This window comes from Sorangium sp. So ce1014 (assembly GCF_051521505.1).
In the GTDB taxonomy this organism is placed as follows: domain Bacteria; phylum Myxococcota_A; class Polyangia; order Polyangiales; family Polyangiaceae; genus Sorangium.
Genome location: NZ_CP150356.1, coordinates 9,032,635 through 9,090,305, shown reverse-complemented (window position 1 = coordinate 9,090,305; position 57,671 = coordinate 9,032,635). Strand labels below are relative to the sequence as shown.

The following is a 57,671-nucleotide window of genomic DNA, read 5'->3' as shown; positions in this document are numbered from 1 at the left end:
GCCCTCCACGGCGAGAACGCCAAGATCACCGCGGCGCACCTCGTGAAGATCGATGGCGACCAGATCCAGGTAGGGTGACCGGATATGTGCTTTGCAGTTACCTCGGGCGGTGGACTCGACCTCGGCATCCCGGATGTCTGCTTGCCGGGACCCGTCCCGTACCCAAATATGGCCAACAAATCCATGGGGACGGCCTTCGCGCGCAAGGTCCTTCTGGGGCGCGGTCCCGCCCATACACTGCAAACCACCATTCCCATCTCCTTCGGCGATACCCCCGGGGTCCTCGGCGGCGTGGTCTCCCGTCGCTTCATGGGCCCCTCGCGGCGTCTCGTCCCCTATCCCAAGCTGCTCGTGCAGAACAAGCCGGCGGTGCGGCTCGGCGCCACGGGCATTCAGAACCAGATCAACACGAACGGTACGACCATCGTCCCGAGCCAGGTCAAGGTTCTGCTGCTCTGACGTCCACCCGGTCGTCCGCGAGGACGACCCCAGACCCTGCGCTGTTCTGCCCGGTGAGGGACACAAGCATGGCCATCCATGAGCACGCCCGCGTCCGCTTGGCGATCATTCAAAAGAAATACGGCAGTCGGCTGGACCAGGGCAGGAGCGGGTCTGACCTGCCCGACCGGCGCGAGCGGTTCAATGGGGATTTTCGGCGGATCCTGGCCGACATCCTCGTGCCCGCGTTCGAAGCCATCGGCGATGAGCTCGCCTCGTCGGGCCATGCCTGCCGGATCGAGCGTGACGTGGGCGAACAGACCCCCAGCATCGAGCTTCACGTCCTGCTCCGGGGCGTGCCGGCGGACGCAAACAACCTGATCCGCCTCTTCTCCAGCGCCGACGCCGAGGGCGATGGAGAGGTGATCGCCGAGGTCAACGTTCGCCAGACCTTGACCGAGCTCACGCGGTTTCGGGCGCTGTCCCGGATCACCCAGGAGGTGGCGGAGCAGATGTGCGTGGACGCCATCGAGCACATCTTCGCCTGCAACGCTCGCTGAGCGCTCGAACAGCGGCCTTCGCCGTGAGTCGCCGCCCGCCGGCGCTGGTGCGAGGGGCCACGTCGTCGAGCGCGCGGCGCTGAATTCCCTTGCCGGCGCCGATCGGCGCGTGGATGCTCCCCCCGGATGCGCGGGTCGCGCAGAAAGGATGAGCGTCGAGGCCATGGACGAGCTCGTACGACAGGTCGCGGAGAAGGTGGGCATCTCGGAGGACAAGGCCCGCGTGGCCGTGGAGACGGTGGTCAATTTCCTCAAAGAGAAGCTCCCCGCTCCGCTCGCCGCCCACGTCGACACCGCGCTCGGCGCGGCGGCCCCGGTCATCGCCAACCTGGACGTCGGCAGCCTCGCGGGCTCCCTCGGCGGCCTCTTCGGCAAGAAGTAGCATCGCCTCCTTCGCTGGCGCTGCCCGCCCTCTCCATTCCTCCGAGCTTCCTCCGAGCTCCTCACCCGCTCCTGACCTCGGCGGCGCGGCCTCCGCGCCTCGAGGCAGAGGCGCGCTCCTCATGTCCAGGACGCGCTCGGGCCTCGTCGCTTCGCCCGGCGTGAGCACGCCTCCTCGTGCGCCCCCGGCGTTTCACGGCTCCGTCCTGGCCCGGCTCGCGCGGCGCGACCGTGGCCTCGATCTGGGCTGAGCCTTCGCATCCGCCGGGCGTTCTGGCCCCGGAGCGGCCGTCGCGGGCACGGCGGGCGGCGACAAACGTGGAAAGGCGCGGGATCCCTGGACGATGCGCGCGCCGCGATGGATAGCCGCTGCACAGGCGGGCTCCGGCACCGGGCTTGCGAGCATCGACGACCTGGAGAAGCACCCGCCCACCTCTCTCTTCGCGGGCGGTCCTGCTTCCGGGGCGAGAGGAGCGATATTCCATGGCGTCCGTGATCGGCGGCGAAGCCGCGTTCATCGGGTCCTTGACTGAACTGATCGAGCTCAATTGGTCCGCGGTGGACGCGCTACGAGCGGCGCTCTCACGGATGAGCCGCCCAGGCGACAAGAGCCGACTCGCGAGCTTCTTGAACGATCATGAGCGCCACCTCGAGGCGCTCGCCGCCCTGGCCCACGAGCTCGGCGACCCGCCCGTGGAGACCGCCGTCCGACCCAAGCTGAAGTGCAAGGCGCTGACGAACGGGATGGTCGGAGATCGCGCCATCCTGGAGGCGATGAGACATTACGAGGAGGACAGCTGCGCTGCTTACGAACGGATGATATCGTCCCGTGAAGGTCTCTCCGACCGTGCGCGCGACCTCCTCCGGCACTCGCTCGCGGTGGAGCGGCGTCACCGCGAGTGGTTCTCGGAGCAGCTCGACGCCCGGCAAGGGCTCCTGCTCCTGCCGCTGTAGCGAGCGCCCCGGTCTACTCGGCGCTGCCTGCCTCGATCCCGATCGTGTATCATCGACGCGATGATTCGTCCTCTGGTCCTTGCCTCCCTTGGCCTCGCCGTCTCCCTCCTGGGCTGCGACGAGCCCCAGAAGCCCGCCGCCCCGGCCGCATCGGCCGCTCCCGCCGCTCAGGCGCCTGCCTCCGCGCCGCCCGTCGCGAGCCCGGCAGCCGCGGCCAGCGCGCCGCCGAAGAGAGAGGTCGTGTGCACGAAGAGCGACCCGGTGACCTTCACGCATCCGGCGCTCGAGGCCAGGGTGCGGCAGCAGCTCCAGAAGCCCGAGGGGCCGATCAAGCGCGCCGAGCTCAAGAACATCAAGACCATGAACCTGTCCGACGCCCAGGGGCTCGACGAGCTCGATCCCTGCCTCTTCCCCGAGCTCACGGGCGTCAAGGGGCTCTACCTGCCGCCGGGCAAGATCGACGATCTCCGCCCGATCAAGGGCCTGCTCCGGCTGGAGTCGCTGCGCGTCTCGGCCACCCTGGTCAAGGACCTCTCCCCGCTCGCCGGCCTCGTCAAGCTCGACCGGCTCGACATCGGCCGCACGCCCGTGAGCGACCTCTCCCCGCTCGCCGGCCTCACCAGCCTGACCGAGCTCCAGATCGATGAGACCGAGGTGACGGATCTGGGCCCGCTCGCCGGCCTGAAGAAGCTCGAGATGCTCCAGATGAAGCGGACGCGGGTGAGCGACGTGTCGCCGATCCGGGATCTCAAGAGCCTGAAGAGCGTGTACCTCGAGGGCTCGCGGGTCGACGACGCGAGCCCGCTCCGGAGCATCCCGGGGATCAAGATCCACGAGGGCTGACACGCCGGGCAGCGCGTCGCCGCCGCGCCGCGACGAGCGCCGCCGCCGCCGCGAAGAGCCCGAGCGGCCGGCCCGCCGCTGCCCCGCCCGCGCCGGCCGCGCCGAACTCGCAGCGGAGCTCGCCGTGGATGCGGCCGTTCCCGCCGTTCATGTGGGGCACATCGATCGCCGCGCCTCCCGTGCCGGCAGCGCCGCCGGAGCCGCCGGAGCCGCCGGCGCCGGGACCGCCGCCTTCGCCCGGCAGCGGCGGCGTGTCGATGACGTAGAGCGCCGGCGCGGAGCCCTGCGCCAGGAACGGGCGCGGCGGCAGCGCCGGGCCGAGCGGCAGCGCGGCGAGCCGCGCGGCCGGCCACACGAGGGCCTCGTCCGGATCGAGCCGCCATGCGGCGGCGACCTCCGCGTCCGGCACCGCCCGCCGCTCGACGCCGTCGACGAGCCAGAGGGACGCAGCGCCGTCGTCGCCGCGCACGAGCAGCGGCGACGAGGGGAATGCGTCGCCCTCGGGGAGCGCCTCGAGCGCCGCGTCCGGCGCGCCGGCGACGTCCCAGAACCGCGAGAACCCCCAGGCGCCCAGCGCCTCGAGGTCGCCGAGCGGCCGCCTCACGCCGTCGGGCAGATCGAGCGGGCACGCGAGCGCCTTCGGGCTCCCCTGGAGCTCGATCGCCTCGCCGCTCAGCGCGTCGACCCCGTAGGCCCGGACGGCGTGATCGCCGCCGAGCAGGCTGAGCGGCACCGGCGCCTCGAAGCCGTGCGCGCACGGGCCGGGCGGCTCGCAGAGGTCGTCCCGGCGCCGGTCCGCCGGGACGGTGTGGCCCTCGGCGCCCGCGTCGGTCGCCGCGGCGTCGAAGTAGAGCCGCGCGCTGCCCGGCGCGCCCTCCGCGTCCGGGTCGCGGGCCCAGCCGCGGATGCCGGCGCAGTCCGCGGTCTCCAGGGCGCCCTCGGGAGGCTTGTTGAGGAGCGCCTGGTACGAGGCCACGAGCGAGGTGTAGGGCGGCACATACACGAGGCCGACGCCGCTCAAGGACTGCCGCACGTTGAAGTGCAGGTGAATCGTCGTCGGCGTGCCGCCGAAGACGTTGGATACCTTGCCGATGCGCTCTCCCCGCGACACGTCCTGTCCCGGCGAGACCTGGACATCGGACATGTGCAGGTAGTCGTAGCGAGTCCCATCCTCGCCGGTCAGGTACACGGAGTAGCCGCCGATGCTCGTGATGATGCCGTCCGCCACCGCGACGACCCAGTACTTCCCCGCCTCGCAGGTGGGCGGCCGGACGTCCTGCCCCTGGTGACCCGCGCCGGAGGGGCAGAGCGGCATGTCCCACGACCGCGACTCGCAGTAGTTGTCGCGCCACGGATAGGCGTAGTTGTCCGCGTCGCACTGTCCCCCGCGCGGGCCGGCGCCCCCGCCTTTGCTGTACACCTGGGAGTTCGCGAACGCCGGGCCCTCCTCGAGGGGAAAGCGCATGGACGGCGCATACACGACGCCGTCGGCGCGCCCCGCGCCCGAGCCGGGGACGAGCTCGCCGGCCGGGTGGTAGGAGAACGGATCGGCCGCGGCCGTGGTGGGCAGGAGCGCGAGCGCGGCGGTCGCGAGGAGCGGGGTGGCGGCGGGGCGGGGGCGACGGAGGCGAGGCGCGGAGCTCATGGCCTGTCTCCCGCCGCCTTTGCGCCGACGCCGCCCACGTAGACGAGCTCCGAGGCGAGCTCGCGGAGGAGCGCGTCCGAGGCGCAGGGCGGCGCCTCGGGCGACGCGCACTCGACGTCGAGCGCGTACGAGACGCCGTTCTCGAGCCAGGACGCGGTCCAGATACCCTCGTTCGCCGTGATGAACGCCGGCGCCCCGCGCACGGAATGGGCCCCTTGGAGCGGTGGAATACCCGGAACTTTGCGCGCGAGACGGGTCATTGCGAGCGAGACGGTGATCGACTCCGTCCTTGCCCAGAACGAGGTCCAGTGCTCCTTGGCCACGATGACCGGCGCCGCGAGGAGCGCGCGCCGGGACGGCACGAGGACCGGGACCTGCGAGGTCCTGGCCGCGTGCGCCGCCGTCGTGGGCAGCGCCGCGAGCGCGCTCCGATCGACCGAGGCGGGAGGGGGCCAGGTGACGGCGGAGATCACCGGCGCCACCGCGACGGACAGCGGCTGGGGGGCCGCCGGGTCGCGCGGCGTGTCGGAAGGGGGGGCGGTCGGATCGCACGCGGCGACCGCGGCTGAGAGGAGGATAACAACAGCAATGGGCACGCCGCGCATGAGCACTCCCGGAAAGGGACCCTCGATTCTAGTCGAAAAAATGCATCCTTGACCAAGAGATGACGGGGCGCGCGCAAGATATCGTCGGAGTGTGACCGGGACGACTTGACGCTCTGCGCGAGGGCGCCGCGTGAGGGCGCGTCGCGCGTGCGGGTGTGTCCAACGAGACCGGCCATCCGCCACGCGTGCGTGAGCTCAGGTGTCGACGATGCCTGTCACCCTTCGGATCGAGGTGGACATCGCGGTGGCCTCGACCAAGCGCGCTCCGGCCCAATCGAACGTGCGCGGCAATGTGCGGAGCGCGCGGCCTTCGTCGATCAACTCCTGATCTCCGGCGGAGCGCGCCAGAGCGCACCGGAGCCGGGGTGATCCGGTGCCGCCGCAGCAGTACGTCCCGCCGCGCCGCGCCTCGCCGCGCCTCAGAGCGTCGTCCCGCGCCCCGCTCTCGCCAGCGCCTGGTCGAGCGCGCTCGGGCTGAAGCCGACGAGGATCTGCCCCCGCACGTCGATGATCGGGATGCTGCCGCCGCGCTGGTGGGTCTTCGCGAGCTTGTCCTGCATCTCGGCGGCCGCGGCAGCGTCCTCCTCGATGTCCTTGACGACCGCGGCGACGCCCTTGGCGCGCAGGTAGTCCGCGGCCTGGTGGCACGGCTTGCACCACGACGCGCCGTAGATGATCACCGTGACCCCGGCGAGCTGGCTCGGCGCCGCCGGCGCGCCCGCGCCCGCAGAGCCGCCGGGGCCCGGCGCCGCCGCGGGCGGGGGCGCCGTCTTCGCGATGTGCTCGGCGCGCCGCTTCTCCAGCAGCGACTCCCATTCCCGCCGCGGCATCGTCCGGACCGCATACGTGCCGTCCGGGCGCTTCTGCGTCAGATCCGCGACGTAGAACACGTCGCGCGTCCCCTCCGTCCGGTCCGAGAGCATGGCGCGCACCATCGAGCGGCCCTCGGCGGGCACGTCGGCCGGGTGGAGCTCGACGTGCGTGTCGCCCTTCTCGTCGACCCACGTGAGCATCAGGCTCGCCGTCTCGTCGCGCAGCTCGAGCGGCGGCAGCTCGGCGGAGGCCTGCGCCGGGGCGGTGCCGTCGTCGCGCTGCTCCTTGCACGCCGGCGCGAGCGCCGCCGCGGCGAGCGCCAGCAGGACCGCCGCGAGCCGGGCGCCGGCCGTCCACGCGACGCACGCGCCGCGCACGCCGCTCGTGCCCCGCGCCCCGCGCCCGCCGCCCGGCGCCGGCCTCACGCCTCGCCTCCCACCGTCGCCGCCGAGGCCCCGAGCTCCTCGCTGAGCGCCATCCACTCCGCCATCGCCGCGTCGACGCGCTTCGCGAGCGCCTGCTCCTCGCGCGCCGCCGCCGCGAGCTTCGCCCAGTCGCCGCCCGGGTCCTTCTTCAGCGTCTCGCGCATCTCGGCGAGCTTCGCCTCGCCGGCCGCGATCTCCGCCTCGAGCTCCTTCACCCGCTTGCGCTTGCGCTCCGCGGCCCGCGCCGCCGCCTTGTCGCTCTCGAACGTCCGCCGGCGCGCCGCCGCGTCCCCCGCGTCCCCCGCGCCCCCCGCGTCCGGCGGCGGCATCGTGGCGCCGCTCCGCCGCACCGCGCGGCCCGGCTTCGCGCCCTTGTCGGCCGCGGCGCCCCTCGCCGGCTCCTCGCGCGGCGCGGGCGCGGGCCCGCTCGCGCCCCGCTGCGCCCCGCGCCGGCCTCCGGCCGCCGCGCGCTCCTCCGCCTCGCGCGCCGCCGCCTCGGCCGCGAGCTTCTCGAGGTTGTCGCGGTAGTCGCGGAAGCCGCCGGGATAGATGTCCACGCGCCCCTCGCGCACGGCGACGGTGCGCGTCGTCACCTGCTCCAGGAACCGCCGGTCGTGCGAGACGAGCAGCACCGTGCCCTCGAAGCCCGTGAGCGCCTCCTCGAGGATCTCGGCGGCGGGGATGTCGAGGTGGTTCGTCGGCTCGTCGAGGAAGAGCAGGTTGCGCGGCTCGAGCAGCAGCTTCGCCAGCGCGAGCCGGCTCCGCTCGCCGCCCGAGAAGCCCTGCACCTTCCGGAGCGCGTCGTCCCCGTAGAAGCGGAAGCGCGAGAGGTACTGGCGCGTCGCGTCGACGTTCATGTCGGCGCGGACGCTGCGGATCTCCTCGACCGCGGTCTTCGACGGGTCGAGCGAGCCGAGGTGCTGGTCGAAGTAGCCCTGGCAGAGGTTCGTCCCGCGCCGCACGTCGCCGGCGTCCTCGGGCGCGCCCGCGCCGGCGAGCAGCTTGAGCAGCGTCGACTTGCCGGTCCCGTTGGGGCCGACGACGCCGACGCGGTCGCCGCGCCGGAGGAGGAGGTCGACGCCGGAGAAGAGCGTGCGCCCGCCGCGGGAGGCGCCGAGCCCGCGCGCGTCGAGCACGATGTCCCCGCTGCGCGGGGCGGGCGCGAACCGGAACCGGACCTTCTCGGCGACCGCCCAGACGTCCTCGGGCCGGTCGACGGTCTCGAGCTTGTCGAGCATCTTGCGCCGGCTCTGCGCCTGCTTCGTCTTCTGGCCGGCGATGTTGCGCCGGATGAAGTCCTCGGTCTTGGCGACGAACGCCTCCTGCCGCTCGGCGAGCTCCCGCTCCCGGGCGAGGTCCTCCTCGCGGGCGACCGCGTAGTCGCTGTACTTGAGCGGGTAGACCCGGAAGCTGCGCTGCCCGAGCTCCATCGTGTTCGGGCAGACGGCGTCGAGGAAGGCGCGGTCGTGCGAGACGCAGAGGAGCGCGCCGCCGAGGCCCGCGAGGTGCTTCTCCAGCCAGGTGATGGTCTCGATGTCGAGGTGGTTCGTGGGCTCGTCGAGCAGGAGGAGGTCGGGCTCGATGGCGAGCACGACGCCGAGCTGCAGGCGCCCGCGCTCGCCGCCGGACAGGCTCTCGACCGGGCGCTCCATGTCGGCGGGCGAGAACCCGAGGTGGGCCGCGATGATCTCGACGCGGCGCTCGAGGTCGTCGCCGCCGACGATGTGGTACCGATCGGTGAGGTCGCTGAGCCGGGCGAGGTCGGCCTCGCTGCCGCTGGCGGCGTCGTGCTGCGCCGCGGTGAGGGCGTGGCGCAGCTCGAGGACCTCGGAGAACCCGGAGAGGAAGGCCTCGAGCACCGTGCCCGCGGCGTGGAGCTCGTGCGACTGCCGGAAGTAGGCGACCCGGATCCCCTTGCGGATCACGACCGAGCCCGTATCGGGGGTGAGCTCGCGGGCGACGAGGCGGAGCAGCGTCGATTTGCCCGCGCCGTTCGGCGCGACGAGCGCGGCGCGCTGGCCTGGCTCCAGGGAAAAGGTGATGCCTTGGAAGAGCTTGTCGGCGCCGTAACCGAAGCTGAGGTCGGCGACCTGGAGGACCGTCATTGCGGCCGAGTTCTAGCATGGGTCGGGCGCGCGCAAGGGCGCCCGGGCGCGGGGCCCGACAGCGCGCCGACAGCGCTGGATGACAGTCGGTCCTGGCGGCGCGGGCGGCGCAGGGGAGGGGGCGCCTCGCCCGCTCGGCGAGCGGGGCGCCCGCGGGCTCAGGTCTCGACCATCGCCGCCTTGACGGCCGGTCGCTCCATCATGCGGCCGAGCCAGCCCTGCAGGTGCTTCTGCTCGGAGACGTCGATCTTCGCCGCCGGGAGGCCCCAGCCGAGCACGGACGCGAGGTCGAGATCCGCCAGGGTACAGCGCTCGCCGGTGAGGTACGGGCGGCCGGCGAGGTGGCCGTCGAGGATGCGGAGCAGGCCGCGCGTCTCGGTCAGGGCCTGCTCGGCCTGCTTCGCGTCGCGCAGCTCCTCCGCGAAATAGTCGCTCGTGTTCGCGATGTAGCGGAACAGGGCGGCGGCGAGGCTGACCTGGCCCCAGACGAGCCAGGTCAGGGCCGTGAGCTGCTCGGGCGAGCCGGGGGCCGGCCACAGGCCCTTCTGGACGCCGTAGCGCTCGCCGAGGGCGATCTGGATCGCCACCGCCTCGAACATCGGGGTGCCGTCGATCACGAGGGTCGGCACCTTGCCATTGGGGTTGAGGGCGAGGAACGCCGGCTTCTTCTGGTCTCCGGCGCGCAGGTCGACCCGGACGGCCTCGTGGGGGAGGTCGAGCTCGGCGAGCGACAGGCTGATGCGCCCGGCGCTGGACATCGGAGAGTAATAGAACGTGATGGACATGGGGGTAGCCTCCGGCGCCCCTTGTAGTTGATCCGACTCGCCGACGTCACGCCCGACGTGCAGCGGAACCCCGGGCTGGTTCGGATCTCGCTGGCGCGACGGATGCGCGGCATTTGCCGTGCGGAGCAAGAATCCGACGTGGGGGGGTGGTGAGCTGGCGAAGGGCGAAGGGGGCGGTCCTTCGCTGGTCGTGCCTCCGAGCCGGAGATGCGCCGAGACCGAGGACATCGGCAGCGGCCGCGTGCCTGTGGGGTGACGCCTCGCCGGCGGCTCCGGCGTTGAGCGGGGCCGCACTCGATCCAGGGCTCTGTCCCGGCGTCCTGCTCCTCGCCCGCGAGCTTCGATGATCGATGGGGGCGGGGGATGGTGATTACATCAGCTCATCTTGTCGGAGCCGCTCGCCAGCCGCGCCAACGCGCGGATACGATTGACAATGGAGTGCTCATGCTGCTCCAGTAGATTGGAATCGATACGTGACTGTCTCGACCTTAATTCGCTCTGCAAGCCACGGCGCCAGAAGCTCCCCGAAAAAACCGACGGTCTCCGCCCTCCCGACCGGGAGCGAGGTGCATGGCGCATTTTTCCAGCAAGCCCGTGAGCACCTCCGGGTTCGTCACGGCGCGGCGCGACCCGGGCGACCCGAGCGACCCGAGCGACCCGAGCGACACGACAACTCGAGTTGATCCACGAATTCTGCATAAATCATCGTTAAACTCCGCTCATGGCATTCGCGAACGTTTGATTGGTTACTGATCGGCAATACATTTAACTAAACTTGCGTAAGCCCTTGTTTCCTGTAATGATTGCCATGGGGGAGGGGCTGTGCTCTCGGTGTCTCGGCCCTGAGATCTGGCCGGCGCCGGAGCTCCATCGGAGGCGAGGTCTCTTCACCTCTCCTGAAGGAGACGGCTATGTCGCGCGACCCACTGACGCAGCGCTCCACCCTTGCCGAGGTACAGAAATGGCTCACGGAGAGGATCGCGGAGCGCTCGGGCGCGCCGCCACGGTCGATCGATCCCGGTGCGCGGTTCAGCCATTGCGGGCTCGACTCCATGGCTGCGATGAGCCTGATCGCCGCGCTGGGGGAGGCCATCGGGCGGCCGCTCCACCCCACGCTGATATGGGAGTGCCCCACGATCGAGCGGCTGGCGCGTCACGTGGCCGAGGGACCGAGCCTCTCGCCTGCTCCTCGCGGCGCGCGCCCGGGTGAGGGGGCACTCGGGGCGCGGGGCGCCGAGCCCATCGCCATCGTCGGTGTCGCCTGCCGGTTCCCGCAAGCGCCGGACCGTGACGCCTTCTGGCGGCTCCTGCGGGGCGGCGTGGACGCGACCTCCGACGTCCCTCCGGGGCGGTGGGAGGTCGACGCGCTCTACAGCGCCGATCCCGGCGCTCCCGGGAAGATGAGCGCGCGCCGTGGCGGGTTCCTGGACCAGGTCGACCATTTCGATCCGCAATTCTTCGATATCTCGCCACGCGAGGCCGTCCAGATGGACCCCCAGCAAAGGCTGATGCTGGAGCTCTCGTGGGAGTCGCTGGAGGACGCCGGCGTGCCGCCGCGGTCGCTCGAGGGCAGCCAGACCGGCGTGTTCTTCGGCGCCATGTGGGGCGATTACGCGAGGGTGAATGGCGGCCATATCGACGCGATCGTCCAGCATACGGCCGCCGGGCAGGACCTGAGCATCCTCGCCGCCCGGGTCTCCTATGCGCTCGGCCTCCAGGGGCCCAGCCTGCACGTGAACACCGCCTGCTCCTCGGCGCTCGTCGCGGTCCACCTCGCGTGCCAGAGCCTGCGGCTTGGAGAGTGCGACCTCGCGCTCGCCGGAGGCGTGAACCTGATCGTCGCCCCGGAGAGCATGGTCGCCATCTCCAAGTTCGGGGCGCTCGCGCCCGACGGCCGCTCGAAGGCCTTCGACGCGCGCGCAAACGGGTATGCCCGCGGCGAGGGCGGCGGCGTGGTCGTGCTCAAGCCGCTCTCCCTCGCGCTCGCGGCCGGCGACCCCATTTACTGCGTGATCCGCGGCAGCGCCGTCAACAACGACGGGCTCAGCAACGGGCTCTCCGCGCCGAACCCGAAGGCGCAGGAAGCCCTCCTCCGCGAGGCCTACGCGCGCGCGCGGGTGAGGCCGGAGCAGGTCGATTACGTCGAGGCCCACGGCACCGGCACCATCCTCGGAGACCCCATCGAGGCGAGGGCGCTGAGCGCCGTCCTGTGCGCAGACCGCCCGCCGGAGCGGCCGCTCCGGATCGGGTCCGTCAAGACCAACATCGGCCACCTAGAGGGCGCCGCGGGCATCGCCGGGCTCATCCGCGTCGCGCTCTCGATGCGGCACCTGGAGCTGCAGCCGAGCCTCCACTTCGAGCAGCCGAATCCGCACATCCCGTTCGACGATCTGCGGCTCTCGGTGCAGCGAGCGACGGAGTGGTGGCCCGAGAAGGAGCACGGGCCGGCCCTGGCCGGCGTCAGCTCCTTCGGATTCGGCGGGACCAACTGCCACGTCGTGCTCGAGGCGGCGCGGCGCCGGGATGCGCACCTCCTGCCGCTGTCCGCGCCGAGCGCAGGGGAGCTCGCGGCGCTGGTCCGGCGCGTCCATGCGCTCGCCACCTCGAGCGGCGAGCGGCCCCACGTGCAGGCGCTCTGCGGCGCGGCCGCGGCGCGGCTCAGCGGGGAGGAGCACAGGGGGGAGGAGCACAGGCTCGCGCTCACCGTCTCCTCCCATGAAGAGCTCGCCGCGCGCCTCGACGCCCTCCTGGCCGTGCACGCGCAGCCGGGCGGCTCGATCGGCGAGGCGACTGGCCAGCCGCCGAAGATCGCCTTCGTGTTCGGAGGGCACGGCTCGCAGTGGCTCTCCATGGGGCGCGATCTCCTGCAAGATGAGCCCGTCTTCCGGTCGACCCTGCAGCGATGCGACGCGGCGATGCAGCCGCACGCGAGCTGGTCGCTGCTCGCCGCGCTGGCGACGGGCGACGAGCGCCTGCTCGAGGAGGCCGACGTCGTCCAGCCTACCATCTTCGCGATCCAGGTCGCGCTCGCGGCGTTATGGCGATCCTGGGGTATCGAGCCGGATGCGGTGGTGGGGCAGAGCATCGGCGAGGTCGCGGCGGCCTGTGTCGCTGGCGCGTTGACCCTCGAGGACGCCGCCGCCGTCATCTGCGCCATGGGCAGGCTGGTCAGGCAGAGGAGCGGCTCGGGCGGGGTGGCCGTCCTGGAGCTCTCCGTCGCCGACACGGCGCGCGCGCTCGAAGGCCACGAGGGCCGCCTCTGGATCGCGGGGAGCAACAGCCCGGGATCCACCCTGGTCTCGGGGGAGGCGGCGGCGCTGGAGACGCTGCTCCAGGCGCTCGCCGATCAGGGGGTGACGGGCAGGCAGGTCCGGATGGATTACGCCTCGCACAGCCCGCACATGGACGCGCTGTGCCCCGAGCTCCAGCGCGCCCTCGGGGGGATCGCGCCGCGCGGCGGCGGGACGCCGATCTACTCGACCGTGACGGGGGCGCGCCTCGACGGCGCGGCGCAGGACGCCGCGTACTGGGCGCGCAACCTGCGGGAGCCGGTGCACCTCGCCGGCGCGCTCGATCGGCTGATCGACGACGGATACAGCGTCTTTCTCGAGCTCGATCCTCACCCCGTCCTCACCCATGCCGTCGCGTCCAGCCTGGCCCGGAAGGGACGGAGCGGCGTCGCGCTGCCGTCGCTGCGGCGGGACGAGGCGGCCCGGGCGTGCCTGCTCGACTCGCTGGGGGCCCTGTACATGCTCGGCGCGCCTGTCGCGTGGCGCCGGCTGGCTTCACCCGGCGCGCCGGACGCCCTGCCGGTGCCGATCGAGGGGCCGCGCGCTCCCGGGCCGGACGCGGCCTCCCGACGAGCGGAGGCGGGCGAGCCTGCCCCGCCCGACCTGCTCGTGCTCTCGGCGCGCTCCAGGCCGGCGCTCCTCGCGCTCGCGGGATCGGTGGCGTCCCGGCTGCGCTCGCCGGAGAGCGCTCTGCTGCGCGATGTCTGCTACACGGCGAGCGTCCGGCGCAGCCATCTCGAGCACCGGCTGGCTGTCGTGGGCTGCTCGCAGGAGGAGATGGCCGGCGCCCTCGACGACCTCGCGCGCGGCGGCGTCGCGCGTGCCGGCGCGGCGCAGGGCGAGGCGCCGCCGGGGCAGCGCCCCACGGTGGCGCTCGTGTTCTCGGGCCAGGGGTCGCAATGGCCGGGGATGGGGCGGGCGCTCCTCCGGCAGGAGCCGGTCTTCCGCGACGTGGTGGAGGCGTGCGACAGGCTGCTCGCGACGCTCGCCGGCTGGTCGCTGCTGGAAGCGCTCGAGGCGCCGGAGGCCTCGTCGCGCCTGCACGAGACGCAGGTGGCCCAGGCCGCGCTGTTCGCGGTGCAGGTCGGGCTCGCGGCGCTCCTCGGCTCCTGGGGGATCGCCGCGGACGCCGTGATCGGGCACAGCGTCGGGGAGATCGCGGCAGCGCACGTCGCCGGGGCGCTCAGCCTCGAGGAGGCGGTGCGCATCGTCCACCACCGGGGACGGCTCATGCAGCGGGCGACCGGGCTCGGGAAGATGGTCTCCGTCCAGGCGTCCCCGGAGCAGGCGGCGCGCGCGCTCGAAGGATACGAGGGGCGGCTCTCGATCGCCGCCGTCAACGACCCCGGCTCGGTCGTGCTGTCCGGCGACGCGGCGGCGCTCGGCGAGGTGGTGGCGGAGCTCCGGCGCGCCCGGGTGCACTGCCGCGAGCTGCCGGTGAACTACGCGTTCCACAGCCCCCAGATGGAGCCGTTCCGGGGGGAGCTCGCGAGCGCGCTCGGGGAGATCGCGCTGCGCCGCGCGGACAGGCTCATGGTGAGCACCGTGACGGGCGACGGCATCGGCGGCGAGGAGCTCGACGCGTCGTACTGGGCGAGGAACCTCCGGGAGCCGGTGCTCCTCGCGCGCGCGATCGAGAGCGCCGTGACCGCCGGACACCGGATCTTCCTGGAGGTGGGGCCGCACCCTGTGCTCTCGGCCAACGTGCAGCGGTGCCTCTCGGCGCGAGGGGTCGACGGGCTGGTCGCCCCGACCTTGCGCCGGGGCCGCGACGAGCGGCGCTGCCTGCTCGAGTCGCTGGGCGCCCTCCACACGCGCGGGTGCCCGGTCGAATGGGCCCGGATGTATCCGACGGGCGGGCGCTGCGTGCCGCTGCCGGTTTATCCCTGGCAGCGGAAGCGATACTGGCTGGAGGCGCCCGGGGACACGCGGCGGCGCGAGGCGCCGGGCGCGCCCCCTCCGGCGCTCCCGTCGCTCCTCCGGTCGGCCGACGCGGCGGCCTTCGCGGCGCAGCTCGGGCTCTCGGCGGCGCTCTCGACCGAGGAGCTCGGCCTCGTCGGCCGGGTGCTCGAGGCGCTGCGGGCAAGGGTGGATCAGGAGCGCGCGGAGGCGGAGATCCAGCCGTGGCTCCATGAGCTCTCGTGGAAGCCGCAGCCCCTGCCGCCGCGCCCGCGCTCCTCCACGCCCGGGCACTGGGTCGCGCTCGTCGACGAGGGAGTCACAGGAGACAGGCTGGCGGATGCGCTCGAGGCGGCGGGCGCGACATGCTCCCGGCTCCGCCTGGGGAGCGCCGCGCGGCGCGCGGCAGAGCCGACGTGGACCTGCGACCCGACGCCGGAGAGCCTCGCGGCGTGGTGGGCGGAGCGCGCGGCCGAGCGCGGGCCGGTGCGCGGCGTGGTCCACCTGTGGAGCCTCGGCGCCGCGCCTCAGGGCGAGGACACGCTGGACGCCGCGCTCGAGCGAAGCGTCGAGAGCGCGCCGGCCTTGCTGCGCGCCGCCCTGCAGGCAGAGCGCGGCGAGCGGCCGCGGATCTGGTTCGTGACCCGCGGGGCGGTGTCGGTGGGCGCGGGCGACCCGGTCACGGCGCCCGCGCAGGCGGCGCTCTGGGGGCTTGGCCGGACGCTGGCGCTCGAGCATCCGGAGGTCTGGGGAGGGCTCGTCGACCTGCCGTCCTCGCCCGGGGAACACGACGTCCCCGCGCTCCTGGCGCAGGTGCTGAGCCCCGACGCGGAGGACCACGTCGCGCTCAGGCCGTCGGGGCGGTTCGTCGAGCGGCTCGTGCGCTGCAGCGGCGGGCCGCCGGCCGGCGCGCCGGCCTGGTCCACGTCGGGCACGGCGCTCATCACCGGGGGGCTCGGCGCGCTGGGCAGGCATGTCGCGCGGTGGGCGGCGCAGCGGGGCGCGCGGCACCTCGTGCTCACGAGCCGCCAGGGAGGGTCAGGCGACGACGGCGCCTTCATCGCGTCGCTCGAGGCGCTCGGGGCGTCGGTGACCGTCGCGCAGGCCGACGCGGCCGACGCGGGGGCGATGGCCGCCGTGCTCGCGGACATCGACGCCCGGCTGCCGCCGCTCTCCGCGGTGTTTCATCTGGCGGGCGTCTCCGATCAGACGCCGCTCTCGGCCCTGGACAGCGCGGGGCTCCGCCGGGTGCTCTCGCCGAAGGTCCACGGGACCTCGGTGCTCGACGCGTTGACGCGCGACCGGCCCCTCGACGCGTTCGTGTGCTTCTCGTCGATCGCCTCGGTGTGGGGATCGGCGCGGCAGGCCAGCTACGCGGCGGCCAACGCGTTCCAGGACGCGCTCGTCAGGGCGCGCCGCGCCGCGGGGGCGCCCGCGCTCGCCGTGAGCTTCGGGCCGTGGCGCGGCGGCGGTATGGCGACGGGCGCGATCGCCTCGCTCGAGGAGCGCGGGGTGCGGGCCTTCGGCCCGGAGCAGGCCATGGCGGCCCTGTCCTTCTGCCTGACCGCCGGGGCGGCGCAGGTGGTTGTGGCCGACGTCGACTGGCCGAGGTTCTGCGCGGTGGTCGAGAGCAGCGGCCCGCGCCCGCTGCTGTCGGAGATGCCGCGCGCCGCCGAGCCCACGCCGGGCGTCGCCGAGCCCGTTCTCCGCGGCGAGCTCACGGCGGCGCCGCCGCGGGAGCGGCGCCGGATGCTCCAGCGATGGATCCAGGCCTCGGTCGCCGAGACGCTGGGGTTCGCCGAGGCCGGCGAGGTGAGCCCGACCCGGGGCTTCTTCGATCTCGGCATGGATTCGCTGATGGCCGTGGAGCTGTGCACGCGCCTGGGCCGCGCGCTCGGCCGGCCGCTGTCGTCGAGCGTGACGTTCAACCACCCGAACGTCGTCGCGATGACCGACTTCTTGCTCGACGAGCTGTCGCCGAGCAGCCCCGGCGAGGCTCCTCTGGCGGGGACCGAGGAGCGCGCGGGCGTGGACGGCGTGGCCCCCAGCGGCGCCGAAGGGCGCGCCGCGACCGGGAACGAGCCGATCGCGATCGTGGGGATGGGGTGCCGCCTGCCGGGGGGCGTGGAGAGCCCGGAGGACTTCTGGCGGCTGCTCGAGCAGGGGGTCGACGCCGTGAGGCCGATCCCGGCGGACCGCTGGGACGCCGCAGCGTACTACGACCCCGATCCGGACGCGGCCGGCAAGATGGTTGTCCGGGAGGGCGCCTTCCTGGCCACGGCGCCCGATCGGTTCGACGCGCGCTTCTTCGGGATCGCGCCGCGGGAGGCGATCCACCTCGATCCGCAGCACCGGCTGCTGCTCGAGGTCATCTGGGAGGCCATGGAGGACGCGGGCGTGGTGCCCGGCGAGCAACCGCTGACAGGCGTCTTCGTCGGGATCGGGCCGAGCGACTACGGCATCCTGCAGCGGGCGCACGCGGACCTCGAGGCGATGGACGCCTACACGCTCTCGGGGACATTCACGAGCTTCTCCGCGGGCCGGCTCTCGCACGCGCTCGGGCTCGAGGGGCCGAGCATGGCCGTCGACACGGCGTGCTCGTCGTCGCTGACGGCGATCCACCTCGCCTGCCGGAGCCTGTGGGGAGGGGAGTGCCGGGTGGCCGTCGCGGGCGGGGTCCAGCTGATGCTGGCCCCGCATCTCCCGGTGTACCTGTCGCGCCTCCACGTGCTGGCGCCGGACGGGCGGTGCAAGACGTTCTCCGCGGACGCGGACGGGTATGGCCGGGGCGAGGGCTGCGGCATGGTCGTGCTGAAGCGCCTGTCAGACGCGGTGCGCGATGGCGACCGCATCCTGGCGGTCATCCGTGGCTCTGCCGTGAACAGCGACGGCCGCAGCGCCGGCATCACCGTGCCGAACGGCAAGGCGCAGGAGGCGGTCGTGCGACAGGCGCTGGCGAGCGCGGGGCTCTCGCCCGGCGACATCGATTACGTCGAGGCGCACGGCACGGGGACGGCGCTGGGGGATCCCATCGAGGTCGAGGCGCTCGCGGCTGTCCATGGCGAGGGGAGGCCCGGAGGCCGGCCGCTCAAGATCGGCTCGGTGAAGACGAACATCGGCCACCTGGAGTCGGCGGCGGGGGTGGCCGGCCTGATGAAGGTGGTGCTGTCGCTGGGGCGCGGGGAGCTGCCGGCGCAGTTGCACACGCGCGCGCTCAACCCGCGCATTCCGTGGGCCGAGCTCCCGATCGCGGTGACGGCGGCGGCCGAGCTGTGGCCGCGCGGGGGGCGGTCCCGCCGGGCGGGCGTGAGCTCGTTCGGGATGAGCGGGACCAACGCCCATATCGTGCTGGAGGAGGCGCCCGATGTCGCCGCGCCGCCCGCTCTTCCGGACGCCCCCCTCACGCTGCTGCCCCTGTCGGCGAGGACCCCTCGGGCGCTCGCCGCCCTGGCCGAGGCCTATGAGCGCTTCCTCGGCAGCGCTCCGGCCGACACCCGGCTCGTGGACATCGCTTACACGGCGAGCGTGCGGCGCCGCCATCATGAGTTTCGCCTCGCCGTGGTGGGGCGGTCCCGGGAGGAGCTGGCCGAGGCGCTCGGTGCGTGCGCGCGTGGTGAAGGGCACCCTGCCGCGGCGAGCGGGCAGACCGTGCTCGGATGGCAGCCCCAGGTGGTCTTCGTGTTCTCGGGGCAGGGCTCGCAGTGGGTGGGGATGGGGCAGCAGCTGCTCGCCGAGGAGCCCACCTTCCGCGCGGCGATCGAGGCGTGCGAGCCGCTCGTGAAGCAGCACGCGGGCTTCTCGCTGCTCGCCGAGCTCGCCGCCCCCGAGGCGACCTCGCGGCTGGATCAAACGGAGGTCGTCCAGCCGGCGATCTTCGCCGTGCAGGTGGCCCTTTCAGCGCTGTGGAGGTCGCTGGGCGTCACGCCCGACGCCGTGATCGGCCACAGCGTCGGCGAGGTCGCGGCCGCGCATGTCGCCGGCGTCCTCAGCCTGGACGAGGCGGTCCGGCTCGTGACGATCCGCGGGCGGATCATGCAGCGCGCCACCGGCCTCGGGAAGATGGCCTCCGTCGCGCTGTCCGAGGACGAGGCGGCGGCCGTCCTGGAGGGGCGCGCGGACCGGATCTCGATCGCGGCGATCAACGACGCTCGCTCCGTGGTGCTCTCCGGCGACGCGGCCGCGCTCGAGGAGGTGGTGGTGAGCCTGCGGGCGAGGCAGGTCCCCTGCCGCATGCTGCGGGTCAATTACGCCTTCCATAGCCCGCAGATGGAGCCCTTGCAGCGAGACTTCCGGGACGCGCTGGGGGAGGTCGCGGCGGTCCGGGCGTCGCTCGCGATGTACAGCACCGTGACGGGCGAGCGCCTCGAGGGCGAGGCGCTCGACGCGGGGTACTGGGCGCGGAACATCCGTGAGCCCGTGCAGCTCGCCCGGGCTGTCGCCGCGGCGTGGGCGGACGGCCACGAGATCTGCCTGGAGGTCGGCCCGCACCCGGTGCTCCTGGCCAACCTCCAGCAGCTCCTGTCGGAGCGGGGCACGGGTGGGAAGGCGCTCCCCACGCTGCGGCGTGACCAGGGAGAGCGGCGGAGCGTGCTGCAGGCGCTCGGGGCCCTCCACGCCCACGGCTACCCGGTGCCCTGGAAGCGGCAGTACCCGTCGGGCGGGCGCTGCGTCCCGCTGCCGGCGTACCCCTGGCAGCGGGAGCGGTACTGGATCGAGGGCGTCGCGCCCGCGCCCGATCTCTCGGCGACACCCGAGGCGCCCGGGGTCGCGGAGGAGCTGCTCTACTCCGTCGCCTGGCATCGCAGCCAGCCCGGGCTCCCGCCCGCGGCCCCGCGCCCGTCGCGCGGCGCGTGGCTCCTGCTCCTGGATCGGGCCGGCACGGGCGAGGAGCTGGCCGCGCTCCTGAGCCAGCGCGGCGATGCGTGCGTGCGCGCCGTTCCGGGGGAGCGTTATGCGCGCCTCGGGGACGGACGCTACGAGGTGAACCCCTCGGACGGCGCGGCGTTCTCGGCGCTGCTGGACGACGCGTTCAAGGGGGATGCGGCGTGCCGGGGCGTCGTGCATCTCCTCGGCCTGAACGCCGCGGCGACGGAGGCGACGACGCCGGAGACGCTCGAGGGCGACTTGCGCCTCACAGGCCTGAGCGCGCTGTCCCTGGCGCAGGCGCTCTCGCGCCGGGGGTGGCGCGACGCGCCGCAGCTCTGCCTCGTGACCCGCGGCGCGCAGGCCGTGACCGAGCCGGCGCCGGTGTCCGTGGCCCAGGCGCCGCTCTGGGGCGTCGGGGGTGTGCTCTCGGCCGAGCACCCGGAGCTCCGGTGCAAGCGCGTCGATCTGAGCCCGACCCCCGCGGCCGGCGAGGCCGCCGCGCTGCTCCGGGAGCTCGACGCGGCCGACCGCGAGGACCGGATCGCGCTCCGCGGCGCGGCGCGGTACGTGGCGCGGCTCGCGCGCGGCGTCCCCGGGGCCAGCCCCGGCGCGAGCGCGAGCTTCCGCGCCGATGGCGGTTACCTGATCGCCGGGGGCCTCGAGGGGCTCGGCCTCTCGTTGGCGCGGTGGGTGGTGGACAAGGGCGCCCGCCACCTCCTGCTCACCGGCGAGGTCGGCGCAACGGAGGCGGCCCGGAGCGCGATCGCCGCGATGGAAGCGGCAGGCGCTCAGGTGGTCGTGGCCGAGGTCGACGTGGCGCAGCCGTCGCGGGCGGCCGAGGTCGTGGCGGCGATCGAGCAGCGATTCGGCGTGCTCCGAGGGGTCGTCCACGCGGAGCCGGCCGCCGCGGGCGGCTCCGCGCCGGAGCGCGACGTGCACCGCTCCTGGACCGCGGCGGCCTCGCGGGCGCGCGGGGCGTGGAACCTGCACGAGCTGACGGCGGACAGGCCCCTCGACTTCTTCCTCCTGCACGCCTCGGCGGTGCCGCTCCTCGGAGCTCCTGGCGACGCCGGCTCCGCGGCGGTCGACGCGTTCCTCGGCGCGCTCGCGCACCACCGGCGCTCCATGGGGCTGTCCGCGCTGAGCATCGACTGGGGCCTCTTCTCCGAGGAGACCCCGGTGGAGGCGCGCCACGGCGCCGCGGCGCGCCTCTCGCGCAGCGGGACGGGGCTCCTCACCGAGGCGGACGCGCTGGCCGCGCTGGAGCGCCTGCTCGGGGGAGGGGCGGCCCAGGCCGGCGTCATGAGGTTCGACCTGCGCCGGTGGCTCGAGTTCTACCCGACCGCCGCCGCGTTGCCCTTCTGGGAGCACCTGCGCAAGGAGGGCGATCGCGTGAAGCAGCGCGCGCCCGAGGTCGCGCGCCTCCGGGCGATGCTCGACGGCGCGACGCCGGAGGAGCGGCCCTCGCTGATCGAGCGCCTCATCCGGGAGCTCGCGGGCAGGGTCCTGCGGCTCGATCCGGGCTCCATCGACCGGCACGTGCCGCTGAACGATCTCGGCATCAACTCGCTGATGAGCCTGGAGCTGCGCAACGGCCTGGAGGCCGGCCTGGGGCTTTCGCTGCCGTCCACCTTGCTCTGGACCTACCCCCACGTCGCCGGGCTCGCCGCGTACCTCGTCGAGCAGCTCGGCTCTGGCGCCGGAGCTCGACCCGCGTCGCCTCCGCCAGCGCCGGCGCCGCGCGCCCCGAGCGTGGCAGCGCAGCCCGCGGCGGCGCCGGAGGTCGAGCCGATCGCCATCGTCGGCCTGTCGTGCCGGCTGCCCGGAGGCGGAGGCGATCCCGAGGCGTTCTGGCGAACGCTCGAGGACGGCGTCGACGCGATCCAGCGGGTCCCCGCGGCCCGATGGCCCGCTGACGCGATCCCCGACGGCCCGCCGGGGACGCGCTGGGCCGGGTTGCTTGACAGGGTCGACGAGTTCGACACGCGCTTCTTCGGGATCGCGCCTCGCGAAGCCACGAGCCTCGACCCGCAGCAGCGGCTCCTGCTCGAGGTGGCCTGGGAGGCGTTCGAGGACGCAGGGCAGCCCCCCGAGCGGCTCCTCCGCAGCCGGACCGGCGTGTTCGTCGGCATGGCGGCCCAGGATTACCAGCACCGCGTCGCCTCGCTCGATCCCCGGCAGCTCGACGCCTACTGCGCGACCGGCACTTGGGCGAGCACCGCCGCGGGGCGCCTGTCCTACGTCTTCGGCCTCGAGGGGCCGAGCATGACCGTGGACACGGCGTGCTCCTCCTCGCTGGTCGCGATCCACCTCGCCTGCCAGAGCCTCCGGAGCGGCGAGAGCGACATGGCGATCGCGGGGGGCGTCAGCCTCATCCTGTCCCCGCTGACGATGTGCCTGGTGGGCCAGACCCACGCGCTCTCTCCCGACGGTCGATGCAAGACGTTCGACGCCGCCGCGAACGGGTACGTGCGGGCAGAGGGCTGCGGCATGGTCGTGCTCAAGCGGCTCTCGGATGCGCAGCGGGACGGCGACAGGATCTGGGCGCTGGTCCGGGGCTCGGCCGTCAACCAGGACGGGCGCTCCTCGGGGCTGACGGCGCCGAACGTGCTCTCGCAGCAGGCGCTCCTGCGGCAGGCGCTGGAGAGCGCCCGCGTCTCGCCGGCCCAGGTGGGCTACGTCGAGGCCCACGGCACCGGCACCTCCCTCGGGGATCCGATCGAGCTCACGGCCCTGAAGGAGGTGCTGGGCGGGCCGCGGCCTGACGGGCTGCCTTGCTGGCTCGGCTCGGTGAAGACCAACATCGGCCACCTGGAGGCGGCGGCGGGGGTGGCGGGGCTCATCAAGGTCGTGCTGGCGCTGCGCCACGAGATCATCCCGAAGCACCTGCACTTCCAGACGCTGAACCCGCGGATCTCGCTCGAAGGCACGCCGTTCGCCATCCCGGTGGCGCCGCTGCCCTGGCCGTCCGGAGGCGCGCCGCGGATCGCCGGGGTGAGCTCCTTCGGCATCAGCGGGACCAACGCGCACGTCGTGGTGCAGGAGCCCCCGCCGCCCGCCCCGCCCGCGCCGGTCGACCGCGCGCATGTCGTGCTCCTCCCCCTCTCCGCGAGGAGCCCGGCCGCGCTCTCGGCCATGGCGGAGGCTTACCGGCGGCTCCTGGTCGAGGATCCCGCCGGAGCTCGTGTGGACCTCGCGGACCTCGCGTACACCGCGAGCGCGCGGCGCGGCCACCACGAGCATCGGCTGGCCGTCACCGGCGGCTCGCGGCAGGAGCTCGCCGGGCTCCTCGAGGCCTACGGGCGGGGCGAGGAGGCCGCCGGCGTCGCCCGCGGAGACGCGCGCGCGGCGGCGCGGCCCCGGGTCGTGTTCGTGTTCCCGGGCCAGGGCTCTCAGTGGCTGGGGATGGGGCGGCAGCTCCTCGCGGAGGAGCCGATCTTCCGCGAGGCCCTTGTCGCGTGCGACGCGGCGATCGCGAGGGAGACGGGGTGGTCGCTCCTGGAGGAGCTCCACGCGGGCGAGGAGCGATCGCGCCTCGCGGAGATCGACGTCGTGCAGCCAGCGCTCTTCGCGATCGGCGTGGCCCTTTCGGCGCTCTTCCGCTCGTGGGGCGTGGAGCCGGACGCCGTGGTGGGGCACAGCATGGGCGAGGTGGCGGCGGCGCACGTCTCGGGCGCGCTGACGCTGGACGACGCCGCGCGCGTCATCTGCCGCCGGAGCAAGCTGCTGCGGCGGCTCAGCGGCGCGGGGGCGATGGCGCTCGTCGAGCTGCCCATGGATCAGGCCCGGCAGGCGATCTCCGGGTACGCGGGGAGCGTGTCGGTGGCGGTGAGCAACAGCGAGCGGTCGACGGTGCTGTCCGGCGAGCCCCTCGCGCTGGACGAGATCCTGGCGGAGCTCACGCGGAGAGGGGGGTTCTGCCGCCGCGTGAAGGTGGACGTCGCGTCGCACAGCCCGCAGGTGGACCCGCTCCTCGGGGAGCTGCGGGCGGCGCTCGACGGGCTCGCGCCGGGGGCGGGGCGGGTGCCCATGCGCTCGACCGTGAGCGGGGAGATCTGCCGCGGCGAGGAGCTCGGGCCGGACTACTGGGCGAGGAACCTGCGGGATCCGGTGCTGTTCTCGGGCGCCGTGCAGCGGCTCGCGGACGACGGGCACGCGCTGTTCATCGAGATGAGCCCGCACCCGGTCCTGTCGCCCGCCATCGAGGAGGGGCTGCGCGCGAAGGCGCCCGCGGGCGCGGCGCTCCCGTCGATGCGGCGGGAGCGGGACGAGAAGCGATGCCTGCTGGAGGCGCTCGGGGCGCTCTACGCGCACGGCTACCCGGTGGACTGGAAGCGGCAGTATCCGTCAGGAGGCCGCTGCGTCTCGCTGCCGGCGTACCCCTGGCAGCGAGAGCGCTACTGGATCGACGAGGGCCCTCGGGCGTCCTGGCCCGAGGGGCACCTCGCGGCGCCGGCCGACGACGACGAGCTGCTGTACGCCGTCGAATGGGAGCGCCGCGCGCCGGTGCCGGCGAACGGCGAGGGCCGCTCCCAGCGCGGCGCCTGGCTCGTGCTCGCGGACCAGGCCGGGACCGGCGCGGAGCTCGCGGAGCTCCTGCGCCAGCGGGGCGACACCTGCGTCGTCGCGGTGACAGGCGAGATCACGGCGCGCCTCGGGTCCGGGCTCTACGCGCTGGACCTCGCGGACCCCATGGCGTTCCGGTTTTTGCTCGAGGACGCGTTCGGCGGCCGCCCGGCGTGCCGGGGCGTCGTGCACCTGTGGAGCCTCGACGCGCAGGCCGCGGACGGCGTCACGCTGGAGACGCTGGAGCGGGATCAGCACCTCGGGGCGCTGAGCGCGACGTTCCTCGCGCAGGCGCTCCTGCGCAGGGGATGGCGCGACACGCCGAGGCTGTGGCTCGTGACCCGCGGCGCGCAGGCGGTGGCGGAGGCCGCGCCGGTGTCGGTCTCGCAGGCTCCGCTCCTGGGCTTCGGCCGCGTGCTCGCCTCCGAGCACCCGGAGCTCCGGTGCACGCGCGTGGACCTCTCCCCGGCGCGCGCGCCGGAGGAGGCCGCCTCGCTCGTGCGAGAGCTCGACGCCACGGACGACGAGGATCACATCGCGCTCCGGGCGAGCGAGCGCTACGTCGCGCGGATGGCGCGCGGCGCGCTGCGGGGCAGGCTCGCCGGCGCCGTCGATCTGCGGCCGGACGGCAGCTACCTCATCGTCGGCGGGCTCGGGGGGCTCGGGCTCTCGCTGGCGCGCTGGATGGTGGCCCGGGGCGCTCGCCACCTCGTGCTGGCGGGCCGCAGCGGCGCATCCGAGGAGGCGCGGCGCGCGATCGACGCGCTCGAGGCGCGGGGCGCGCAGGTGGTCGTGGCCCAGGCGGACGTGTCGCGCCGCGACCAGGTCATCGAGCTCCTCGCGGCGATCGAGCGGCGCGCCCCGCCGCTCCGCGGGGTCGTCCATGCGGCCATGGTCATCGCCGACAGCACGGTGATGGAGCAGAGCGCCGAGCGCTTCTGGAAGACCATGGCCCCGAAGATGCACGGCGCGTGGAACCTGCACGCCCTGACCGCGAGCAGGCCGCTCGATTTCTTCGTGATGTACTCGTCGGTGGCCTCGCTGCTCGGCGCGCCGGGCAACGGGAACTACACAGCGGCGAGCGCGTTCCAGGACGCCCTCGCGCATCACCGTCGCGCGCTCGGGTTGCCCGCGCTGAGCATCAACTGGGGGATCTTCTCCGACGTGGGCATCGCGGTCCGGCAGGCCGACGTCATGGGCCGCGTGGGCGACCGGGGGATGGACAGCCTCACGGAGGCGGACGGGCTGCGGATGCTGGAGCGCCTGCTCGCGGCGGACATGCCCCAGATCGCGGTCGTCCGGTTCAACGTGCACCGGTGGCTCGAGTCCTACCCGAGCGTCGCGCGGTGGCGCTACTGGGACCGGCTCACGCGCGAGCGCGCCCGCGCGGCGCCGAGGTCGTCGGACATCGTCCGGGTCCGCGAGGCGCTGGAGAGGGAGCTGCCCGAGGAGCGGCGGTTTCGCCTGGAAGGGCACCTGAAGGAGCAGCTCGGCCGTGTGCTCCGCGTGGATCCGGCCACGATCGGCCCGCTCGAGGTGTTCGCCAGCCTCGGGATGGACTCGCTGACGAGCCTCGAGTTCCGCAACCGTCTCGAGTCCAGCCTCGGGCTCAGCCTCTCGGCGACGCTGCTGTTCACGTACCCGAACATCGCGTCGCTCGCCGACCACCTGCTCACCGAGATCGAGGCGGTCGATGCCCCCGCTGAGGAGGCGAACCAGCGGACCTTCGCCGATGTCCTCGGCGATCTCGATGAACGTGAGCTGCTGAGCCTTCTTGACGAGGAGTTGACGCTAGCCAGCGGGAGGAGATCGGTATGAGCGCGCCGGTGACAGATTACGAGGCTCGTTTACGGCAAGCGATCGCCACCATCCGGGAGCTCCGAGCCGAGCGAGACGCCCTCGCGCGCGCCAGGTCCGAGCCGATCGCCGTCATCGGCATGGCGTGCCGGTTCCCGGGCGGCGCGTCGACGCCGGAGGCCTACTGGCGGCTGCTCGAGGACGGCGTGGACGCGGTCACGGAGATCCCCGCCGAGCGGTGGCGCCTCGACCCGGCGCCCGACGAGGCCCCGGATCCGCGGGCGCGCGCGGTCCGCTGGGGCGCCTTCCTCCGGGAGGTCGACCTGTTCGACGCGCGCTTCTTCGGCATCTCGCCCCGGGAGGCGATGGCCATGGATCCGCAGCAGCGCCTCCTGCTCGAGGTGGCCTGGGAGGCCCTGGAGCGCGGCGGGCAGGTCCCGGAGCGGCTCGTGGGGACCCGCACGGGCGTGTTCCTGGGCATGAGCACCAACGATTACGCCCACCTGTGCGGCGCGTTCGATCCCGGCGCGCAGGACATCCACGCCATGACGGGCAACTTCTTCTCTTTCCCTTCAGGCAGGCTGTCCTACACGCTCGGCCTCCAGGGGCCGAGCCTGACCGTCGATACGGCGTGCTCGTCGTCGCTCGTCGCGATTCACCTCGCGTGCCAGAGCTTGCGGAGCGGCGAGTGCTCGCTCGCCCTCTCGGGCGGGGTCAACGTCATCCTGTCGCCCGTGATGATGCGGCTCATCTCGACGACAGGGGCGCTCTCGCCGGACGGCCGATGCAAGGTCTTCGACGCGGAGGCGAGCGGCTTCGTTCGCGGCGAGGGGTGCGGGCTCGTGCTCCTGAAGCGGCTCTCCGACGCGCAGGCCGACGGCGATCCCATCTGCGCCGTCATCCGGGGCTCGGCGGTCAACCAGGACGGCCGCTCCACGGGGATGACCGCTCCCAACGTCCTCTCCCAGCAATCGATGCTGAAGCAGGCCCTGGAGAACGCCGGCGTGCAGGCCTCGGAGATCGGTTACGTCGAGACACACGGGACGGGGACGTCGCTGGGGGATCCGATCGAGATCGAGGCGCTCGCGCAGATCGTGGGGAGGCCGCGTGCGACGGAGGCCGGGTGTGTCCTCGGGGCGGTGAAGACGAACATCGGTCACCTCGAGTCGGCCGCCGGCGTGGCGGGGTTGATCAAGGCCGTGCTCGCCCTCCAGCACGGCGCCATCCCGGCGAACCTTCACTTCAGGGCGCTCAACCCGCGCATCAAGCTGGAGGGCACGTCGCTCGTCATCCCCACGCGCAAGCTCGCGTGGAAGGCGGGCGGCGCCGCGCGCCTCGCCGGCGTGAGCGCGTTCGGCCTGAGCGGGACCAACGCGCATGTGATCCTGGAGGAGGCGCCGCCGAGCACCGCCGCCTCTGCGGGCGAGGCGCCGGTCGTGCTCTTGCCCCTCTCGGCGAGGAGCCCGGAGGCGCTCCTCGCGGCGGCACGGGCGTTCCGGGATCTCCTGCGCGAGCCGGTCACCGGCGCGTCTCCGCGCCTCGCGGACATCGCCTACACGGCGAGCGTCCGGCGGAGCCACCACAACCACCGCCTGGCCGTGGTGGGGAGCTCCCGGGAGGAGCTCGCGGCGTCCCTCGACGCCTGCGTCGAGGGACAGGCGCCTCCGGGGGCGACCCGGGGCGTCGCCGAGCCGGGAGCGCGGGCCAGCGTGGTCTTCGTGTTCTCGGGGCAGGGATCGCAGTGGTTCGGCATGCACCGGGAGCTCTTCGCGGAGGAGCCGAGCTACCGCGCCGCGCTCGAGGCCTGCGACGCGCTCGTGCGGCGCCACGCGGGCTGGTCGCTCCTGGGCGAGCTCGATGCGCCCGAGGCGACCTCGCGCTTGCAGGAGACGGAGGTGGCCCAGCCGGCGCTCCTCGCCGTCCAGGTGGCGATGACCGAGCTCTGGCGGTCCCTGGACATCCGGCCCGGCGCGGTCGTCGGGCACAGCGTCGGCGAGGTCGCGGCCGCGCACCTCGCGGGCGTCCTGAGCCTGGAGGAAGCCGTCCGGCTGGTGGTGCTGCGTGGGCGCCTGATGCAGCGGACGAAGGGCCGCGGGAAGATGGCCCTCGTCGCGGTGCCGGCCGAGGAGGCGGCGCGTGTCCTCGAGGGCTCGGGCGATCGTCTCACCATCGCGGCCGTCAACGATCCGCGCTCGGCCGTGCTGGCCGGCGAGGAGGAGGCGCTCTCGGACGTGCTGCGCCGCCTGCGCGAGGACGGGGTGGACTGCCGCCTGCTACCGGTGAGCCACGCGTTCCACAGCGCGCAGATGGCGCCGCTGGATCGCGAGCTCGAGATCGCGCTCTCCGGGCTCTCTCCACGGAGGGCGGCGTTGCCCCTGTTCAGCTCGGTGACCGCCGCGCCGGTCGCGGGGAGCGAGCTCGATCCGGCGTACTGGGCGAGGAACATGAGAGAGCCGGTGCGGTTCGCGGGCGCCGTCGACGCCGCGCTGGCCGCGGGGTACCGGATCTTCCTCGAGGTCGGCCCGCACCCCGTCCTCTCCGGCCACCTCCAGCAGTGCTTCTCCGCGCGGGGGGCGGAGGCCCATGCGGTCTTCTCGTTGCGGCGAGGGTTCCCGGCGCGGCGGTGCCTGCTGCAGTCGCTCGGGGCGCTCCACGCGCACGGCCATGCCGTCGCGTGGAAGCGCCTCTATCCGGCTGGAGGGCGCTGTGTCTCGCTGCCGACGGTTGCCTGGCAGCGGACGCGGCACTGGATCGAGCGCGAGCGACCGGAGGCGCCGGACGCCCCGGCCGCGCCGCGCGCGTCCGGCGGCGCGCCCGCCCCCGAGCCGGACGCGGGCGGCGCGGCGGCGGTCGCCCTGGTCGAGCGCCTCAGGGCGGCCACGGCCGGCGAGCGCCGGCGGGCGATGGAGGGGTGGCTGCAGACCTCCGCGGCGCAGACGCTGGGGCTCGACGATCCGGGGAAGATCGCGCCGGGCGCGAGCCTGCTCGATCTCGGGCTCGACTCGCTGATGAGCCTGGAGCTCCGCGACCGGCTCGAGCTGGGCTTCAAGGTCAAGCTGCCGATCAACCTGCTGCTCGAGCATCCGACCGTCGCGGCGCTCGCCGAGCGCGCGCTGGACGCGCTGAGCTTGCCCGCGCCGCCGGGCGGCGAGCGCGCGCCCGAGGACGGCGGAGCGCCGCGAAGGTCGCCGCTCGTCGCGATCCGGCCCGGCGGCGAGGGATCGCCGTTCTTCTGCGTCCACCCGTTCGGCGGGCCGGTGCTCTGCTACACCGAGCTCGCTCGCCACCTGGGGACGGAGCGGCCCTTCTACGGCCTCCAGGCGAGCGGGCTGGACGACGGCGCCGCGCCCGACGAGCGGATCGAGGACATGGCCGCGCGTTATATCGAGGCCATCCGGGCCGTGAAGCCGGCGGGCCCCTACCTGCTCGGCGGCTGGTCGCTCGGCGGGCTCGTTGCGTTCGAGATGGCCCACCAGCTCGTGAGGTGCGGTGAGCGCGTCGCGCTCCTGGCCATGATCGATGGCTACATCTCGATCCCGAGCAGCCCTGAGCGCCGGCTGTGGCAGCTCGTCGAGTCCGCGAGGATGGCCCGCCCCGGGATGGCGTACGACGAGCTCTGCCGGCTCGACGAGGGCGAGCTGACGGAGCTCGTCCTCGGCGCAGCGCGCGGCGTGGCGCCGGGCTTCGCCGCCGCGGTCAAGCGGCTTGGGGCGGCTCACGGGCGGGCCGCGCGCTCCTACGTGATGCCCTGTTATGGTGGTCGTGTGGTCTATTTCCGGGCAGCGGAGCAGCCGCCGCCCGGCCCCTTTGGCCCGGCGACCGAGCCCTACGGGACTCTCTATCAGCCCATGGATGGGATCTCGTCACAACCGATCGAGATCGATGAAGTACCGGGATCTCATCACACGATGCTCCGGGAGCCTCACGTCAGGGTCCTGGCAGAGCGGCTCCGGGAGTGCCTGCTCGCCGCGGACATCCGCCCCTGAGGACCACGGTGAGGCGCGCGGGGCCCCGGGGGCCGCGCCGCGCGCAGCAGGCAGAGCGGAGTACATGGAGCGCTCCTGTGATCCTTCGCTCCGCGTCTGCTCGGGCGTGCAGCTGTGCTGCTCGCCCCGATGTGTCTACAACGAAACGCTACTCTGTCCGATAGAATTACGGTAGAAGTTTATGGGGCACCCGTACGGAGCGGCCGTTCTGGTGTGTTCGCGGCCGGATGGTCTCCGCGAGCGGATGGCCGGCGTGAGGAGAATAGGGTGGACAACAGCACGGTGGTAACCTTCTCGTCCGGTAAGATCTGGCTCGACGAGGTGAACGGGATTATTCGGGTCGAGTTCGCGCCCGGGACCCATCAGACGCTCCAGATCGCCCGAGAGGTCATCGCCGGTATCAGCGCGATCGGCGACGGCGCGCGGCGGCCCGCGCTCGTCGATCTCACCAAGGTGAAGGCGATTGACCGCGACGCCCGGTCCTACTATGGGGGCCCCGAGTCGATCGCGAGCTGGCCTGCTCTGGCGATGCTGACCGACTCGCCCTTGAGCACGACGATCGCGAACATCTGGCTCGCGGTCTACAGCGCGATCAACGGGCGACGCGCCAACCCGTCCAAGATTTTTTCCGACGAGGCGGCCGCGGTCGAGTGGTTGAAAGGGTTCCGTTCGTGAGCGAAGGAGAGCCGTCGACCGACTCTCGTGTTGCCGAGCTCTGCTCGATCCTCCTCGGGGCGAGTCCAGCGGAGGGCGCGGTCCCAGGCGGAGCAAGCTTCGACCTGGCGAAGCGCGCCGCCGAGGCGCTGGTGGAGGAGGTGATCGAGCGGCGAGCGAGGGAGGAGCGGCTGGAGCGCCGGCTCAACGACATCATGGTGATGCTCAACTCCATCGTGTCGTTCGACTTCTCGAAGCGAGCGGAGATCAGCGAGCGAGGCGACTCCTGGGACGCGCTGGCGCTCGGCCTGAACATGGTGGCCGAGGAGCTCTCCTCCAGGGTGGTGTCCAGGGAGTACGTCGATAACATCCTCCAGTCGATGAGCGATCTGGTCGTCGTGGTGGACAAGGCGGGCACCATCACCAGCGTGAACGCCGCGGCGTGCCGCCTGTCGGCCTACGCCGCAGAGGAGCTCGTGGGCGCGCCTGCGAGCAGCATCTTTCCGGCCGCGTTCCCCTGCGTCATGGGCGATGACGAGAGCAGCGTCCTGATCGAGGAGACGGCGTTCCAGAAGAAGACAGGGGAGATCGCCGCTGTCTCTCTCTCGACCTCCATCATCGCCGACAGCGTCGGGGAGAGCCAGGGGCTTGTCTGCGTCGCGCGAGATCTCACCGAGCGCAAGCGCCTCGAGGAGGAGGAGCGCCAGCGCCTCGAGCAGGTGGTGGAGACCCAGGCGCTCCTCCTCGAGGAGCTCTCGACGCCGCTCATGCCGATCGCGGATCAGATCCTGGCCATGCCGGTGATTGGCTCCGTGGACGATCGCCGCTCGATCCAGATCATGGAGACGCTGCTGAACGGCGTCGTGGCGCGGGAGGCGCGGATCGTCATCATCGATATCACCGGCGTGCGGAAGATCGATGCGCGGGCGGTGCAGGGCATCGTCAACTCGGTGAAGGCGGTCAAGCTCCTCGGCGCGCAGGTGGTGCTGACCGGCATCCGGCCGGAGGTCGCCGTGGCGCTCATGGAGCTCGAGTTCAACCTCGGTGGCATCTACACGTTCGGCTCGTTGCAGACCGGCATTGGATACGCCATGAAGCAGCTCCAGAAGCCGGCTTGATCTGACAGGCGACGTGGCCGCGACGGCGAGCCCGGCATCGTCCTTGCCCATGTCGGGCTCGCCGCGCCTCCGGAGAGGCGCGCTCCGAAAGGGGAACACGATGCCCAGGACGCTCCTTCACTTTTCCATCGTCCCGATCCTCCTCGCCCTCGCCGGCGGCTGCTCCATCGAGGGCCGCTCGCCGCCCGACACCGGCGGCACGCAATCGGAGCAGCCGCCCGCGCCGGCCGCGCCGCTCGGGCCCGAGCAGCAGGCGGAGCTCGGCGCGCTGCTCGCCGAGGCGAAGTCCTCGGCGAGCATGACCGCCGAGGACTTCGCCTCGAAGTACCGCGTCCCCTTCGCCTCGGGCCTACCTTACGCGCCGGCGGACGCCGACAACCTGTCGCTCCTCCAGGCCTCCACGCTCGGGCTCGACGCGGACGAGCTCGCGAAGCTGTCCGCGAACGGCTTCGTCATCTCGGAGAAGAAGAGCTTCCCGACCTTCGTTTACGGCTACGAGAGCATCTACGCGCTCGACCTGCCGCTCTACGTGTCCGCCGACTCCATCCTGTACGCGGTCCACCGCTCGTACGACGCGATCCTGAAGCAGGTCGAGCTCGCCTCGCTCGCCCCCGAGCTCGCGACGATGCTCGCCGAGATGCGCGCGCGGCTCGCCGCGGGCGGAGGCGGCGATCTCGGCGCCGAGGCGCGCGCCGACGCGGACCTCTACACGGCCGTGGCGCTCGCGGTCTTGACCGACGCGCCCGTCGCGCCCGTCGCGGGCGCCGACGCCGCGAAGATCGACGAGCTCGTGGAGGGCGCCAAGGCCCACCAGGGCATGGGCGCGGTGCGCCTCTTCGGCTCCGAGCGGCTCATGGACTTCTCGCAGTTCAAGCCCCGCGGCCACTACACCGACACGCCCGAGCTCGGACGCTACTTCCGCAGCATGATGTGGCTCGGCCGCGTGGACTTCCGCTTCATCGAGACCCAGGAGGACGGCACGCAGGTCTTCCAGCGGCGCCAGCTCGAGGGCGCGTACGTGCTGCGCGCCCTCGCCGAGGAGAAGACCCTCGACCGCTACACGCGCATCGACGACGCGATCCAGGCCTTCGTCGGCGAGAGCGACTACATGACGCTCCCCGAGCTCGACGTGCTGCTCGCGGATCTCGGCCTCAGCGACGCCGCCGGCCTCGCCGGCGTCCCGGACGACACGATCGTCGAGGTCGTGATGAAGAAGGGCCACGGGACGCAGCGGATCTCGAGCCACATCATGATCAACGGCCTCGACAAGGGCACGATGCCCCTGTCGTCGAGCTTCGCGCTGCTCGGCCAGCGGTACGTCGTCGACTCGCACGTCTTCTCGAACGTGGTCTACGACCGGGTGAAGGGCGGCGCCGTCAAGCGCATGATGCCGGACCCGCTCGACGTGGGCTTCGCCGCGCTCGGCAACGATCAGGCGGGGCTCTTGCTCGCGCCCGAGCTCGGGCAGTTCCCCTACGCGCCCGACCTGCACATGATGCGCGTGCTCGTCGACGCGCACCCGGGCGAGTTCTGGAGCAAGAACCTCTACAACCGCTGGCTCGGCGCGCTGCGGGAGCTGTCGCCGGCGCGGGCGCTCGCCGACGCCGCGGGGCTGCCCGAGGTGGCGAAGACCGAGGCGTGGGGCCGGCGCCTGCTCAACACGCAGCTCGCCTCCTGGGCCGAGCTCCGGCACGACACCCTGCTCTACGCCAAGCAGTCGTACACGGGCGGCACCACGTGCGACTTCCCGGACGCCTACGTCGACCCGTACCCGGCGTTCTACGCGCGCATCGCCGAGCTGGCCGAGCACGGCGGCCGCGTCGTCGGGTCGCTCGAGCTGTCGGGCGCGTCGTGGCTCACGGAGCGGCTGCCGGCGTACTTCGCGCGGCTGCACAGCGTCGCGCGGACGCTCGGCGAGATGGCCGCGAACGAGCGCGCCGGGCTGCCCCTCACCGAGGAGCACCTCGCCTTCATCAACCAGGCGGTCCGGGTGCAGCGTGGCTGCGGCTCGCCGGCGGGCGCCGAGGGCTGGTACGCCCAGCTCTTCTTCGACGTCCTCGAGAGCGTGACCCAGGACCCGACGATCGCCGACGTGCACACCCAGCCCACCGACGAGGGCGGGGCGCCGGTCGGACGCGTGCTGCACGTGGGCACCGGCCTGCCGCGGCTCATGGTCGTCACCGCCGATCCCTGCGGCACGCCGCGCGCGTTCGTGGGGCTCGCCTCGTCGTACTTCGAGAAGATCACCGAGGATTTCGAGCGCATGACCGACGAGGAGTGGGCCGGCGCGATCGTGGAGACGACGCCCGACGACGTCGCCTGGATGAAGGACCTCGTCTCCCGCTGATCTCGCGGTCCAGGGGCCACTCCGGCGCGAGCTGGCCCCTCTGGAATCTGTGCCGTGCTGTGCCGGCCGACGCGCCGGTGCGTCAGCGTGATCACGGTTGTCAACGGACGCGCCGGGCGATCGTGCGAGTCCACGCTCGCGAGCGAGATCGAGCTACTCGGTCTCACTCGCGGACAGCTCTATTCCTAGCACTCCACAGGCCAGGCGAGTACAGGAGGCGCAGATGTTGGCTTCTGGCCCGGCTACAAGCTTCGATTCTTTATCGGTCTTTCCGCAGAACGAGCATGACCTGGGTGCCGCAGTTTCTATTGCGTGCGCGGTTCCAGCTTGGGATGCGTTGAGTTGGCCTCCGGTTCCAGTAAGCTCCTCGGTGACGGCCATTGCGGCATACATCAGTCTGATGGAATCGCGTGTTGCGGCAAGTAGTCCTTGCGCGATGGCTGTGGACGTTTGAGCAAAAACGGCCAGCTCTGACGCTGTTTCTCTACAGTGTCTCAGCGTGGATTCCGCATTGACAATAGTGGCATTCACGAAATCCTGGTATCGTTTCATCGCCTCGCATTCGAGATGCAGATCCTTTGTCGCGCGTCCGAGATGTTCGGTTGCTGTACTTCGCGCGACCTGAACCAAGTCTTCGGCCGCCGTGATCTCGTCATCGAGTGTCATGTTGCAGACTTCCTGAACTACTGCGCATTTTTTAGGCACGCGCGAAATAGTAAAAGAGCAGCCGCTATACACGGTAATCGGAGATTTGGTGGAGACCTGTTGCAGAGCTGCACGTTATGCTTGAACGCCTTGCGGCACTGCTTCTTCGTCCATTCCGGAAATATAGATACATCGCCGGTCTCGTTCTCGTCGATAGAATACGGTTCTTCCGCGATCGTTGTGCTCGTCGTGGAATCGTAGTTGTTGGCATTGATCATGTCAACGTGATGGGTGGCATGGCTCGCTGTCTCGGCCATCGATTTTGTGCTTATTCCCATCATGCCCAGGAATCCGAGCGCAAAATGCCAGCGTGTTAACGGCAATCTTCTTGTTTCCATAGCACGGCTCCATGTACGGCATGCTTTCCTCGTACACGCAGTTGACTGTGATGCGAGCGATCGGTTTCAGCGATTGTGGTCGCGGCGTAGTTGAGCATCGGGATGCGCGCATCGGCGAGCTCAGGAAGAGCGCCGGAGACTCGGCCAGCTCGTAGGCTTCTCGGGCGTCAGTGGCTCGTACGACAGCAAGGGCCCAGCGTTTGCGGTGCTTCTACCTGGAGGAGATGATCCCCTCGCCGATAGGGCGAGCCACCCGAGCATGCCGCCGCTGGACGGCGCCGCGGCCCGCCTCGCGGCGTCGGGGGCGGCGAGCTCGTCGAGGGCGCCAGCGTCCGAGCGCGCCTCTGCGAAGTTGGCGCGCGCGGCCTCGTAAATGTCCTCAAAGCCCGGTGGAACCCAGATCTTCGGCGCATCGGGGGTGCACACTACAGCGCGGAGCGCGCTGCTGCCCTCGGGGCACCGGAAACGGTCTCGGGGAGGCAGCTGAGCTGCCTCGGAGCACCGGAAACGGTTTCGGGGAGGCAGCTGAGCTGCCCTCGGAGCACCGGAAACGGTTTCGGGGAGGCAGCTGAGCTGCCTCGGAGCACCGGAAACGGTTTCGGGGAGGCAGCTGAGCTGCCCTCGGAGCACCGGAAACGGTTTCGGGGAGGCAGCTGAGCTGCCCTCGGAGCACCGGAAACGGTTTCGGGGAGGCAGCTGAGCTGCCTCGGAGCACCGGAAACGGTTTCGGGGAGGCAGCTGAGCTGCCTCGGAGCACCGGAAACGGTCTCGGGGAGGCAGCTGAGCTGCCCTCCCCGGCGGCTCCGAGCGCGCCTCACGCCGCCGCGGCTGCAGCCGACTGGAAGGCGCGCGAGAGCTCGGCCGGCGCCGGCAGCGCCGCGCTCGCGAGCCCCCGCCGCGCCACCGCGAGCCAGCGCATCGGGTCGGCGACCGCGCTGCTCGCGATCGCCGCGAGCAGGCGGCGGCGCATCCAGTCCTTGCGGCGGTAGAAGCTCGTGCCGTGCTCGGCCGTGGGGCGCGGGACGTAGCTCGCCAGCGAGACGTGCGTCTTCTCGTGGAGCAGGAGATCGGTGAGCGCGGTGAAGGCGACCGGGTCGTCCCGCAGGAGCACCGCCGTGAGCAGCGCCCGCACCCGCGACGAGGCCAGGTTCACGCTGATCCCGCTCCCGTCGGTGTGCGCCATCTCGTCGGGGCCGTAGAGATCCTGGTGCACCCAGATCGGCGATGGAGTCAGGTCCGCCGACTCCGAGATCACCGCGTCGAGCCGCTCGATGACCGTCATCGCCGCGGCCACGGCGCGGACGCCGGGCACCTCGGCCGCGATCGTCAGGAGCGCGTCGCGCGAGGTGCGGGGCATCGGGCACGCCGCGGCGCCGGGCGCGCGGGTAGGGGCCGCCGCCGCCGCCGCCGCCGCGGCCTCGAGGGGCTGCGAGGCCGCGCCCTCGCTCGCGAGGCGCCGCCAGAACGCCTGCGCGAGCGGCTCGTCGAGCGCGAGGTACACGAGCTCCCCGGGGCGCGCGCCGGGCGCCTCCCGCCCGGCGGCGGCCCCGGGCGCCGCGGCGGAGGCGCCGAGCGGCCAGCGGGCAGCGCTCCGGCCGGGACCCGGCGGGGCGACCTCGAGCGGGCGGAGCACGCCGGCCCGGTGCGCCTGGAGCAGCTCGCGCAGCGTGAGCGGCGCGCTGCGAACGTGGAGCTGGCCGAGGAGCGGCGACAGCGCCGCCCCCGGAGGCCGCTGGCCGGCGTCGACCACGAGCGACCGGAAGAGGGGCGCGTCGAGCAGACCGCTCGCGAAGCGGATGACCTGCTCGGGGGCCGCCACCGTGGGGGTGCGCGCGGCCGGATCGAGCTCGTCCGCCCCCTGGGCGGACACGATCGTGAGGGTCTCGCCGAGCAGCGCCGCGTGCACGAACCGGTCGAGCACCGACGAGAGCCGGTGATCCACCGCGCGCAGGAGCTCGCGGTCGTACAGGGCGTCGCGCAGGATGAAGCGCTCGAACGCGGCCACGAGCGCCGCCTCGACCGCCGTGGACGCGCTCGCCGCGACCGCCGAGCGGCCCTTGTTGAGCGGCACGCCGAGCGGCAGCTCCGCGACAAGGCCGAAGCCGGCCGCCGTGATCGCGCGCGCGAGCTCGCGGTGCAGGCCGAGCTCGGGGCCGGCGAAGGGGTCGATCCGCGTCGCCACCGTGAGCCCCTTCTGGGTGATCGTGAGCTGCGGTTCGATGCCGTCGCCCCGGCCCACGAGGAGCTCGAGCGCGCCGCAGAGCGCGCCCGACGGCGGGAGCCGGAGCGGCACCTCGGCGGCGCGGCGGAGGCGCGCCCGCGCCGTGTTGACCAGCGCGCCGTCGACGTAGATCCGCGCGGCGGCCGGGTCGACAAGCCCCACCGCCGCGGTGACCTCGGCGGCGAGCGCCGGCCGCGAGATCGGCTGCGCGAGCGAGAGCCGCACCGAGGTGCCCGTCGCCGGGCGGCGCGGCGGCGCAGGGGCGCGCGCGGGGCCGCCGTCGTCCGGCGGCGCGGGCGAGAGGCGGTGCAGGGACAGGAGCGTCCACGAGAAGTCCTCGTAGGGCGGCCCCGCGCCGAGCGGCGCGACGAGCAGCCGGTGCCCGCCCAGGGGCGTCGCCGTGACCACCTCGATCCAGGGCGCGATCTCCAGCGCCGAGAAGAAGCCGATCCCGTGCTCGCCGATCGCGTCGGGCTCGCCCGCCTTGCCGCTCCGGAAGGGGACGAGCAGGTCGGCGAGGAGCTCGGTCCGGCTCATGCCGCGGCCCTGGTCGGTGACCGAGATCTCGCGCCCGTCCTCGGTCGAGCGGACATCGATGCGGGCGCCGGGGGGCGAGGCGTCGAGCGCGTTCTGGAGCAGCTCGCGGAGCGGGCCGATCCGCGACGACGCCTGCGCGTAGATGGTGCGCGAGAGGATGCGCTGCGCGAGGTCGGGCACCGTGGCCTCGCTGCGGCAGGCGGCGACGAGCGCGAGGCGCTCCGCGCTGCTCGCCTGAAGATAGGCCTCGGCGCGCCCGTGGATCCGCACGAGGAGCAGCTCCGAGAAAAGCCCGTACGAGATCTGGGTCATGGCTCGCCTCCGGAGGTCCTTTCGCCGGGCCGGGGCGCGGCGCAGGCCGCCCCGTCCACGGGTTCGCCGACGATGAGATCGCGCTCGAGATCGGCCTCGCGCACCCCGGAGGCCCGATCGAAGGCCGCCCTCAGCGCGTACCCGTCGCACCAGCCCGAGGGGCGCCGCACCGCCGCGCTGTCGTCGCGGATGAGCAGGACCCGGCGCGTGCCGAGGCACGGCAGCGGTCCAGCCGGGCGCCGCCACGCAGCGGCGGGGAGCGGGGGCGCGCCCGGAGCCCCTGGCGGAGGCGCGGCGCCCACGCCGCGGTGCGTCTGGGGCCGGCTCCGGCAGAGGGCGACAAGGGTCGTGTGCGGGCTCGCCGCGCGCGCGAGGATCAGCGGCAGCCCCGCGAGGTCGCCGCGGCGCCGCGCGAGGGCCGCGAGCGTCTCCGGCGGATCGAGATCGAGCTCGTCCTCGAGGAGCTCGCGCTCGCCGGGAAGGTGGGGCTGCCACTCGCGCTCCGCCCAGAAGCTCTCCGGCACGAAGAGCCGATCGGCGACGCTCGGCCCGAGGAACCCGAGCAGCGCCTCGCGCCGCTCGGGGGTCACCATGCAGCGCCCCGGGCCGAGCAGGGCGCGCGCGAGATCGAGCGCCACCTCGTCCCAGCCCGCGGATTGCAGCATGAGCGCGCTGATCTGCGCGGCCATCTCGGCGAGCCGGTCGCGCGTGCGCCGGCCCTCGCCGCTCGCCGCGGCGAGCTGGATGAGCCGCCGGTAGAACGCCGTCGCGACCGCGGTGAACTCCGGCCCGATCTTGAGCGCGTCGCGCCCCTCGGTCAGCTCCACGGCGGCCGGGAAATCGATGAGCGCGAGCTCGGCCAGGGCGAGGCAGGCGTCGATCTTGACCCCCGCATGGAAGGTGGCCGCCGAGATGCTCGGGAGCAGCCCTCGCCCGCCGACGTGGAACCGCGCGAGGAGCGCCCCGTCGCGCTCCTCCTCGAGGCCGTCGCGCGCCTCCTGCGCGCGCGGGCCGCTCGCCGCGTCGGGGTCGTCCGCCCCGGCGGACGACGCGCGCCAGTCGCCGGGGGTCTGCGGCGCGCGCGCGATCCGCTCCTGGATGAGCTGCCCGCCCGAGATCAGCCGGCCGTCGTTCACGGCCGCGCCGTCGAGCAGCACGAGGGCGCGGCTCGCGGGGAAGAAGTGGAGCGCGTCGCGCAGGTAGGCGCGGACCGCGCCCGCCTCGAGCAGCGACGACGTGACGCGCACGCGCGTGCCGAGCAGCGGCGCGATCCGGCGCACCGAGCACATCAGCGCGGCGGTGAGCTCGGGCGACGCGCGGCCGCAGGCGCGCTCGGGCGCCTCGGGGGCGGGCTCGGGCGCGTCGCCCGCGTCGCCCGCGCTGGGCCAGGCCACGACGCGGATCGCCCACCCCTCGATGCCGTCGCCGGTCGTGACGTGCAGGCTGAAGCTCTCCGGGTCCGAGAGCCCGAGCCCGAGCACCGAGAAGAACCCGACCCCGAACCGGCCGAGATCGATCCCGGGGCGCTTGTCTGTCGCGAACGGGATGAGCAGCCGTGAGAGGATTGCTCGGAGCCCCATGCCGGCGCCGGTGTCGCTGACGTCGACGCGCCCGTCGTTGACGGCGACGTCGACGAGCGGCTGCGGCGCGCGGGCCGCGTCGGCGGCGTTGAGCACGAGCTCGATGAGCGGCCGGAGCGGGTGCCCGAACTGGCGGCAGATCTCCTCGTCGAGGATCTTGATCAGGTAGGCGCGGTCGATGGGGGGCTCCGCGAGGTCGCGCTGCCCCGCGCACAGCGCCTCGAGGGCCGGGCGGTGCAGGCCGACGGCGACGAGCTCGTGCAGCGCTCCCAGAAAGTACAGCCCGGCGTCTCCTGGCAGAGGCGCTGCGCGTCGGCTGCCGCCCCCGTCACCCCCCGCTCCGTAGTGCGCGTGCACGCTCGACTGCTCCCCCTCACGCCCGCCCTCGACATTCCCCTGCGCGAAGTGCGCGCACCCACCGTGCGAATGCGCGCCGAGTGAGCGCCGAGCGGCGAACGATCGATGGAGCTTTCACCGCCCGTGCCGAGCCGAGCCGTCAGGCGGCGGCCGTCCGTCCTTCAGCGCGCGGCCGCCGGGGGCGGCGGCCTCCTTGCGCGCCGCGCTATCCCGCGGCCCGTTGCGTCGGCGGCGAGCTCGGGGCGCCGCGCTCTTCGCCTTCGTCCGCTTCGCCCGCGCCCTGGCCGTCGCGGCGCTGCATCGTCGAGCCGCGGGGGAGCGTGGCGCCGTGGGGCAGCGTGGCGCTCCGGGGCAGCGGCGTCTCGCTCCGGGGCAGCGGCGTCTCGCTCCGGGGCAGCGGCGTCTCGCTCTGGGCCAGGTCGGAGAGCTGGGCCAGGTCCGAGAGCGCCAGCGCGCTCCACTTGCCCGGGGGCGGAACCGACAGCACCCCGTCGCGCTCGCGCTCCAGGCGCGCGTTCAGCTCGCCGCCGATGAGCAGCGCCAGCGCCAGCAGCCACAGCCAGAACAGGAAGATCGCGACGGTCGCGAGGCTCCCGTAGAACGTGGCGTAGCGGCCGAACGTGGTCACGTAGAGCGAGAAGAGGGTCGACACGGCCGACCAGAGCACCACGGTGAGCACCGCGCCCGGGAAGACCCGGCGCCGCTCGATGTTGGGCCGCTGGATCGAGAGCCTGAAGAACGCGGCCACCATGCAGGTGACGAGCCCCGCGGGGAGGGCGAAGGCGACGATGCGGGCGCCGATCGAGCCCGAGAGCGAGCCGATCAGCACGCCGACGCCGGCGACCACGGGCACCACGGCCAGGCTGGCCATCACGCACGCCGCAGCGATCGCCCTGCGCACGTACCAGGGGCGCTCGCGCGTGTTGTAGATCGTGTCGAACACGCCCATGGCGGTCGAGAGCCCGGAGGACGTGATCCAGAGGAAGCCGGTGATGCTGATCGGGGCGACCGCCGACGACTGCGAGAGCCGGAGGAGCTCTTCCGAGACGAGGTTCGCGACCTCCGGCGGCGCCGCCTGGAGGAGCGGCCGCGCCACGAGGTCCGACCACTCCATGGTCCGGCTGAGCACGTAACCGGCGAAGGCGGCGAGGGGGATCAGGCTGAGGAACGCGTCGAAGGCCATCGCGCTCGCGGCCCGCGGCCCGTTGTGGCGATCCAGGCTGACGATGACGCTCCACACCGCCTTTGCGGCGCGGTGGCGCTCGATGTGTCGCCGGATCGGAGCAGGCACGGGGGCAGCGTCGCTCTCCCTGGTGCGGGGCGCAATACCATCCGCCGCGCGCTCCCGGCTCCGGAGATCTCGGGATGGTGGCAACTTCCGGCAGCAGCGGGCCGGTGCCTCCGGGCTCTAGGCCTCGGCGTTCCTGTCGGCGGCGAGGAGGCTCTGCACCGCGTAGGGCACCGACTCGACGCCGGCGAGCTCGGCGAGGGCGTACGCGATGTGCTCGCGGCTCGCGTGCGGTGGGATGCCGACGATCGCCCACGATCCGCCCTCGCCGCGCTGCAGGTTCTTCCCGCGCTCGATGCGGAGCGCGGCGAGGGCCGGGTAGACGGCCACCGTCATCCGTTTTGGCCGGAGGCGGTCCAGCGCGCGCATGGCGAAGGCGATCCGGTCGAACTCGCTGGGATCGCGGTACTCGATATGCCGCTGCTGGTCGATCTCCACGTGGTGGTGGGTGTCACGCTCGCGCACCGCGTGAGCATAGCCCGAGCGGGCCGCCGCGCCGCTCCGGGCGCTGCGGCTCGGCCGTCGGCGGCGGTGGCGGTGGTAGCCCCACGCAGGGCCGAGCCTGCCGGGGGCGCCCGTGCGCCCGACAAACCGGGGCCCGCGGGTGCCGCTACGCGCGGGCCATGCTACGCGCCGGAGCGCCATGGACAGCCTCCCCCTGCTCGCCGGTCACCCGTACGCCTCCTTTCTCGATCAGGTCGAGAAGCCTGCGCGCTACGCGGGCGGCGAGGTCGGTTCGGTCGTGAAGGACTGGGCGTCGGTCGAGGCGCGCGTCTGCCTCGCCTTCCCGGACGTCTACGACATCGGGATGAGCCACCTCGGCTTCAAGATCCTCTACAAGCTCCTGAACGACGACCCGCGCACGCTGGCCGAGCGCTGCTACGCGCCGTGGGTCGACATGGAGGCCCAGCTCGTGAAGCGCGGGCTGCCGCTCGTCTCGCTCGAGTCGGCGCGCCCGCTCAGGGACTTCGACGTCGTGGGCTTCTCCCTGCAGTTCGAGCTCACCTACTCCAACATCCTCACGATGCTGCACCTCGGCGGCGTCCCGCTGCGCGCGGCCGATCGCGGCGAGGACGACCCGATCGTGATCGCGGGCGGCCCGACGGCGACGCACCCGGAGCCGATCGCCCCCTTCCTCGACGCCCTCGTCATCGGCGACGGCGAGGAGAAGGCGACCGAGGTCTCCCTCCTGTGGACCCGGCTCAAGCGCGAGGGCGTGCCGCGGCGCGAGCGGCTCGTCGCGATCGCGCGCCTCGGCGCGGTGTACGTGCCCTCGCTCTACGCGACCCGGCGCGACCCCGACACCGGCTTCGAGGTCGTCGATCGCCCGCTCGTCTCCGGGATCCCGTTCCCGATCGAGCGCGCCCTCGTCGATCTGAACAAGTACCCGTTCCCCGACGAGAGCCCCACCGGCGGCCCCGAGGCCATCTTCGACCGGATGTCGATCGAGATCGCCCGCGGCTGCACCGAGGGGTGCCGCTTCTGCCAGGCCGGGATGATCTACCGCCCCGTCCGCGAGCGCGATCCCGAGCAGATCGTCGAGACCGTGATGCGCGCGGTGCAGAAGTCCGGCCAGGACGAGGTCTCGCTCACGGCGCTGTCGACCGCCGATGTCTCGTGCATCGCGCCGCTCGTCAAGAAGGTCACCGAGCGCCTCACCAAGGAGCGCATCTCGCTCGGCGTCTCGTCGCTGCGCGCCTACGGGCTCGAGCCCGACCTGCTCGACGAGCTCAAGCGCGTGCGCGCGACGGGCCTCACCTTCGCGCCCGAGGCGGGGACCCAGAGGATGCGCGACGTCGTGAACAAGAACGTCACGGAGGAGCAGCTCCTCGAGACGGCCGAGCGCGTGTTCAGCCGCGGCTGGGGCAAGATGAAGCTCTACTTCATGATCGGCCTCCCGACCGAGACCGACGAGGACGTGCGCGGCATCGTCGAGACGGGCGCCCGCGCGGCCGGCGCCGGCCGGAGGGCGGCCGGCAAGGGCAAGCCGGTCGACGTGACGGTCAGCGTGTCGACGCACGTGCCGAAGCCCCACACGCCCTTCCAGTGGGCGGCGATGGACACGCGCTCCGAGGTCGGGCGCAAGCAGCAGCTGCTCAAGGACACGGTGCGGCCCTACCGCGCCGTCACGCTGAAGACCCACGAGGCCAACGCCAGCGTCCTCGAGGGCATCTTCGCCCGCGGCGACCGCCCCCTCGCCGACGTCCTCGAGCGGGCGTGGCGCAGCGGCGCCCGCTTCGACTCGTGGGACGATCAGATCAAGCTGTCCATGTGGGAGGAGGCGTTCACGCACACCGGCGTCGACCGGGCGAAGTACCTCGGCACGCTTCCGGTCACGGCGCGGCTGCCGTGGGATCACATCGACGTCGGCCTCGAGGATGGCTTCCTCGCGAAGGAGTACCGGAAGGCGCTCCAGAGCCGCCTCAGCCCGCCGTGCGGCAAGGTCGCCGGCATGTTCGTGCACCACACGAACCTCGACGACGCCACGGCCGATACGCGGCGGCTCGTCTGCTACGACTGCGGCGTCGCCTGCGATATGACGCTGATGCGCGACGAGCGGCTGACCTTCCTCGACCGGCTCGGCGCCCACAAGCGCTCGCTGCCGGTGCTCACCGACGCTGCCGCCGCGCCGTCGGCTGCCGCCGCGCCGGCGGCTGCCGCCGGCGGCCCGCCCGCCGAGCCGGCGCGCGCCGGCGACGCGGAGCCCTCGCGCGCCGGCGCGGACGACGCCCCGCGCGCCGGCGACGCGGAGCCCTCGCGCGCCGGCGCGGACGACGCCCCGCGCGCCGGCGACGAGGATCCGGCTCGCGCCGAGGCCGCGGCGCCCCCCCCCGCCGGCGGCGAGGCGCCCCCGCGCGCGAAGCGGAACGGGCCCGCGCCGAAGGGGCGCGGCGGCTTCCGCTACCGCTTCCGCTTCGAGAAGACCGGGCCGGTGGCGCTGCTCGGCCACCTGGACGTCGTGCGCGAGCTGCCCCGCGTGATCCGGCGCGTCGGCATGCCGATGACCTACACCGCGGGCTTCCACCCGAAGCCCGACATGACGTTCTCTCCGGCGCTCTCGCTCGGCGTCATCAGCCTCGACGAGTACGTCGACCTCCGCCTCGAGCGCGATCTCGACCCCGCCGCGCTCGACGCGCTCGTCGCCTCGATGTCGGCCGCGAGCCCCCGCGGGCTCGCGTTCCGCGGCGCCGTGAAGCTCGGCCCGGAAGACCCCGCCCTGAGCAAGCTGATCGCCGGCGCGCGCTACGCGCTCGCGTTCGCGCGCTCGGCGATCGGCGGCGACGCGGAGGCCTTCCTCGCCGCCCGCTGCAGCGCCGTCCTCTCGGCCGCGTCGCTCCCGATCCGCCGGGAGATCGACCGGCTCGCGAAGATGGTCGACGTGCGCCAGTACCTCGTGCGGGCCGAGGTCGGCGGGCCGGACGTGCTCTCGGCGCTCGCGCGCGCCGGGCTCGTCGGCGACCTCGTCGCCGTCGAGGTCGAGGTCGACATCCGCGGCTCGGGCGCGGTGAAATCGTCCGAGGTCGCGGCGGTGATCGCGGGCGAGCCCGGGGAGGCGCCGGGCGCGATCACGCCGCCGCCGCACCGCGCCGTGCGGCTTCAGCTGTTTGGCCGCGCCGCGCCGGCGGGCTCCGCCGCGGGCGAGCGCTTCTCGCTCTTCGACCTCGATCGGGCGCGCCGCGTCAAGTCGGCTCCGGAGCGGGCGCCGTCCCTCGCGCTCGCCGCGGACGCCGAGTGAGCCAGCCCGGGACGGTCGCGTCGCAAAGATCCTCCGGGTGACGGCGGCGCGTCGTCTGCGGGGAGCGCGCGGGCGATCGCCCGCGGATGGGCTACGCTGCGCTCTGCTTTATGGCAAAAGAGGGTCACGAAACCGAATGCTGCGCCGCGCGCCTCGCCGCGGCGGGAGCGGTTGGTGCGAGCGTCGCCCATGAGCTGCGCAACGCCCTCGCGGTCGCGGAGTCGTCGCTCTACCTGGCGCAGCGCGATCTCGACGATCGGCCCCGCCTGCTGCGCCACCTCGACCGGGTGACGTGCGAGATCCGCAAGGCGCACGAGGTCATCGGCAGCGTCCTCGGGCTGGCGCGCGGCGAGCCGCTGCGGCGCGAACCGGCGCATGTCAGCAAGTTGATCGAGAGCGCCCGGCACGCGCTGGTCCTGCGCACGGCGGTCCGGTTCGAGGTCGCCGTCGTGCCGGCCGACCTGACGCTCCTGTGCGACCCCATCCTGCTCGAGCGCGTCTTCTCGAACCTTTATCTCAACGCGATCGAGGCGCTCGACAACGCCCCCGGCGGCTCGATCGTCACGCGCGCGTGGTGCGGCGACGAGCGCACGTACCTCGAGGTCGAGGACAACGGCCCCGGCGTCCACCCCTGCGTGGTCGACCACCTCTTCGAGCCGCTCGTGACCGCCAAGGTGAAGGGGACCGGCCTCGGGCTTGCGCTGAGCCGGGCCATCGTCGAGGCGCACGGCGGCGAGATCACGGCGACGATGGATCGCTGCACGGGCACGGCGTTCCGCATGTGGCTGCCGAGCCAGTAGCCGGCAGCGCCGGCCGAGCCCACGGCCGGTGGCGCCGGCGCGTCGGGGCGCGCCACCCGCGTGCTATGATCGTCCTCTCATGCACGGGCAAGCCAAGCGCCATCCGTCGGGACGCGGCCCTTTTCGCGCGGAGCACGTCCGTTCGGGCGACCCGTACGAGCTGTCGAATGGCCACCCCGTCTACTGTGCCCCCACGGGGGGGCGTGCCTCCGGGCCGAACCACCTGGGCAGCTCGGTCGTGGGGTGGGATCCGGCGGTCAAGGAGGCGGGCGTGGACACGGGTTACACCCTGGGCCAGGGCACCCTCCGGGCGCCGGACGTCGCGGTGGGGAACGTGCCCGACAGGCCCGGCTGGGTGAAGGGGGTACCGGAGCTCGCCATCGAGTACGCCGACGTGGGGCAGGACGAGGAGAAGCTCCAGGAGAAGATCGCCGACCTGCTCGAGGCCGGCACGAAGCTCCTGTGGGTGGTACGCCTCAACGGTCCGCGGCGGGTCGAGGTGCACGAGCCCCGCCGGAAGATGCGCGTCGTGCTCCCCGGGCAGCTGCTGAGCGCGCCGGGCATCCTGAAGAACGCGGTCCCCGTCGAGGCGCTCTACGACCGCAGCGAGGCGGAGAAGGCCACGCTGACCAACCTGCTCCAGCGGCGCGGCTACGACGACCTCGACGCCGTGCTCGCTGCAGGGCGCGAAGAGGGGCGCGAAGAGGGGCGCGAACAGGGGCGCGAGGAAGGGATCCTCGAGGGCAAGCGCGATGCGCTGAGGCGCGTCCTCGATCGGCGAGGGCTGCGGCTCACGAAGGCGGCGGCGGCGCAGATCTCGTCGTGCAGGAGCGAGCGCGCGCTGGATGGCTGGCTCGATCGCGCCCTCGTCGCGTCGACCACGGCGGAGGTGTTCAGGCGCGCGGGCCGTTGACCCCGCGCCCGCGCTCCTCGCCCGGATCAGGCGCGGCCGCGGCCGCGGACGAGCTCGGAGACGGCCTCTCCCAGGCCCTCGAGCGTGAGCGCGAACATCGGGAAGATCCCCTTGATCGCGTCGACGGTCGGGTGCGGGTAGGGGCCGATCCCGTCCGGGTTCAGCCACACGGCGCGGTCGAAATGGTCGCGGAGCATCATCAGCCACGCGGCGCCGGGCAGCCGCGCGTCGGGCTCGGGCGAGGAGCCCGCCCCGCCGCCGTAGCCCGACGAGCCAAGCAGCTCGTAGGGCGCCATCGAGGCGTCTCCGACCATCACGAGCTTGTGCTGCTTGCCGCACTCGCGGAGCAGCTCCCGCACCGGGACAGGGTCCTGTAACCCTTCGGTTCTATACAGCTTTTCGTAGACGCAGTTGTGGAAGTAGTAGCTCCTCAGCTCCTTCCAGTGCGTCGCGCGCTTCGCCGCGCTGAACAGCTGCGACACGAGCGCGGCGCTGGGATCCATCGAGCCGCCCACGTCCATCATCAGGATCACGCGCGTGTTCGGCCGGCGCGGGGGCCGCGTGACGATCTCGATCTCGCCCGCGTTCCTGGCCGTCGCGTCGATCGTCGCCTCGATGTCGAGCTCGCGGTCGCCGCCCTCGCGCGCGAAGGCGCGCAGCTTGCGCAGCGCCACCTCGATCTGGCGGACGTCGAGCGTGAGATCGCTGCGGTAAGGCCGGTAGCGGCGCGCGTCGGCGTTCTGCACGGCGCCGCTCCGCCCCCGCGCGGAGCCGCCGACCTGGATGCCGCTCGGGTTGAAGCCGCCGCGGCCGAACGGCGAGGTGCCGCCGGTCCCGATCCACCGGTTCCCCCCGTCGTGGCGCTCCCGCTGCTCGCGGAGGCGCTCCTCGAACCGCCGGAGCACTTCCTCCAGGTCGAGCTCCTCGATCATCGCCTTCTCCTCCTCGGAGAGGGCGCGCGTCTTGATCGGATCCCGGAGCCACGAGAGGAGCTCCTCCGCGATCGCCTTGGCCTCCACGTGCACGCCGCGGAAGTGCTGGGCGAACGCGAGATCGAAGTCGTCGAGGTGCGCCTCGGAGTGGACAAGGAGCGCCCGCGCGACGTGGTAGAAGCCGTCGAGCGAGCTCTCGTGGAGCCCCGCGGCGAGCGCGCGCGCGAGGCCGATCGCCTCCTGGGCGCCGACAGGGACCTTGCGGGCCCGGAGCTCGTAGAGGAACTCGACGAACATCGCTACGACCGGTACCGCCTGCCGCCGGCCAGCTGGTCGGCCAGGGCCGTCAGGTCCTGCTCCTTCTTGAGCAGCGCGCCGAGGAACGGCAGCGTCTTGTCGAGCTTCACCTCGCTCACGCCCGCCCTGCGCAGCACGGCGATCCAGTCGATGAGCTCGCTCGTCGAGGGCCGCTTCCGGATCCGGGTGTTCTTCCGGATCTCGTAGAAGACCTGCATCGCCTGATCGGCCAGCGACCGATCGAGCTCGGGGTGGTGGACGCGGACGATCTCCCGCATGAGCTCTGCGTCCGGGAAATCGATGAAGTGGAAGACGCAGCGGCGCAGGAAGGCGTCCGGCAGCTCCTTCTCGTTGTTGCTGGTGATGAGTACGATCGGCCGCTCCCGGGCGGCGACCTCATCGCCCGTCTCGGTGATGCGGAAGCGCATCCGATCGAGCTCGTGGAGGAGGTCGTTCGGGAACTCGAGGTCTGCCTTGTCGACCTCGTCGATGAGGAGCACGACCCGCATGGAAGCGCTGAACGCCCTCCCGAGGGGGCCGAGCTTGATGTACCGCCGGATGTCGCGCACGTCGCCGTCGCCGAAGCGCGCGTCGTAGAGCCGTTGCACGGTGTCGTACACGTAGAGCCCGTCCTGGGCCCGCGTGGTGCTCTTGACGTGCCAGGGGATGAGCTCGGCGGACAGGCTCTGCGCGATGGCCTCGGCGAGCAGCGTCTTGCCGGTGCCGGGCTCTCCCTTGACGAGGAGCGGCCGCTCCAGGACCAGCGCGCAGTTGACGGCGGCCTCGAGCGCTTCGCTTGTGAGGTAGCGTTCGGTGCCTCGAAAGCGGCGGAAATCGGACATGCCGAACGGTAGCACCCGCCGGAGCGCGCGGGCGGAGCGCGCCGGGGTCAGCGCCAGTCGCGCGCGGTGGGCGCCGACGGTCGTCTCGGCGAAGGCGGGCCGGCGAAGGCGGGCGCGATGGACGCGGGCGAGGGCAGGGACATGCAGCGAGGGCCCGGGCTCCTCGGTAGGGGGCGGCGCGATGACAGCGCGGCCGGGGGAGCCCAGCGCGAGAGCGGGCGGGAGGAGGGCCTGTTCCCCTCCAAGTACACGCCTTTGCCCCGCGATCGCGCGGTGAATCCGCGAGAAGAGCGATGACGCCGCATCGCGGCGCGCGCTTCCGGGCATGCTCCTTGAATAGCGCTCGTCCGGAGCCGGGGCCGGGACCCAGGTGCACACCGAGACTCGAGCGGGAGGGATCGATGAGCGCGAGATCGCAGCCAGACGTGATCTGCTTTTCGCACCTGCGTTTCAGCTTCGTGTTTCAGCGGCCACAGCAACTGCTCACGCGCTGCGCGCGGCGGCGCCGTGTCTTCTTCTTCGAAGAGCCGGTGTTCGACGGCGGGCCCCCGCGCCTCGAGGAGACCGCGACCCAGCATGGCGGCCTCTGCGTCGCGACTCCACACCTGCCTTCCGGCACCGAGCCGTCGCGGGCCTCCGCCATGGAACGCGAGCTCCTCGACGGCATGATGAAGCGCCACGCGATGAGCGACTGCGTGCTCTGGTATTACACGCCAATGGCGCTCTCGTTCTCTCGGCACCTCGTGCCCGCGGCGACGGTGTACGACTGCATGGACGAGCTCTCGGCCTTCTCCGGGGCGCCCCCGGCGCTCAAGGTGCGCGAGGCCGAGCTCCTGCGCCGCGCCGACCTGGTCTTCGCCGGCGGCGCGAGCCTCTACGAGGCGAAGCGCGCGCTGCACCCGAGCGTGCACGCGTTCCCGAGCAGCGTCGACGTCGCGCACTTCGCCCGCGCGCGCGCCGCTTCCCGCGTCGAGCCCGCCGACCAGGCGGAGATCCCGCGGCCGCGCCTCGGTTTCTTCGGCGTCCTCGACGAGCGCATGGATCTCGATCTCCTCGCCGCCGTGGCCGCGCTGCGGCCGGCCTGGCAGATCGTGCTCGTGGGGCCGGTGGTCAAGATCGACCGGGCGACGCTGCCCCGCGCGCCGAACATTCATGTCCTGGGGCAGAGGCGATATGAAGAGCTGCCCGCGTATCTCGGGGGCTGGGACGTGGCGCTCCTGCCCTTTGCCCGGAACGAGGCGACGCGGTTCATCAGCCCCACGAAGACGCCGGAGTACCTGGCCGGCGGCAGGCCCGTCGTCTCGACGTCGATCCGCGACGTGGTGCGGCCCTACGGCGAGCTCGGGCTCGTGCGCATCGCGGACGCGCCCGGCGACTTCGTGGCCGCCGTGGAGGCGGCCCTCGCCGAGGAGCGCGGCGCGCGGCTCGCGCGCGCGGACGACTTCCTCGGGCAGGGCTCGTGGGACGCCACCTGGGCCAGGATGGACCGGCTCCTCGAGGGGGCGCTGGAGGCTCGCGGCCGGGCCGCGACGACGAGGTGAGCCATGTTCGATTACCTCATCGTCGGCGCAGGCTTCGCCGGGTGCGTCCTCGCCGAGCGGCTCGCCCGCGGCGCCGGCAAGAAGGTCCTGCTCTGCGACGTGCGCATGCACATCGGCGGGAACGCGTACGACCATCACGACGCCGCTGGCATCCTCGTGCACAGGTATGGACCGCACATCTTCCACACGAACTCTCGGGAGGTCTTCGATTACCTGTCTCAGTTCACCGAGTGGCGCCCCTACCAGCACCGCGTGCGCGCCTGGGTCGACGGGCAGCTCCTGCCCATCCCCATCAACCTCGACACGATCAACGGCCTCTACGGTCTGAGCCTCAACGCGCTGGAGGTCGAGGGCTTCCTCGCCTCGAGGGCCGAGCGGCGCGAGAGCATCCGCACGTCGGAGGACGTGATCGTCAGCAAGGTGGGGCGCGAGCTCTACGAGAAATTCTTCCGCAGCTACACGCGCAAGCAGTGGGGCCTCGACCCGTCGGAGCTCGACGCCTCGGTGACGGCGCGCGTCCCGGTCCGCACGAACCGGGACGACCGCTACTTCGCCGACACCTACCAGGCGATGCCGCTCCACGGGTTCACGCGGATGTTCGAGCGGATGATCGACCACCCGGGCATCAAGATCCTGCTCAACACGGACTACCGCGAGATCTGCCATGCCGTCCCGCACCGCGAGGTGATCTACACAGGCCCGGTCGACGCCTATTTCGATTACCGGTTCGGGAAGCTGCCCTATCGCTCGATCGAGTTCAAATTCGAGACGAAGGACCAGGAGGTGTACCAGGCGGCGCCTGTCATCAACTATCCGAACGAGTACAGCTACACCCGGGTCACCGAGTTCAAGTACCTCACCGGCCAGGCGCACCCGAGGACGACGATCGTCTACGAGTTCCCGAAGGGCGACGGCGACCCGTACTACCCCGTGCCGCGGCCCGAGAATGCGGTGCTTTATCGCAAGTACGAGGAGCTCGCCCGGTCGACCGCCGGCGTCCACTTCGCCGGCCGGCTCGGCACGTACCGTTACTACAACATGGACCAGGTCGTCGCCCAGGCCCTCACCCTCTACACGAAGCTGACGGGCGCCCCGGGCTGGCGGTCCCTCGCGGAGGCGGCGTGAGCAGGGCCGCCGGGGAGGGCGGCGAGCCGGCGATCGAGCTGTGGGGCGGCGTCGAGTGCACGGTGAACCGTGTCCGCGACGTGTACCACGATCAGCTCGATCGGAGCGGCCACGCGCACCGGCTCGACGACCTCGACCGCTTCGCCGAGCTCGGGATCCGGGCGCTGCGGTACCCCGTGCTCTGGGAGCGCACGGCGCCCGACGGCCGCGCGCGCTTCGCGTGGGCCGACGCGCGCCTCGGGAGGCTGCGCGACCTCGGCGTGCGGCCGATCGTGGGGCTCGTGCACCACGGCAGCGGGCCGCCCCGGACGAGCCTCCTCGATCCGAGCTTCGTCGAGGGGCTCGCGCGCTTCGCCCGCGCGGTGGCCGAGCGCTACCCGTGGGTCGAGGACTACACGCCGGTGAACGAGCCGCTCACCACGGCGCGCTTCTCCGGCCTCTATGGCCACTGGTACCCGCACGGGCAGGATGGCCGCGCCTTCGTCCGCGCGCTCCTCACGCAGTGCCGCGCGATCGCGGCGGCGATGCGCGCCGTCCGCGAGATCAACCCCCGCGCGCGCCTGGTGCAGACAGAGGATCTCGGGAGGACGTTCAGCACGCCGCTGCTCGCGTACCAGGCGCAGCACGAGAATCACCGCAGGTGGTTGAGCCTCGACCTGCTCATGGGTCGAGTGGACCGGGATCACCCGTTCTATCCCCAGCTCCTCGAGTGGGGCGTGTCCCCCGGCGAGCTCGAGGCGTTCGTCGCGTCGCCCTGCCCGCCGGACCTCCTCGGCATCAATTACTACATCACGAGCGAGCGGTTCATCGACGAGCGCCTCGATCGCTATCCGCCGGGGATGCACGGCGGCAATGACAGGCACGCCTACGCCGATCTCGAGGCCGTGCGCGTGGTCGCCGAAGGCGTGGGCGGGCATCTCCCGCGCCTCCTGGAGGTCTGGGAGCGTTACCGGCGGCCGGTCGCGATCACCGAGGCGCACCTGGGTGGCTCCCGCGAGGAGCAGCTCCGCTGGCTGGCCGAGGCGCACCGCGCGGCGGTGGACGCGCGCGCGGCGGGCGCGGACGTGCGGGCGATGACCGTGTGGGCGCTGCTCGGCTCATTCGACTGGGACAGCCTCGTCGTGCGCGATCGCGGGCGCTACGAGCCGGGCGTCTTCGACGTCCGCGGCGAGGCGCCGCGACCGACCGCGCTGGCCCGGCTCGTCCGTGCGCTTGCGCGCGGGGAGCCCTTTGACCACCCGGTGCTCTCGTCCCCGGGGTGGTGGCGCCGCCCGGAGCGGCTGCTCTATCCGGCGGTCAGCGTCGAAGAGCGCGACGGCGCGACGCGCGTCGAGCCGTCCGGCGGCCCGACCGGAAGGCTCGAGGGGCCGCCGATCGTGATCGCCGGCGCCACGGGCACGCTCGGCAAGGCGTTTGCGCGCCTGTGCGCTCACCGCGGGCTGCCGCACCGCCTGCTGAGCCGCCTCGAGATGGACATCGCCGATCCCGCTTCGGTCGAGCGCGCCCTCGAGCGTCACGCGCCGTGGGCGGTCATCAACACCGCGGGCCATGCGCGCGTCGACGACGCGGAGCTCGAGCCTCACCGCTGCGCGCGCGAGAACGCCTCCGGGCCCGCGGTGCTCGCGGCGGCGTGCCGTGAGCGCGGCGTCCGGCTCGTCACGTTCTCCTCGGATCAGGTCTTCGACGGTACGGGCACGACACCTTATGTCGAGACCGACCCGGCGAGGCCGCTCAGCGCGTACGGGCGGAGCAAGGCGGCTGCCGAGCAACAGGTGCTCTCGATCCTTCCGGCGGCGCTGGTGGTGCGCACGGCGGCGCTCATCGACCCCTGGGACGAGGCCGGCTTCGTCGCCGCCGCCCTGCGCGCGCTCCGTGACGGCCGCCCCTTCAGCGCGGCCGAGGATCTGATCGTGACGCCGACCTACACACCCGACCTCGCCGACGCGACCCTCGATCTCCTGATCGACGGCGAGGGTGGCCTCTGGCATCTGGCGAACCGCGACGCGGTGACCTGGGCTGAGCTCGCTGCGCGGAGCGCCGCGCTGGCGCGCCTGGACACGGCGCTCGTCGTCCGTTGCCCTGGCAGCGCGCTCGGCTTCGTCGCGCCGCGTCCCCGGTACAGCGCGCTCGGTAGCCAGCGAGGGCTCCTGCTCTCGGCGCTCGACGATGCGCTCGCGCGCTATCTCACCATCGCGGTGGCGACCCAGCTCGACCGTGAGGCCGCTTGAGCCGGGACGAACTGCCAGGGCTTCACCGCCGGAGACGGACATCCCGGTTGACCCCCCAGGAGAATGTGGCGTCTCGTGATGACGGATGACTCTCTGCTTTATTGGCGTAACATCCGTCGAGGGCGGCGACACGTCTGCTTCACCGGAGGAAAAGGGGCGCGACTCGGTGGCGCGGCTTGCCCCTACCTGCGTGAGCGCCTAGCCTGGGCCGCAGACGTAACCACGAATTCGCGGAGAGAAACGCCATGATGCCGATGATGAGCATGCCGATGATGGGCTCGATGGGGATGATGCCGCAGATGATGGGCTCGATGGGGATGATGCCGCAAATGATGGGTCAGATGCCCCAGATGATGGGCATGATGCCTCAGATGATGGGCATGATGCCCCAGATGATGGGGATGATGCCGCAGATGATGGGCATGATGCCCCAGATGATGGGTCAGATGCCGATGATGGCGCGGATGACCTGTGAGATGGACAAGGAGGGGATGGTCTGCAAGATGATGCCCATGGATGGCGCGAGCATGGATATGCTGCGCCAGCGCTGCGAAGCCATGATGAAGATGATGGGCATGGGCATGCCGATGATGCTGATGTGCGGCAGCATGCCGATGATGATGGGCATGAGCACCGGCATGGGCATGAGCAGCGGCACGAGCGGGATGAGCAACATGGGCGGCGGTTCGAACGTCGCCAGCATGAGCAAGTGAACGCGCGCTCCTGTCGCAGCGCCTGAGCCCCTCCAGGCGCAGGGCGGGAGGCTCGCTTCGTCTCCTGGCGTTCCCCGCGTCGCGGCGGCTCTATCCGCCGATCGCTCCGGTCAGCCCGTCTTCTCGACGTACGTCATCACCAGGTACATGATGACGGTCAGCTTGGTGGGGTTCCTGTACTGGTGAGGCACGTCGGCCTCGAACAGGATCGCGTCGCCCGTCGCGAGCAGGTGGCGCTCGGCGCCGACGATCATCTCCAGCGTCCCTGACGTCACCACGAGGTTCTCGATCGTGCCCGCCGGGTGCGCATCCGCGTGCTCCGTGGCGAGGGGAGCGAGCCTGAGCTCGTAGAACTCGACGGTCCTCGGCACATCGAACGGGAACAGGGCGCGCGAGGAGAACGAGCCGTCGTGCGACGTCAACACCTTGGCGCGCGCGGCCGGGATGAGCGCTGTGCCGCCGAGCGACTGATCGCTGATCAGCGTCGAGAAGGGCACGCCCAGCGCCCGGGAGATCTTCCAGAGCACGTTGATCGTAGGCGTGCTCTGGCCGAGCTCGATCTGGCTGAGCATCGCCCGGCTCACGCTCGACGCCTTCGCCAGCCGCTCGAGGGAGAGCCCGCGCTTGGTCCGGAGGCGGCGCAGGTTGGCACCCACGATGCCGGTGAGCGCCGAGGAGGCATCGTGCGGGGCCATCTCGTAGGTCCAGGCCCCGTCGGATGTCTCCTCCACGTCCCGCTGCGACGGCTCCCTCTGCGGCCCGTCCGCCGTCGCTCGGCTGGCGTACGAGCCCGCAAGGCCAGCAGAGCCCTCTGGCCTGCGGTGCGAACGCGGTCCGGAGCTCTCCGTCGCCCCAGTGGACGCATCCACGCCGTTCGCGTAGCCCGGCACGGGCAACGAGGAATCGAACGGCTCGCCGGGGACCAACCCGGAAGAGGCGCGCGGCGTGTTCTGGCGGACCGATTTCATCGCAGCTGCCAGACTGGCATCCACGTCCACACGGGGAACCACCAGAGGGCGGCCTGCATGGTCAACGAGCTGCCCGACGACATCTCCATCTCCCTGCCGTTCTCGAGGGCACGCTCGTTCCGAGCCACCCGCCGCTGCTGTCGGTACTCCTCCAGATCGATCACTTGAGCACTCTGGGCGCGCATCCGATTTACCTCCAACCCCTGCGCCTATCATCCGTTATAACGGATTGTATGTCAAGGGATAGCTCGGCCATGACGCAACGTTCTGGGTGCGTTGCGTCAATTATGGCACCACCGAGCGATCTCTTCCGTTGCGCAATGTGTCGTATTTTTCGCCTGGAATCGAGAGCGTGCGCACTGTAGATGGAAAAGTACCTCGAAGAAGTATTGCGACGAAGCTGTGGTGAATTGCGCTTTGCGTTATTCTTGGCAAGAGCAGAGCGGAGCGCCGCCGAGATAGTGGACGAGGCGGAGCGCTCGGATCGCGCGCTCGCCCGCGATCGTCCGTCCCTCCAGGGGGCGTCGTCTGTGTGCGCGCAGGGGTGAGAGGGTCGGGCGTGTCCGTGCCTCTCCGCGGTTGCCCGTTGTCGTACCCCGCACGGATGCGCCGCTCGGTCCGGTGCCTTCCAGGAACATTCTGCGCGCGCCGTCCTCTGTCCCTCCGTCGCAGCGTGGTTGTGGAGCCGTGGCGCTTCGCGGCGTCATGAGCGCTCATCGCGACATCACGAACACACAAGGAGGCAGCCATGGCGGGCGTCGACGTGGGGGGTGGCGAGAGGCGGGCGCGGAACAGCGAGATCAACATGATCCCGTTCATCGATCTGTTGATGGTGACGATCGCCTTTCTCCTGATCACCGCGGTGTGGGTCACGAGCTCGCGCCTCAAGACAAGCGCAGAGGCGCCGGCCGCCGCCGGGTGCGGAGAGGAGTGCCAGAAGGAGCCTCTCAAGACGATGCACGTCCACGTCGGCGAGGACAGCTTCAACCTGGTGTGGAAGCAGGGCGCGACCGTGCTGAGCGAGGTGAGCGTACAAAAACATCCTGTCGAGATCGGCGCGGCGGGGGCCACCGCGATTCGCTACAGAGAGCTCGGCGAGGCCATCCAGCGCGAGTGGGAGCGGGGCGGCGAGCACCGCGCCCCGAGCGACCGCCGCGCCGACCAGGCCGTGCTCCACAGCGACGACAGGACCCCGTTCCGCGAGCTCGTCGCCGTGCTCGACGCCATCAACGCCCCGCGCCGTACCGTCCTGCTCGAGGACGGACGCAGCGTCGAGATGCCCGCGTTCCTCGCCACCTTCTCCGCGAGGTAAGAGCGGCGCTCGGAGCGCGAATGTTTGACGGGGATGGGGAGCTGCGACGGCCGCTAGGCCGTGAACTCGGTCGTCAGGGCGACCCAGTTCGAGGGCGGGCGAACGGCGTAGCTCAGCGCCAGCACCTCGATCAGCACCACCCGGTAGATCGCGTGGACGTCGTCGACGTCGACCTCGTGCGCGTTCGCCTCGAGGGCGGCGTCGAGGTGCTCCTGCACGAACGCGAGGACGTCGGGCTGCTCCATCGCGATGACGTCGTCCGAGTCGACCGCCTCGGCAGGGTCGTGGAGGCGGATCTGCTCGTCCAGGTTCAGCGACTCCTCGACGCCCGTGAGCGCCGTCTCGGTGACCTCGTCGAGGTCCTGGCCGAACAGCTCGTCGAAGGCGAGCCAGATGGCCAGCGTCAGGAAGTAGCCGAGGGCGAGCGCCGTCTCGTCGAGCGGGCCGGAGAGCACCGAGGAGATCCGGTCCGCCAGCGCAGGCTGCGTCTGCTCGAAGCGCGTGAACGCGTCGTCGAGCTGCTTGCGCGAGTCGTCGTCATCCTCGGCGAGCTGATCCTCGATCTCGGACAGGACGCGCGCAGGCACCTGAGCGTACGAGGGGACGGGGCGAATGGCTGCGCGGCGTACCCACACGCGGACAACCTAGCACACGATGGCGCGGCTCATGGAGCGAGCAACCGAATGCTCGACGCCGGAACCCACCCCTCCGTCGCTCCCCAGCGGACCTCCGCCAGCCCGCCCGATCTCCTGGCGACCTCGACCGACGCGCCCTCCGGGATCGGGCTCTGCGCCGCGGCGGGCAGCGCGCGCCCGCCCTCGTCGAGGAGCCGGACCTCGGGGACGACCA

General features: G+C 72.5%; 35 protein-coding genes (2 of these 35 only partly in view). 19 read left to right on the top strand and 16 right to left on the bottom strand.

The window, feature by feature from the left end; translation table 11 throughout:
- The 6 genes from WME75_RS34420 to WME75_RS34395 all read left to right on the top strand — a co-directional run.
- Positions 1-78: the 3' end of a DUF3540 domain-containing protein gene (locus WME75_RS34420; RefSeq protein WP_437479767.1), read on the top strand. Its footprint begins 573 nt before the window's first position; 78 of the gene's 651 nt are visible here — the last part of the coding sequence; its start codon lies off the left edge, out of view; its stop codon occupies positions 76-78.
- 6 nt (positions 79-84) lie between these two features.
- The gene (locus WME75_RS34415; RefSeq protein ID WP_437479764.1) at positions 85-459 is read left to right on the top strand and encodes a DUF4150 domain-containing protein; all 375 of its coding nucleotides are present in this window, start codon (positions 85-87) and stop codon (positions 457-459) included.
- A gap of 68 nt (positions 460-527) precedes the next feature.
- The gene (locus tag WME75_RS34410; protein ID WP_437479760.1) at positions 528-998 is read left to right on the top strand and encodes a hypothetical protein; all 471 of its coding nucleotides are present in this window, start codon (positions 528-530) and stop codon (positions 996-998) included.
- 163 nt (positions 999-1,161) lie between these two features.
- Complete coding sequence (locus WME75_RS34405) at positions 1,162-1,380, top strand: hypothetical protein (protein ID WP_437479757.1); 219 nt, start codon at positions 1,162-1,164, stop codon at positions 1,378-1,380.
- A 482-nt stretch (positions 1,381-1,862) separates the two neighbouring features.
- Positions 1,863-2,333 (top strand): ferritin-like domain-containing protein, encoded by a 471-nt coding sequence (locus tag WME75_RS34400; protein ID WP_437479754.1) that lies wholly within the window; start codon positions 1,863-1,865, stop codon positions 2,331-2,333.
- Between the two features lie 60 nt (positions 2,334-2,393).
- Positions 2,394-3,176 carry a leucine-rich repeat domain-containing protein gene (locus WME75_RS34395; protein WP_437479751.1) on the top strand — a complete coding sequence of 261 codons (783 nt, stop codon included), beginning with the start codon at positions 2,394-2,396 and terminating at the stop codon, positions 3,174-3,176.
- Here the strand turns inward: WME75_RS34395 and WME75_RS34390 are convergent.
- The 5 genes from WME75_RS34390 to WME75_RS34370 all read right to left on the bottom strand — a co-directional run bounded on the left by WME75_RS34390 (position 3,157) and on the right by WME75_RS34370 (position 9,554).
- Complete coding sequence (locus WME75_RS34390) at positions 3,157-4,821, bottom strand: M23 family metallopeptidase (RefSeq protein ID WP_437479749.1); 1,665 nt, start codon at positions 4,819-4,821, stop codon at positions 3,157-3,159. The genes WME75_RS34395 and WME75_RS34390 overlap by 20 nt on opposite strands.
- Positions 4,818-5,426 carry a hypothetical protein gene (locus tag WME75_RS34385; RefSeq protein ID WP_437479746.1) on the bottom strand — a complete coding sequence of 203 codons (609 nt, stop codon included), beginning with the start codon at positions 5,424-5,426 and terminating at the stop codon, positions 4,818-4,820. The genes WME75_RS34390 and WME75_RS34385 overlap by 4 nt, the downstream gene beginning before the upstream one ends.
- 419 nt (positions 5,427-5,845) lie before the next feature.
- Positions 5,846-6,664, bottom strand: coding sequence for a glutaredoxin domain-containing protein (locus WME75_RS34380; protein ID WP_437479743.1), 819 nt, complete (start codon positions 6,662-6,664; stop codon positions 5,846-5,848).
- A complete protein-coding gene (locus WME75_RS34375) occupies positions 6,661-8,769 on the bottom strand; it encodes an ABC-F family ATP-binding cassette domain-containing protein (RefSeq protein WP_437479740.1) in 2,109 nt (702 codons plus the stop codon). Before WME75_RS34375 ends, WME75_RS34380 begins: the two co-directional genes overlap by 4 nt.
- Before the next feature lie 158 nt (positions 8,770-8,927).
- A complete protein-coding gene (locus WME75_RS34370) occupies positions 8,928-9,554 on the bottom strand; it encodes a glutathione S-transferase family protein (protein ID WP_437479738.1) in 627 nt (208 codons plus the stop codon).
- Positions 9,555-10,465: 911 nt separating this feature from the next.
- On the opposite strand from WME75_RS34370, the gene WME75_RS34365 reads away from it, so the two are divergent.
- The 5 genes from WME75_RS34365 to WME75_RS34345 all read left to right on the top strand — a co-directional run bounded on the left by WME75_RS34365 (position 10,466) and on the right by WME75_RS34345 (position 34,077).
- The gene (locus tag WME75_RS34365; protein ID WP_437479735.1) at positions 10,466-25,993 is read left to right on the top strand and encodes an SDR family NAD(P)-dependent oxidoreductase; all 15,528 of its coding nucleotides are present in this window, start codon (positions 10,466-10,468) and stop codon (positions 25,991-25,993) included.
- Positions 25,994-26,001: 8 nt separating this feature from the next.
- Positions 26,002-29,958, top strand: a complete 3,957-nt coding sequence (locus tag WME75_RS34360) for a type I polyketide synthase (protein ID WP_437479732.1) — start codon at positions 26,002-26,004, stop codon at positions 29,956-29,958.
- 267 nt (positions 29,959-30,225) lie between these two features.
- A complete protein-coding gene (locus tag WME75_RS34355; protein WP_437479729.1) occupies positions 30,226-30,633 on the top strand; it encodes a DUF7793 family protein in 408 nt (135 codons plus the stop codon).
- Positions 30,630-31,730 (top strand): PAS domain S-box protein, encoded by a 1,101-nt coding sequence (locus WME75_RS34350; RefSeq protein ID WP_437479727.1) that lies wholly within the window; start codon positions 30,630-30,632, stop codon positions 31,728-31,730. Before WME75_RS34355 ends, WME75_RS34350 begins: the two co-directional genes overlap by 4 nt.
- A 100-nt stretch (positions 31,731-31,830) precedes the next feature.
- The gene (locus tag WME75_RS34345) at positions 31,831-34,077 is read left to right on the top strand and encodes a DUF3160 domain-containing protein (protein WP_437479725.1); all 2,247 of its coding nucleotides are present in this window, start codon (positions 31,831-31,833) and stop codon (positions 34,075-34,077) included.
- 153 nt (positions 34,078-34,230) lie between these two features.
- Here WME75_RS34345 and WME75_RS34340 read toward each other — a convergent pair whose 3' ends face one another.
- From WME75_RS34340 to WME75_RS34320, 5 genes are all read right to left on the bottom strand, one after another.
- A complete protein-coding gene (locus WME75_RS34340; protein ID WP_437479723.1) occupies positions 34,231-34,743 on the bottom strand; it encodes a ClpX C4-type zinc finger protein in 513 nt (170 codons plus the stop codon).
- 1,191 nt (positions 34,744-35,934) lie between these two features.
- On the bottom strand, positions 35,935-38,190 hold the full coding sequence (locus WME75_RS34335; RefSeq protein ID WP_437479720.1) for an ATP-binding protein: 2,256 nt from the start codon (positions 38,188-38,190) through the stop codon (positions 35,935-35,937).
- Positions 38,187-40,127, bottom strand: a complete 1,941-nt coding sequence (locus WME75_RS34330; RefSeq protein WP_437479717.1) for an ATP-binding protein — start codon at positions 40,125-40,127, stop codon at positions 38,187-38,189. Before WME75_RS34330 ends, WME75_RS34335 begins: the two co-directional genes overlap by 4 nt.
- A 205-nt stretch (positions 40,128-40,332) precedes the next feature.
- Positions 40,333-41,418 carry a YihY/virulence factor BrkB family protein gene (locus tag WME75_RS34325; RefSeq protein WP_437479715.1) on the bottom strand — a complete coding sequence of 362 codons (1,086 nt, stop codon included), beginning with the start codon at positions 41,416-41,418 and terminating at the stop codon, positions 40,333-40,335.
- 117 nt (positions 41,419-41,535) lie between these two features.
- On the bottom strand, positions 41,536-41,880 hold the full coding sequence (locus tag WME75_RS34320) for a hypothetical protein (protein WP_437479713.1): 345 nt from the start codon (positions 41,878-41,880) through the stop codon (positions 41,536-41,538).
- Positions 41,881-42,058: 178 nt separating this feature from the next.
- Here WME75_RS34320 and WME75_RS34315 point away from each other — a divergent pair, with 178 nt between their 5' ends.
- From WME75_RS34315 to WME75_RS34305, 3 genes are all read left to right on the top strand, one after another.
- A complete protein-coding gene (locus tag WME75_RS34315) occupies positions 42,059-45,151 on the top strand; it encodes a TIGR03960 family B12-binding radical SAM protein (protein ID WP_437479711.1) in 3,093 nt (1,030 codons plus the stop codon).
- Positions 45,152-45,261: 110 nt separating this feature from the next.
- Positions 45,262-45,951: a sensor histidine kinase gene (locus tag WME75_RS34310; RefSeq protein ID WP_437479708.1), complete on the top strand. Its 690-nt coding sequence runs from the start codon at positions 45,262-45,264 to the stop codon at positions 45,949-45,951.
- Positions 45,952-46,030: 79 nt separating this feature from the next.
- Positions 46,031-46,864, top strand: coding sequence for a Uma2 family endonuclease (locus WME75_RS34305; protein ID WP_437479705.1), 834 nt, complete (start codon positions 46,031-46,033; stop codon positions 46,862-46,864).
- Positions 46,865-46,890: 26 nt separating this feature from the next.
- On the opposite strand, the gene WME75_RS34300 is transcribed toward WME75_RS34305, so the two are convergent.
- Together WME75_RS34300 and WME75_RS34295 are read right to left on the bottom strand one after the other, a co-directional pair.
- Entirely contained in the window at positions 46,891-48,093 is a 1,203-nt protein-coding gene (locus WME75_RS34300) for a vWA domain-containing protein (RefSeq protein ID WP_437479703.1), read from the bottom strand.
- 2 nt (positions 48,094-48,095) lie between these two features.
- Positions 48,096-48,935 carry an AAA family ATPase gene (locus tag WME75_RS34295; protein ID WP_437479700.1) on the bottom strand — a complete coding sequence of 280 codons (840 nt, stop codon included), beginning with the start codon at positions 48,933-48,935 and terminating at the stop codon, positions 48,096-48,098.
- 401 nt (positions 48,936-49,336) lie between these two features.
- Between WME75_RS34295 and WME75_RS34290 the strand changes: the two genes are divergently transcribed.
- The 4 genes from WME75_RS34290 to WME75_RS34275 all read left to right on the top strand — a co-directional run bounded on the left by WME75_RS34290 (position 49,337) and on the right by WME75_RS34275 (position 54,542).
- Positions 49,337-50,476 carry a glycosyltransferase gene (locus WME75_RS34290; RefSeq protein ID WP_437479698.1) on the top strand — a complete coding sequence of 380 codons (1,140 nt, stop codon included), beginning with the start codon at positions 49,337-49,339 and terminating at the stop codon, positions 50,474-50,476.
- A gap of 3 nt (positions 50,477-50,479) precedes the next feature.
- Positions 50,480-51,601 (top strand): UDP-galactopyranose mutase, encoded by a 1,122-nt coding sequence (gene glf / locus WME75_RS34285; protein WP_437479696.1) that lies wholly within the window; start codon positions 50,480-50,482, stop codon positions 51,599-51,601.
- Positions 51,598-53,829, top strand: coding sequence for a family 1 glycosylhydrolase (locus tag WME75_RS34280; RefSeq protein ID WP_437479694.1), 2,232 nt, complete (start codon positions 51,598-51,600; stop codon positions 53,827-53,829). Before glf ends, WME75_RS34280 begins: the two co-directional genes overlap by 4 nt.
- A 245-nt stretch (positions 53,830-54,074) precedes the next feature.
- Positions 54,075-54,542 carry a hypothetical protein gene (locus WME75_RS34275; RefSeq protein ID WP_437479691.1) on the top strand — a complete coding sequence of 156 codons (468 nt, stop codon included), beginning with the start codon at positions 54,075-54,077 and terminating at the stop codon, positions 54,540-54,542.
- Positions 54,543-54,652: 110 nt separating this feature from the next.
- Here WME75_RS34275 and WME75_RS34270 read toward each other — a convergent pair whose 3' ends face one another.
- Together WME75_RS34270 and WME75_RS34265 are read right to left on the bottom strand one after the other, a co-directional pair.
- Complete coding sequence (locus WME75_RS34270) at positions 54,653-55,273, bottom strand: helix-turn-helix domain-containing protein (RefSeq protein ID WP_437479689.1); 621 nt, start codon at positions 55,271-55,273, stop codon at positions 54,653-54,655.
- A gap of 233 nt (positions 55,274-55,506) precedes the next feature.
- A complete protein-coding gene (locus WME75_RS34265; protein ID WP_437479686.1) occupies positions 55,507-55,695 on the bottom strand; it encodes a hypothetical protein in 189 nt (62 codons plus the stop codon).
- Positions 55,696-56,258: 563 nt separating this feature from the next.
- On the opposite strand from WME75_RS34265, the gene WME75_RS34260 reads away from it, so the two are divergent.
- Complete coding sequence (locus tag WME75_RS34260; protein ID WP_437479684.1) at positions 56,259-56,822, top strand: ExbD/TolR family protein; 564 nt, start codon at positions 56,259-56,261, stop codon at positions 56,820-56,822.
- 53 nt (positions 56,823-56,875) lie between these two features.
- Here WME75_RS34260 and WME75_RS34255 read toward each other — a convergent pair whose 3' ends face one another.
- Positions 56,876-57,457: a hypothetical protein gene (locus WME75_RS34255; RefSeq protein ID WP_012239127.1), complete on the bottom strand. Its 582-nt coding sequence runs from the start codon at positions 57,455-57,457 to the stop codon at positions 56,876-56,878.
- A gap of 29 nt (positions 57,458-57,486) precedes the next feature.
- Positions 57,487-57,671 carry the 3' end of a hypothetical protein gene (locus WME75_RS34250; RefSeq protein WP_437479681.1) on the bottom strand. Its footprint extends 652 nt past the window's final position, so the window shows 185 of its 837 coding nt (coding positions 653-837); its start codon lies beyond the right edge, outside the window — the gene reads right to left on this strand; it ends in the stop codon at positions 57,487-57,489.

Excerpts from the sequence above, each read along its gene's own strand:
- WME75_RS34415 (WP_437479764.1), top strand. The coding sequence starts at position 85 with ATGTGCTTTGCAGTTACCTCGGGCGGTGGACTCGACCTCGGCATCCCG.
- WME75_RS34410 (WP_437479760.1), top strand. The coding sequence starts at position 528 with ATGGCCATCCATGAGCACGCCCGCGTCCGCTTGGCGATCATTCAAAAG.
- WME75_RS34405 (WP_437479757.1), top strand. The coding sequence starts at position 1,162 with ATGGACGAGCTCGTACGACAGGTCGCGGAGAAGGTGGGCATCTCGGAG.
- WME75_RS34400 (WP_437479754.1), top strand. The coding sequence starts at position 1,863 with ATGGCGTCCGTGATCGGCGGCGAAGCCGCGTTCATCGGGTCCTTGACT.
- WME75_RS34395 (WP_437479751.1), top strand. The coding sequence starts at position 2,394 with ATGATTCGTCCTCTGGTCCTTGCCTCCCTTGGCCTCGCCGTCTCCCTC.
- WME75_RS34390 (WP_437479749.1), bottom strand. The coding sequence starts at position 4,821 with ATGAGCTCCGCGCCTCGCCTCCGTCGCCCCCGCCCCGCCGCCACCCCG.
- WME75_RS34385 (WP_437479746.1), bottom strand. The coding sequence starts at position 5,426 with ATGCGCGGCGTGCCCATTGCTGTTGTTATCCTCCTCTCAGCCGCGGTC.
- WME75_RS34375 (WP_437479740.1), bottom strand. The coding sequence starts at position 8,769 with ATGACGGTCCTCCAGGTCGCCGACCTCAGCTTCGGTTACGGCGCCGAC.
- WME75_RS34370 (WP_437479738.1), bottom strand. The coding sequence starts at position 9,554 with ATGTCCATCACGTTCTATTACTCTCCGATGTCCAGCGCCGGGCGCATC.
- WME75_RS34365 (WP_437479735.1), top strand. The coding sequence starts at position 10,466 with ATGTCGCGCGACCCACTGACGCAGCGCTCCACCCTTGCCGAGGTACAG.
- WME75_RS34345 (WP_437479725.1), top strand. The coding sequence starts at position 31,831 with ATGCCCAGGACGCTCCTTCACTTTTCCATCGTCCCGATCCTCCTCGCC.
- WME75_RS34340 (WP_437479723.1), bottom strand. The coding sequence starts at position 34,743 with ATGACACTCGATGACGAGATCACGGCGGCCGAAGACTTGGTTCAGGTC.
- WME75_RS34335 (WP_437479720.1), bottom strand. The coding sequence starts at position 38,190 with ATGACCCAGATCTCGTACGGGCTTTTCTCGGAGCTGCTCCTCGTGCGG.
- WME75_RS34315 (WP_437479711.1), top strand. The coding sequence starts at position 42,059 with ATGGACAGCCTCCCCCTGCTCGCCGGTCACCCGTACGCCTCCTTTCTC.
- WME75_RS34310 (WP_437479708.1), top strand. The coding sequence starts at position 45,262 with ATGGCAAAAGAGGGTCACGAAACCGAATGCTGCGCCGCGCGCCTCGCC.
- WME75_RS34305 (WP_437479705.1), top strand. The coding sequence starts at position 46,031 with ATGCACGGGCAAGCCAAGCGCCATCCGTCGGGACGCGGCCCTTTTCGC.
- WME75_RS34300 (WP_437479703.1), bottom strand. The coding sequence starts at position 48,093 with ATGTTCGTCGAGTTCCTCTACGAGCTCCGGGCCCGCAAGGTCCCTGTC.
- WME75_RS34295 (WP_437479700.1), bottom strand. The coding sequence starts at position 48,935 with ATGTCCGATTTCCGCCGCTTTCGAGGCACCGAACGCTACCTCACAAGC.
- WME75_RS34290 (WP_437479698.1), top strand. The coding sequence starts at position 49,337 with ATGAGCGCGAGATCGCAGCCAGACGTGATCTGCTTTTCGCACCTGCGT.
- glf (WP_437479696.1), top strand. The coding sequence starts at position 50,480 with ATGTTCGATTACCTCATCGTCGGCGCAGGCTTCGCCGGGTGCGTCCTC.
- WME75_RS34275 (WP_437479691.1), top strand. The coding sequence starts at position 54,075 with ATGATGCCGATGATGAGCATGCCGATGATGGGCTCGATGGGGATGATG.
- WME75_RS34265 (WP_437479686.1), bottom strand. The coding sequence starts at position 55,695 with ATGCGCGCCCAGAGTGCTCAAGTGATCGATCTGGAGGAGTACCGACAG.
- WME75_RS34260 (WP_437479684.1), top strand. The coding sequence starts at position 56,259 with ATGGCGGGCGTCGACGTGGGGGGTGGCGAGAGGCGGGCGCGGAACAGC.